Annotated in this window: 50 protein-coding genes, 1 tRNA gene, 1 other RNA gene and 1 pseudogene (1 of these 53 running past the window's edge); 49 read left to right on the top strand and 4 right to left on the bottom strand. The window is 44.3% G+C overall.

Annotated features, from left to right (window positions below; all coding sequences use genetic code 11):
- From AAAT93_RS02690 to AAAT93_RS02620, 15 genes are all read left to right on the top strand, one after another.
- Positions 1 to 938, top strand: partial view of an ABC transporter ATP-binding protein gene (locus tag AAAT93_RS02690; protein ID WP_118544952.1) — the 3' portion only. The gene continues 823 nt to the left of window position 1, outside the view; only the last 938 of its 1,761 coding nucleotides appear in the window; its start codon lies beyond the left edge, outside the window; it ends in the stop codon at positions 936 to 938.
- Entirely contained in the window at positions 938 to 2,782 is a 1,845-nt protein-coding gene (locus tag AAAT93_RS02685; RefSeq protein ID WP_177980872.1) for an ABC transporter ATP-binding protein, read from the top strand. Before AAAT93_RS02690 ends, AAAT93_RS02685 begins: the two co-directional genes overlap by 1 nt.
- A 70-nt stretch (positions 2,783 to 2,852) precedes the next feature.
- Complete coding sequence (locus tag AAAT93_RS02680; protein WP_227572762.1) at positions 2,853 to 4,418, top strand: collagen-binding domain-containing protein; 1,566 nt, start codon at positions 2,853 to 2,855, stop codon at positions 4,416 to 4,418.
- 42 nt (positions 4,419 to 4,460) lie between these two features.
- Positions 4,461 to 6,047 (top strand): family 10 glycosylhydrolase, encoded by a 1,587-nt coding sequence (locus AAAT93_RS02675; RefSeq protein WP_227572765.1) that lies wholly within the window; start codon positions 4,461 to 4,463, stop codon positions 6,045 to 6,047.
- Positions 6,048 to 6,170: 123 nt separating this feature from the next.
- Complete coding sequence (gene rimP, locus AAAT93_RS02670; RefSeq protein WP_021985404.1) at positions 6,171 to 6,635, top strand: ribosome maturation factor RimP; 465 nt, start codon at positions 6,171 to 6,173, stop codon at positions 6,633 to 6,635.
- 17 nt (positions 6,636 to 6,652) lie between these two features.
- On the top strand, positions 6,653 to 7,813 hold the full coding sequence (gene nusA, locus AAAT93_RS02665) for a transcription termination factor NusA (RefSeq protein ID WP_021985405.1): 1,161 nt from the start codon (positions 6,653 to 6,655) through the stop codon (positions 7,811 to 7,813).
- Positions 7,814 to 7,818: 5 nt separating this feature from the next.
- Positions 7,819 to 8,076, top strand: coding sequence for an RNase P modulator RnpM (gene rnpM, locus AAAT93_RS02660; RefSeq protein ID WP_021985406.1), 258 nt, complete (start codon positions 7,819 to 7,821; stop codon positions 8,074 to 8,076).
- On the top strand, positions 8,077 to 8,385 hold the full coding sequence (locus AAAT93_RS02655; protein WP_227572767.1) for a L7Ae/L30e/S12e/Gadd45 family ribosomal protein: 309 nt from the start codon (positions 8,077 to 8,079) through the stop codon (positions 8,383 to 8,385). It begins immediately after the preceding gene.
- Positions 8,386 to 8,407: 22 nt separating this feature from the next.
- A complete protein-coding gene (gene infB / locus AAAT93_RS02650) occupies positions 8,408 to 10,816 on the top strand; it encodes a translation initiation factor IF-2 (protein ID WP_021985407.1) in 2,409 nt (802 codons plus the stop codon).
- Between the two features lie 2 nt (positions 10,817 to 10,818).
- Positions 10,819 to 11,199: a 30S ribosome-binding factor RbfA gene (gene rbfA, locus AAAT93_RS02645; RefSeq protein ID WP_021985408.1), complete on the top strand. Its 381-nt coding sequence runs from the start codon at positions 10,819 to 10,821 to the stop codon at positions 11,197 to 11,199.
- Positions 11,186 to 12,130: a DHH family phosphoesterase gene (locus tag AAAT93_RS02640; protein ID WP_021985409.1), complete on the top strand. Its 945-nt coding sequence runs from the start codon at positions 11,186 to 11,188 to the stop codon at positions 12,128 to 12,130. Before rbfA ends, AAAT93_RS02640 begins: the two co-directional genes overlap by 14 nt.
- Positions 12,127 to 13,032 (top strand): tRNA pseudouridine(55) synthase TruB, encoded by a 906-nt coding sequence (gene truB / locus AAAT93_RS02635; protein ID WP_021985410.1) that lies wholly within the window; start codon positions 12,127 to 12,129, stop codon positions 13,030 to 13,032. The genes AAAT93_RS02640 and truB overlap by 4 nt, the downstream gene beginning before the upstream one ends.
- Before the next feature lie 10 nt (positions 13,033 to 13,042).
- Complete coding sequence (locus tag AAAT93_RS02630; RefSeq protein WP_021985411.1) at positions 13,043 to 13,927, top strand: bifunctional riboflavin kinase/FAD synthetase; 885 nt, start codon at positions 13,043 to 13,045, stop codon at positions 13,925 to 13,927.
- A tRNA-Arg gene (locus tag AAAT93_RS02625) sits at positions 13,918 to 13,989 on the top strand. Before AAAT93_RS02630 ends, AAAT93_RS02625 begins: the two co-directional genes overlap by 10 nt.
- Before the next feature lie 31 nt (positions 13,990 to 14,020).
- Positions 14,021 to 14,686 carry a hypothetical protein gene (locus AAAT93_RS02620; protein ID WP_021985412.1) on the top strand — a complete coding sequence of 222 codons (666 nt, stop codon included), beginning with the start codon at positions 14,021 to 14,023 and terminating at the stop codon, positions 14,684 to 14,686.
- A gap of 53 nt (positions 14,687 to 14,739) precedes the next feature.
- Here the strand turns inward: AAAT93_RS02620 and AAAT93_RS02615 are convergent, their stop codons facing one another.
- Positions 14,740 to 15,219 (bottom strand): Lrp/AsnC family transcriptional regulator, encoded by a 480-nt coding sequence (locus AAAT93_RS02615; RefSeq protein WP_021985413.1) that lies wholly within the window; start codon positions 15,217 to 15,219, stop codon positions 14,740 to 14,742.
- A 100-nt stretch (positions 15,220 to 15,319) separates the two neighbouring features.
- On the opposite strand from AAAT93_RS02615, the gene AAAT93_RS02610 reads away from it, so the two are divergent.
- Genes AAAT93_RS02610 through metA form a run of 3 tightly spaced genes read left to right on the top strand, consistent with a single transcriptional unit; the run spans position 15,320 to position 18,967 of the window.
- Positions 15,320 to 16,030 carry a pseudouridine synthase gene (locus AAAT93_RS02610; RefSeq protein ID WP_227572768.1) on the top strand — a complete coding sequence of 237 codons (711 nt, stop codon included), beginning with the start codon at positions 15,320 to 15,322 and terminating at the stop codon, positions 16,028 to 16,030.
- 18 nt (positions 16,031 to 16,048) lie between these two features.
- The gene (gene ligA / locus AAAT93_RS02605; RefSeq protein WP_227572922.1) at positions 16,049 to 17,995 is read left to right on the top strand and encodes an NAD-dependent DNA ligase LigA; all 1,947 of its coding nucleotides are present in this window, start codon (positions 16,049 to 16,051) and stop codon (positions 17,993 to 17,995) included.
- A 48-nt stretch (positions 17,996 to 18,043) separates the two neighbouring features.
- On the top strand, positions 18,044 to 18,967 hold the full coding sequence (gene metA / locus AAAT93_RS02600) for a homoserine O-acetyltransferase MetA (RefSeq protein ID WP_227572772.1): 924 nt from the start codon (positions 18,044 to 18,046) through the stop codon (positions 18,965 to 18,967).
- Here the strand turns inward: metA and AAAT93_RS02595 are convergent.
- A complete protein-coding gene (locus AAAT93_RS02595; protein ID WP_227572773.1) occupies positions 18,957 to 20,288 on the bottom strand; it encodes an oligosaccharide flippase family protein in 1,332 nt (443 codons plus the stop codon). The two genes, metA and AAAT93_RS02595, sit on opposite strands and share 11 nt — an antisense overlap.
- A gap of 54 nt (positions 20,289 to 20,342) precedes the next feature.
- On the opposite strand from AAAT93_RS02595, the gene AAAT93_RS02590 reads away from it, so the two are divergent.
- The gene (locus AAAT93_RS02590) at positions 20,343 to 21,527 is read left to right on the top strand and encodes a cysteine desulfurase family protein (protein ID WP_227572774.1); all 1,185 of its coding nucleotides are present in this window, start codon (positions 20,343 to 20,345) and stop codon (positions 21,525 to 21,527) included.
- On the opposite strand, the gene AAAT93_RS02585 is transcribed toward AAAT93_RS02590, so the two are convergent.
- Complete coding sequence (locus tag AAAT93_RS02585) at positions 21,524 to 22,345, bottom strand: histidinol-phosphatase HisJ family protein (protein WP_227572775.1); 822 nt, start codon at positions 22,343 to 22,345, stop codon at positions 21,524 to 21,526. The genes AAAT93_RS02590 and AAAT93_RS02585 overlap by 4 nt on opposite strands.
- A gap of 253 nt (positions 22,346 to 22,598) precedes the next feature.
- Here AAAT93_RS02585 and gap point away from each other — a divergent pair, with 253 nt between their 5' ends.
- The 25 genes and pseudogenes from gap to ssrA all read left to right on the top strand — a co-directional run bounded on the left by gap (position 22,599) and on the right by ssrA (position 49,912).
- Complete coding sequence (gap, locus tag AAAT93_RS02580; RefSeq protein WP_021985420.1) at positions 22,599 to 23,621, top strand: type I glyceraldehyde-3-phosphate dehydrogenase; 1,023 nt, start codon at positions 22,599 to 22,601, stop codon at positions 23,619 to 23,621.
- Between the two features lie 96 nt (positions 23,622 to 23,717).
- Complete coding sequence (locus AAAT93_RS02575) at positions 23,718 to 24,932, top strand: phosphoglycerate kinase (protein ID WP_021985421.1); 1,215 nt, start codon at positions 23,718 to 23,720, stop codon at positions 24,930 to 24,932.
- Between the two features lie 23 nt (positions 24,933 to 24,955).
- Positions 24,956 to 25,702, top strand: a complete 747-nt coding sequence (gene tpiA, locus AAAT93_RS02570) for a triose-phosphate isomerase (protein ID WP_021985422.1) — start codon at positions 24,956 to 24,958, stop codon at positions 25,700 to 25,702.
- 191 nt (positions 25,703 to 25,893) lie between these two features.
- Entirely contained in the window at positions 25,894 to 26,556 is a 663-nt protein-coding gene (locus tag AAAT93_RS02565) for a response regulator transcription factor (RefSeq protein WP_227572776.1), read from the top strand.
- Positions 26,557 to 26,593: 37 nt separating this feature from the next.
- The gene (locus AAAT93_RS02560) at positions 26,594 to 27,979 is read left to right on the top strand and encodes a sensor histidine kinase (RefSeq protein WP_227572777.1); all 1,386 of its coding nucleotides are present in this window, start codon (positions 26,594 to 26,596) and stop codon (positions 27,977 to 27,979) included.
- Positions 27,980 to 28,278: 299 nt separating this feature from the next.
- Positions 28,279 to 29,910, top strand: a complete 1,632-nt coding sequence (locus AAAT93_RS02555; RefSeq protein WP_349095461.1) for a DUF6034 family protein — start codon at positions 28,279 to 28,281, stop codon at positions 29,908 to 29,910.
- Positions 29,911 to 29,922: 12 nt separating this feature from the next.
- On the top strand, positions 29,923 to 30,015 hold the full coding sequence (locus AAAT93_RS13640; protein WP_432705873.1) for a DUF6034 family protein: 93 nt from the start codon (positions 29,923 to 29,925) through the stop codon (positions 30,013 to 30,015).
- 21 nt (positions 30,016 to 30,036) lie between these two features.
- Positions 30,037 to 30,639 (top strand): hypothetical protein, encoded by a 603-nt coding sequence (locus AAAT93_RS02550; protein WP_227572778.1) that lies wholly within the window; start codon positions 30,037 to 30,039, stop codon positions 30,637 to 30,639.
- On the top strand, positions 30,632 to 31,528 hold the full coding sequence (locus AAAT93_RS02545; RefSeq protein WP_021985428.1) for a hypothetical protein: 897 nt from the start codon (positions 30,632 to 30,634) through the stop codon (positions 31,526 to 31,528). Before AAAT93_RS02550 ends, AAAT93_RS02545 begins: the two co-directional genes overlap by 8 nt.
- Positions 31,529 to 31,597: 69 nt before the next feature.
- Positions 31,598 to 32,281, top strand: a complete 684-nt coding sequence (locus AAAT93_RS02540) for an ABC transporter ATP-binding protein (protein ID WP_227572779.1) — start codon at positions 31,598 to 31,600, stop codon at positions 32,279 to 32,281.
- Positions 32,278 to 33,801, top strand: coding sequence for a COG1361 S-layer family protein (locus AAAT93_RS02535; RefSeq protein WP_227572780.1), 1,524 nt, complete (start codon positions 32,278 to 32,280; stop codon positions 33,799 to 33,801). Before AAAT93_RS02540 ends, AAAT93_RS02535 begins: the two co-directional genes overlap by 4 nt.
- A 39-nt stretch (positions 33,802 to 33,840) precedes the next feature.
- Positions 33,841 to 34,680 (top strand): hypothetical protein, encoded by an 840-nt coding sequence (locus AAAT93_RS02530; RefSeq protein ID WP_227572781.1) that lies wholly within the window; start codon positions 33,841 to 33,843, stop codon positions 34,678 to 34,680.
- A 139-nt stretch (positions 34,681 to 34,819) separates the two neighbouring features.
- Positions 34,820 to 35,041, top strand: coding sequence for a LytTR family transcriptional regulator DNA-binding domain-containing protein (locus tag AAAT93_RS02525; protein WP_227572782.1), 222 nt, complete (start codon positions 34,820 to 34,822; stop codon positions 35,039 to 35,041).
- A 283-nt stretch (positions 35,042 to 35,324) separates the two neighbouring features.
- Positions 35,325 to 36,845 carry a glycoside hydrolase family 5 protein gene (locus tag AAAT93_RS02520; protein WP_227572783.1) on the top strand — a complete coding sequence of 507 codons (1,521 nt, stop codon included), beginning with the start codon at positions 35,325 to 35,327 and terminating at the stop codon, positions 36,843 to 36,845.
- Positions 36,846 to 37,002: 157 nt separating this feature from the next.
- On the top strand, positions 37,003 to 41,286 hold the full coding sequence (locus AAAT93_RS02515) for a glycoside hydrolase family 9 protein (RefSeq protein ID WP_227572784.1): 4,284 nt from the start codon (positions 37,003 to 37,005) through the stop codon (positions 41,284 to 41,286).
- A gap of 108 nt (positions 41,287 to 41,394) precedes the next feature.
- Positions 41,395 to 42,936, top strand: coding sequence for a 2,3-bisphosphoglycerate-independent phosphoglycerate mutase (gene gpmI, locus AAAT93_RS02510; protein ID WP_117780941.1), 1,542 nt, complete (start codon positions 41,395 to 41,397; stop codon positions 42,934 to 42,936).
- A gap of 31 nt (positions 42,937 to 42,967) precedes the next feature.
- Positions 42,968 to 43,126 carry a hypothetical protein gene (locus AAAT93_RS02505; RefSeq protein WP_227572785.1) on the top strand — a complete coding sequence of 53 codons (159 nt, stop codon included), beginning with the start codon at positions 42,968 to 42,970 and terminating at the stop codon, positions 43,124 to 43,126.
- Between the two features lie 346 nt (positions 43,127 to 43,472).
- Positions 43,473 to 44,057, top strand: coding sequence for a xanthine phosphoribosyltransferase (locus AAAT93_RS02500; protein ID WP_021985436.1), 585 nt, complete (start codon positions 43,473 to 43,475; stop codon positions 44,055 to 44,057).
- Between the two features lie 13 nt (positions 44,058 to 44,070).
- A pseudogene (locus tag AAAT93_RS02495) lies at positions 44,071 to 44,703 on the top strand (uracil-xanthine permease family protein); the annotation flags it as partial.
- Between the two features lie 141 nt (positions 44,704 to 44,844).
- A complete protein-coding gene (gene eno / locus AAAT93_RS02490) occupies positions 44,845 to 46,140 on the top strand; it encodes a phosphopyruvate hydratase (RefSeq protein WP_021985438.1) in 1,296 nt (431 codons plus the stop codon).
- A gap of 116 nt (positions 46,141 to 46,256) precedes the next feature.
- Positions 46,257 to 46,490 (top strand): preprotein translocase subunit SecG, encoded by a 234-nt coding sequence (gene secG / locus AAAT93_RS02485; RefSeq protein ID WP_021985439.1) that lies wholly within the window; start codon positions 46,257 to 46,259, stop codon positions 46,488 to 46,490.
- A gap of 55 nt (positions 46,491 to 46,545) precedes the next feature.
- On the top strand, positions 46,546 to 48,729 hold the full coding sequence (rnr, locus tag AAAT93_RS02480) for a ribonuclease R (protein WP_227572786.1): 2,184 nt from the start codon (positions 46,546 to 46,548) through the stop codon (positions 48,727 to 48,729).
- Positions 48,692 to 49,162, top strand: coding sequence for an SsrA-binding protein SmpB (gene smpB, locus AAAT93_RS02475; RefSeq protein WP_021985441.1), 471 nt, complete (start codon positions 48,692 to 48,694; stop codon positions 49,160 to 49,162). Before rnr ends, smpB begins: the two co-directional genes overlap by 38 nt.
- 27 nt (positions 49,163 to 49,189) lie before the next feature.
- The gene (locus AAAT93_RS02470) at positions 49,190 to 49,507 is read left to right on the top strand and encodes a hypothetical protein (RefSeq protein WP_021985442.1); all 318 of its coding nucleotides are present in this window, start codon (positions 49,190 to 49,192) and stop codon (positions 49,505 to 49,507) included.
- Between the two features lie 56 nt (positions 49,508 to 49,563).
- Positions 49,564 to 49,912, top strand: a transfer-messenger RNA (tmRNA) gene (gene ssrA, locus AAAT93_RS02465).
- A gap of 52 nt (positions 49,913 to 49,964) precedes the next feature.
- On the opposite strand, the gene AAAT93_RS02460 is transcribed toward ssrA, so the two are convergent.
- Positions 49,965 to 50,426 (bottom strand): hypothetical protein, encoded by a 462-nt coding sequence (locus AAAT93_RS02460; protein WP_021985443.1) that lies wholly within the window; start codon positions 50,424 to 50,426, stop codon positions 49,965 to 49,967.
- Between the two features lie 191 nt (positions 50,427 to 50,617).
- Between AAAT93_RS02460 and AAAT93_RS02455 the strand changes: the two genes are divergently transcribed.
- The 5 genes from AAAT93_RS02455 (at position 50,618) to AAAT93_RS02435 (ending at position 57,457) form a co-directional block, all read left to right on the top strand.
- Positions 50,618 to 51,286 carry a GTP pyrophosphokinase gene (locus AAAT93_RS02455; protein WP_021985444.1) on the top strand — a complete coding sequence of 223 codons (669 nt, stop codon included), beginning with the start codon at positions 50,618 to 50,620 and terminating at the stop codon, positions 51,284 to 51,286.
- Between the two features lie 198 nt (positions 51,287 to 51,484).
- Positions 51,485 to 53,167 carry a Na/Pi cotransporter family protein gene (locus tag AAAT93_RS02450; RefSeq protein ID WP_227572787.1) on the top strand — a complete coding sequence of 561 codons (1,683 nt, stop codon included), beginning with the start codon at positions 51,485 to 51,487 and terminating at the stop codon, positions 53,165 to 53,167.
- A 1-nt stretch (position 53,168) separates the two neighbouring features.
- Positions 53,169 to 54,083: a substrate-binding domain-containing protein gene (locus AAAT93_RS02445; RefSeq protein ID WP_021985446.1), complete on the top strand. Its 915-nt coding sequence runs from the start codon at positions 53,169 to 53,171 to the stop codon at positions 54,081 to 54,083.
- Positions 54,049 to 56,211, top strand: coding sequence for a polyphosphate kinase 1 (gene ppk1, locus AAAT93_RS02440; RefSeq protein ID WP_227572788.1), 2,163 nt, complete (start codon positions 54,049 to 54,051; stop codon positions 56,209 to 56,211). The genes AAAT93_RS02445 and ppk1 overlap by 35 nt, the downstream gene beginning before the upstream one ends.
- Before the next feature lie 280 nt (positions 56,212 to 56,491).
- Entirely contained in the window at positions 56,492 to 57,457 is a 966-nt protein-coding gene (locus tag AAAT93_RS02435) for an aldolase catalytic domain-containing protein (protein ID WP_021985448.1), read from the top strand.
- The last annotated feature ends 214 nt before the right edge of the window (positions 57,458 to 57,671 follow it).

The following is a 57,671-nucleotide window of genomic DNA, read 5'->3' as shown; positions in this document are numbered from 1 at the left end:
CATTATTCTCGGATATGGTTGTATTTTCCTCGTATGCAATGCAGGTTGTCATGTCGTTCATGATGCTGGTTATGATATTTATTATGCTGCCGCGGGCATCGGTTGCAGCGAAGCGTATTTTGGAAGTATTAGATACTGAACCATCCATTGAGGATGGAACGAGAGATACGTTCCCGGTTATGAAAGATGGGGAAGTGGAATTCAAGGATGTCAGCTTCAAATATCCGGACGCAGAGGAATATGTATTAGAGCATATTTCTTTCTCTGCGAAGAAGGGCGAGACAATCGCGTTTATCGGTGCAACCGGATGTGGCAAGAGTACTGCTATCAATCTGATTCCGCGGTTTTATGATGCAACAGAGGGTGAGGTATTCGTCGATGGCGTGAATGTCAAGGAATATACGCAGGAAGCACTGCATAACAAAATTGGATATGTCAGCCAGAAAGCAATCTTGTTCTCCGGAACAATCGCTGACAATGTGGCATATGGCGAAAACGGAAAAGCACCTGCTACACAGGACGACATTGCGATGGCGGTAAAAGTAGCGCAGGCAAGTGAATTTGTTGAGAAGAAGGATCAGGGCTATGACGGGTATGTGGCTCAGGGTGGCTCAAACTTCTCAGGTGGGCAGAAACAGCGTCTGTCGATTGCGCGTGCGATTGCCAGACAGCCGGAGATCCTGATCTTCGATGATTCGTTCTCGGCACTTGACTATAAGACAGATAGAATCCTTCGGGAAGCACTGCGCAAGGAATGTAAGGATGCGACGAAGATCATCGTTGCACAGCGAATCGGTACAATCCGTGATGCGGATAAGATCATCGTGTTAGACGATGGACAGATCGCAGGTATGGGAACGCATGACGAACTTATGAAGAACTGCGAAGTGTACCAGGAAATCGCATATTCTCAGTTATCAAAGGAGGAGCTTGCATAATGGAAAAAGATAATTATGAAGTAGGTCAGAATAATCGTGCTCCAAAGGTTCCTCGTCACGGTCCGGGCAGAGGCATGCGCCCCGGCGAAAAAGCAAAGAACTTCAAAGGTACATGGGCAAAGCTCCTTACGAACTGTAAGAAATACTGGGGTGCCATGATATTCGCGATTATCTGTGCAGGTATTGGAACCGTATTAACATTGATCGGACCGGATAAATTATCCAAGATGACCGATCTTATCACCGAGGGTGTAATGACCGGGATTGATATGGACGGAATCAAACGGATTGGAATCACGCTGATCTGCTTCTATGGATGCAGTGCGTTGTTATCTCTGGTCCAGAACCTGATTATGGGGTATGTAACACAGCAGGTATCAAAGGGACTCCGGAGCAACATCTCAAGGAAGATCAACCGCTTGCCGATGTGGTTTTACAATCAGACATCAACCGGGGATGTATTATCCCGTGTAACAAACGATGTTGATACAATTGCACAATCCTTTAATCAGAGCATGGGAAATCTTGTGACAGCGGTTACGCTGCTTCTTGGTTCTCTCATTATGATGATAAAGACAAATATCATAATGACGGTTGCAGCGATACTTTCAACGCTGCTAGGCTTTGTATTCATGGCTCTGATCATGAGCAAATCCCAGAAATATTTTGCGAGACAACAGATGCATCTGGGGGAAATCAATGGACATGTTGAGGAGATCTATGCCGGACACACAGTTGTGAAGGCGTATAATGGCGAGAAAAAATCAAAGGAAAAGTTCGATAAGATGAATGAAAATCTGCGTGACAGTGCCTTTAAGGCGCAGTGTCTCTCCGGACTTATGATGCCACTCATGACATTCATCGGTAACCTTGGCTATGTGGCGGTCTGTATTGTCGGTGCGCTTCTTGTAATGAATGATAAAATATCATTTGGTGTGATTATTGCGTTTATGATGTATGTACGTTACTTTACACAGCCACTCAGTCAGATCGCACAGGCGATGCAGGCACTGCAGTCTGCGGCTGCTGCCGGTGAACGTGTATTTGAGTTTACCGACGCAGAAGAGATGGAAGATGAGAGCACTAAGACGAAAAAGCTGAACGATGTGAAGGGTGAGGTATCCTTTGAGCATGTCAAGTTTGGCTATAAAGACAGCGATAAGGTTGTCATCCATGATTTTTCAGCTGTAGCAAAACCGGGACAGAAGGTTGCAATTGTCGGACCGACCGGTGCCGGTAAGACAACGATGGTGAATCTTTTAATGCGGTTCCATGAAATCTTAGATGGCGATATAAAAATCGATGGTGTATCCATCAAGGATATGACGCGGGAAGAAGTACACGACCAGTTCTGTATGGTATTACAGGATACATGGCTTTTTGAAGGAACGGTTCGTGAGAATCTCGTATACAGCCAGGAGAATGTACCGGAAGAAAAGATCGAGCAGGCGTGCAAGGCGGTTGGTCTGCACCGCTTTATCCGCAGTCTGCCGAAGGGCTATGACACGGTGTTGAATGATCAGGTTAACCTGTCACAGGGACAGAAGCAGCAGCTAACCATCGCCCGTGCGATGATTGCAGACCGCCCGATGCTGATATTAGATGAGGCGACAAGCTCTGTCGATACGAGAACCGAGCTTATCATCCAGAGAGCCATGGACGAACTGATGAAGGGAAGAACTTCGTTTGTAATCGCACACCGGCTTTCTACAATCAAGAATGCTGATCTGATCCTTGTATTGAAAGATGGCGATATCATCGAGAGCGGTACGCATGAGGAGCTGCTTGCGAAGAAGGGCTTCTATGCGGATCTCTACAACAGCCAGTTCGAGCAGGCGTCATAAAAATAAATTTGGAATCAGGACAAGCGCTCCCTGCATACATTTATGTGAATGTATGCAGGGAGCATTTTTTATGAGAAAGAAAACGACAAGGAGAATCCGACAGTCCATTGTAGCAGGTGTGGTCGGAGTGGCATGTATTTTCGGTTGTGAAAATCTGGAGGTCGCTTTTGCGGAGACAGCGACTGTGACAGATGCGACAGCAGAGGATGCAACGGCAGGAGAGAACGGTGATGATACAGACATCGAGTCTGCGGAAACGATGTTTGTCGGAGATACCGGTGTACAGGCAGATGCGACGGGAACTGATGCAACGGAGATGGAGGCGTATGATGAAATCAGTGGCGTGTCTGTCTTAAATGCGAACACGCAAAAAACACAGGTCAGCAATAAAAAATATGAGGACGAATATCATATTGATTATATCCTGTCGCATTACAGCTATTTCGTACAAAACGATCTGGAGGGCGATTATGTAGCAGATACCGTCGGTGCGATCATGGTAGGAAATAAATTGAACCTGAAAAATACAGTGGGAAAGGTGAAAGCAGCGGCGTCCTATGCGCGATACCTGATTGATCTTGCCGATTATCATGCCGGTTCGTGGAATGATACAACGGGGATTGATACGAATTTTTACTATACAGAAAGCCATATGTCGTACAAAGACTGGCTGACAAACCGTATGGTGAAAGTGGCAGATGATTATATCAATATGGACGAAGCGTTTGGTGTTATTAAACAGGAATCGCAGGCGTTGGAGAAGGCTGGGCAGGCAGGCTATATGGAACAGGGAGACCTGATCATTGACTTTGCAGATTCTAAGACGATCACCGTCAGCGGGACAGATTTCTCAAATGCAAAGCGTGTGATTCTGAAAAATGTAACTGCGGAAGACATTTTCTCAAATGCCTATACAATCTCCATTTCCGGAGACGGGGATTATGCATTGGATACTGGTAAGATTGAAATTGGTGGAACTCCATTGAACAACAATTACTTCTTCAATCTGGCGAAAAACAGACCGGAAGGTGCACAGGGCGGTCAGTATTACAGTGGTGGCTTTGGACTCGTCTGGAACTTCCCGGATGCCAAGAATATTACAGCAAGTTTTCTGACTGGTCATATCATTGCGCCATCTGGAAATGTGTCACTGATCGGCGGCAATCATGAAGGGCAGGTAATCGCACAGAATGTAAATGCGAGTTCGGAATCACATTTTTATCCATACAATGTGGCAACAACCGAGACGACAACCACGGAAGCTACAACCACAGAGACAACGACGACAGAGACAACAACGACTGAGAGTACGACAACAGAAATAACAACGACTGAGAGCACGACCACAGAAAGTACAACAACTGAAGTGACAACGACGGAAAGCACGACCACAGAAAATGGAACAACAACTGAGATAGCTACAACGACCGAAACTGCAACGACCCGAGCAACCTTAGTCGTGAACCCAAAGGCAAGCTCGACTTCCACACAGGTGCAGACACCGGTAGTTGTAGCAAGTGATGATACGGTGAAAACTGGAGATTCTATGGCGCTTGGTATCGTGATTACACTGCTGGTAGCGTCAGGTGGAGGACTGCTGTTATTTACAGCACTTCATGAACATAAAAAGAAATAATCTGCATATAAGTAGTTATAAGAGATAACGGATGCGTAAAATATGCAGATTATAAGACGATATCTGGCAGGAATCATCGTGGTAGTCTGTCTGCTTTCTTCTTTATTTTCGATGCAGAGCAGGCAGGTTGCTGTTTATCTGCCTATGCAGGTAAATACGGAGATGGAAAAGCGTGCGTGCTGGATTTCCTATATCGATATGGAATCGGAATTATCCGATAAAAGCGAGGCGGCTTTCCGGGCGAAGGTGCATGCCATGTATGATACCGTGAAAAGATATGGCTTAAATACGGTGATCGTACATGCGCGGGCAATGGGAGATGCCTTTTATCCATCGGACTATTTTCCGTATTCCGAATATATGTCCAAAACCCGGACATATCCAGGCTATGATCCGTATGAGATCATGGTAGCTGTGGCACATGAGGAGGGACTTCGTTTTGAGGCGTGGATCAATCCGTATCGGCTGTCGCTGGGGAAAGAAACGACGGCAAGCTTTGAACATACACCGTTCTATGCGAAATACCAGTCTATGATACTTGAATATCAGGGGCAAAATGGTACATGTCTGGTGTTGAATCCGCAAAGTGCGGAGGCACAGCAGTTAGTCGTAAATCAGGTGGCAGAGATCTTAGAACGCTATCCAGTGGATGGTATTCATTTTGATGATTATTTCTTTGTTGACGGCATGCAGGATACGCTGCCACAGGAAGAAAAAATGCAGGCGGTAAATGCACTTGTCCAGAAAGTATACCAGACGGTCAAACAGAAACGTCCAGACTGTGAGTTCGGAATCAGTCCGGCAGGAAATCCGGATTATGCACGAAGTCAGGGGGCAGATATTGATACGTGGCTTTCACAGGAAGGATATGTGGATTATGTGATGCCGCAGATTTACTGGACGGATCGCTATGTGACAGATGGAAAAGAAGTTCCGATGTTTTCGAACCGGTGCGAGGTATGGCAGACGCTGCATACGAACCCGGAGATTAAGCTGTATGCCGGGCTTGCACTCTACCGGGTGGGGGAAACTTCAGATACCGATCTGGACTGGGCGCTTCGCGAGGATAATCTGGCAACACAATGTGCGCATATCTATGGCATGGGATATGATGGATTTGCGTTGTTCCGATATGCTTATCTGAAGGAGAATGGTACACAGGTGGAACTTCAGAATCTATATAGCTATCTCAAAAAACAGGCGGGTATTCTGACTTCTGAAGTGGATGCTGGTATTGTATATACGGTTCATATGCAGACTTTTGGCTGGCAGGAAGCAAAAATGGACGGCATTGTGGCAGGATATACAAAGCAGGAAAAATCCGTTGAAGCGGTGCGCATCCAGCTTGGCGCATATGTCCCGAAAGGAAATGTCCGGTATGCGGTTGAGACGGCACAGGGACAAAGTGCATGGCGGAAGGACGGCGAACAGGCGGGCAGTGTTGGACAGAAGGAACCGTTGCTTGGAATCCGGATCAATCTCACAGGCGGAATCTCAGATTCCTATGATATTTTGTACCGCGTTTATGTGTCGGCACAGGGCTGGACGGACTGGGGAAAAAATGGCACGTATACTGGAGGCGGTACGATACAGGCATTGCAGGTAAAACTTGTAAAAAAGGCGGAATAGGTACTTGCAAAACAATAAAAACATGTTATAATATATAAGACTTGAATACAGATGACGCAGAGTGGGTTGTAAAAACCCACTCTTTGTTTTTGAAAAGGCAAAAAAGTCAGAAAGGTGGCAGACGTGAAAAAACAGGAAATTGAACAACACTGCACAGAACTTGTGACTCCGATTATCGAAGAGCATGGGTTTGAGCTAGTGGATGTAGAGTACGTAAAGGAAGGCTCTGATTATTATCTGCGTGTGTATGCGGATAAGGAAGGCGGCATCAATATTGATGACTGTGTTCTGATCAGCCGGAGCTTGGAGGAAAAACTGGATGCTGCGGACCGGATGACAGACCCGTATATTTTGGAAGTAAGCTCACCGGGACTTACAAGACCGCTCAAGAAGGACAAGGATTTTAAACGGAATCTTGGCAAAAAGGTAGAGGTAAAACTTTACCGTGCGGTGGATGGCAGTAAGGAATTCGAGGCAATCCTGACAGGATACACTGATACGACGATCACATTGCAGCTCGATCCGGCGGAAGAACCAAAAGAATTTTCAAGAAACGATATTTCTATGATAAGATTGGCATTTGAGTAGAAGAGGAGGATAAAAAAATGTCAGAGATTATTGATGCTTTAAATCAATTAGAGCGCGAAAAAAGTGTCAGCAAGGAACTGGTGATGGAGGCGATTGAAAAATCACTGGTTGCAGCATGTGAGAAAGATTATGGAAAGAATGTACTTGTGGAAGCACATATGGACCGTGAGACTGGTGCGATCACAGTTGTACGCAAGAAGGAAGTTGTAGAGGAAGTCGAGAATGATGAGAATCAGATTTCCCTGACAGAAGCAAAAGCAATGGATGACAAGTACGAGATCGGTGATTTCGTAGAGTATCCACTGGAGTCTATGGACTTTGGACGTATGGCAGCACAGAAGGCAAGAAGCATTATCATCCAGAACATCAAAGAGGGTGAGCGTGATGCGATCTACGAGCGTTTTGCCTGCAAGGAGCATGACATTGTAAACGGTGTGGTACAGCGTTTCGTAGACAATACGATCTATATCAGCCTCGATGAGAAGACAGAGACCAGACTCAAGGAAAATGAGCAGGTAAAATCAGAGCATTACAAGGTTGGCGACCATATTAAGCTGTATGTGGTTGAAGTGAAAAAACCGGAGAAGAAAGAAAACAAGCGTAAGGACGGAAAGGATAAGAAGAACAATACAGGTATTAACATCCACGTATCCCGTACCCATCCAGAGCTTGTAAAGCGTTTGTTTGAAAATGAGATTGAAGAGATCCAGAATGGTGTTGTAGAGATCATGGGTATCTCTAGAGATGCAGGTTCCCGTTCGAAGCTTGCAGTTCGTTCGTTAGATCCAAACGTAGATCCAGTTGGTGCCTGCGTAGGTATGGCAGGTGCGAGAGTCAATACAATCGTCGATGATTTAAAGGGCGAGAAGATCGATGTTATCGCATGGGATGAAGATCCAGAGGTTTATATCAAGAATGCATTAAGCCCATCCGATGTAATCTGGGTACAGGCGTACACAGAAGAGCAGGACGGAAAGCAGAAGAAGTGTGCAAGAGTTGTTGTACCAGACGATCAGCTTTCCCTTGCAATTGGTAAGGAAGGACAGAACGCAAGTCTGGCTGCAAAGCTGACAGGCTATAAGATTGATATCAAGAGTGAGTCACAGGCACGTGATCTGGGTATGATTATAGATGATTATGACGACGATTACGCCGATGACTATGAAGATGAGGAGTAGATAACTTGGCAAAGCAGATACCACTTCGACAGTGTGTAGGCTGTCGGGAGATGAAACCAAAGACAGAGCTTGTCAGAGTCATTAAGACGCCGGAAGATGAGATATGTCTGGACAAGACCGGAAGAAAAAATGGACGTGGTGCTTACATCTGTCTGAATCAGGCGTGCTTGGAGAAAGCAAAGAAAACAAAAGCACTGGAGCGTTCGTTGAAGACGGAAATTCCGGAAGAAATCTACCAGACCATCGCAGAGGAGATGATATAGTTGGCACAAAATCAGAATCGTGCATTGTCTATGCTTTCGATTGCTGCAAAAGCAGGAAAAGTACAGAGCGGCGGATTCCTGACCGAGAAAGCGATTCAGGAGGGCGTTGCATATTTCGTGATCATCGCAGAGGATGCATCGGGCAATACGCAGAAGAAATTCATGGATAAATGCAAGTATTACGAGATTCCGTATACGATTGCGTTTGACAGCACGACGCTCGGCAGACAAATCGGAAAACAGGAGCGGACGGTACTTGCAGTGACAGATGCAGGTCTGGCAAAACAGATTTCTGACAAGTTGGATTAGTTTAAGATTGGAGGTGTAACCCATGAGAGTACACGAGTTTGCAAAACAGTTGACAGCAGAACTTGGAAAAGAAGTAAAAAGCAGTCAGATTATTGATATATTGAGCGGTAAAAAAGAAGGGTTAAAAGCACAGAGCAGCATTGATGATGCAATGATGAAATTTGTGCGGGAGTCTTTGGGCGGAAACAAGCCGGTTGAGGCAAAGAAAGAAGAGCCGAAGAAGGCAGGGCCAAAGAAGGAAGAAGGAAAAAAGGAAGCACCAAAGCAGGAGAACAAGAAGGTGCAGCCAAAGCCAAACAACAATTCCAATTCCGGTAATCAGAATAACCAGAATAAGAAGAACAATAACAATAATAACAACCAGAACCGCAACAACAATCAGGGTAAAAATAATAACAATAACGGAAACAATCAGGGCAGAAATAATAACAATAAGCAGAATAATAATGGAAATAATCAGGGCAAGAATAATAACAACAAGCCTGCAAATGGCAATAACCAGAATGGAGCCAAGCAGGAGAGCCGTGGTACAAATTTCCGGAACGCGGTAAGCAACAACCGTAACACAAGAAATAACAACAATAATAACAATCGGTTTAACAACAATAATAACCGGAACAATAATAACAACAAGAATCATCAGCCAGCACCAAAGAAGCAGGAGCCGGTAGAACCAGTGATCAAGACAATCAAGCTGCCAGAGGTACTGACTGTCGGCGAGCTTGCAAGTAAGATCAAGGTGCCAGTGGCACAGTTGATCAAGAAGATGTTTATGGCAGGTAAGATGTACAATGTAAACTCTGACCTTCCATTTGATGAGGCAGCTGACATTGCACTTGAATACAACTTCATTGCAGAGGAAGAGGAAAAGGTTGATGTGATCGAAGAACTTCTCCGTGAGGAGGAAGAGGACGAGGCAGATATGACTTCCAGACCACCAGTTGTCTGCGTTATGGGACACGTTGATCATGGTAAGACATCCCTGCTCGATGCAATCCGTAATTCTGATGTAACAGCTGGTGAGGCTGGTGGTATTACACAGCATATTGGTGCGTCTGTAGTATCTATCAATGGTCAGAAGATTACATTCCTGGATACACCGGGACATGAGGCATTTACAGCGATGCGTATGCGTGGTGCACAGTCAACAGATATTGCAATCCTTGTAGTTGCAGCCGATGATGGTGTTATGCCACAGACCGTAGAGGCAATCAACCATGCGAAAGCAGCTGGCATCGAGATCATTGTTGCAATCAATAAAATTGATAAGGAAAGTGCGAATATCGACCGTGTAAAGCAGGAGTTGATGGAATACGAGCTCGTACCAGAGGACTGGGGCGGTTCGACAATCTTCTGTCCGGTATCTGCACATACAAAGGAAGGTATTGATAACCTTCTGGAGATGATCATCCTGACCGCGGAGATTCTGGAGCTCAAGGCAAACAAGAACCGGAAGGCACGTGGTATTGTCATCGAGGCACAGCTTGATAAGGGACGTGGTTCAGTTGCAACCATTCTGGTACAGAAGGGTACTTTGCATGTGGGCGACTGTCTGGCAATCGGTGATGTGCATGGTAAGGTGCGTGCGATGTTCGACGATAAGGGGCGCAAGGTGAAGGAGGCGACTCCATCTATGCCAGTTGAGGTACTTGGCTTAAATGGCGTTCCAAATTCTGGAGAGATTGTAATTGCCACAGAAAATGAGAAGGAAGCGCGTACGATTTCCGAGGCATTTATCAACCGTGGCAAGGAAAAACTGATTGCAGATACAAAGCAGCGTATGTCTCTCGATGACCTTTATAACCGGATTCAGGAAGGTAATGTAAAGGATCTGAACCTTATCATCAAGGCAGATGTACAGGGTTCTGTAGAGGCGGTTAAGCAGAGCTTGCTTAAGCTTTCCAACGAGGAAGTGGCAGTTAAATGTATCCACTCCGGTGTTGGTGCAATCAATGAGAGTGATGTAATTCTTGCTTCTGCAAGTAATGCGATCATCATTGGATTTAATATTCGTCCGGACAATCAGGCGAAGGAAGTTGCAGAGCGTGAGAAGGTTGATATCCGTCTGTATCGTGTCATTTACAATGCGATTGAGGATATCGAAAGTGCGATGAAGGGTATGCTTGATCCAATCTTCGAGGAGAAGGTCATCGGTCATGCAGAGGTTCGTCAGACTTACAAGGCTTCTGGTGTTGGTACAATCGCTGGTTCATATGTATTAGATGGTACGATCCAGAGAAACTGCAAAGTTCGTATCAGCCGGGAAGGTGAGCAGATCTTCGAGGGTGAGCTTGCATCTCTGAAGCGTTTCAAGGACGACGTAAAGGAAGTTAAGACAGGATTTGAATGTGGTCTTGTTATGGATGGATTCAATGATATCAAGGAAGGCGATATCATTGAGGCATATATTATGGTTGAGGTACCAAGATAGAAATGAGAAAGACAAGTCATAAATCACAGCGAATCAATGGGGAAGTCCAGAAGGAACTTTCCCGGATCATTCGGATGGAGTTAAAAGATCCACGTATCAATCCCATGACATCGGTAACGGATGTCATGGTGACACAGGATCTGAAATATTGTAAGGCATATATCAGTGTATTAGGCGATGCAGAATCTGGTGCAGAGACGTTAAAGGGCTTAGAGCAGGCGAGTGGATTTATCCGCCGCGAGCTGGCGCGTACGATCAATCTCCGAAATACACCGGAGCTTACGTTTGTATTGGACACATCAATCGAGTATGGAAATTATATGTCTAAGCGTATCGATGAGGTAATCAAAGAGGATCAGAGTAAGCAGAATGAAGAAGAGTGAATTATTAAATCTAATTGAAGATGCAAAGACAATCGGAATATTCGGGCATATCCGCCCGGATGGCGATTGTGTTGGTTCGTGCTTAGGACTGTACAATTATATTCAGGACAACTATGACGCAGAGGTGACCGTGTATCTGGAGAAGATTCCAGATAAGTTTTCGTTCTTAAAGGGCGCGGATGCCATCTGCCATGAACCAGAGTCTCGTGTATTGGATCTTGCAATTTCTCTGGATTGTGGAGACCGCGATCGGCATGGAAGCTTCTATGAGCTTTTCGGTATGGCGAAGAAAAGTGCCTGTCTGGATCATCATAGAAGTAATCAGGGCTTTGGGGATTATTACTATTGTGATGCGGACGCATCTTCTGCAAGTGAAGTATTGTTCCGGCATATTGATCCAGAGAATATCTCGCTTGCCTGTGCAGAGTGTCTGTATCTCGGTATCGTACATGATACCGGCGTGTTCAAGTATTCGGCATGTACAAAGGATACAATGCAGGTAGCCGGTGAATTGCTCGCACATGGCGTGGATGCACAGAAGATTATCGACGATACCTTTTACAGAGTCAGCTACAAGCAGAATCTGCTTATGGGACAGGCGATGGTCAATGCAAAGCTGGCACTGTCCGGACAGGTTGTCTACACCTTTGTGACAAAGGAGATGTTCGATACCTTTGGCTGCGGAAAAGAAGAGACAGATGGCATTGTGGATCGTATCCGCGTGATTGACGGTGTGGAGGTCGCGATATTTGTATACCAGCTTGGCGATGCAATGAAGGTCAGCCTGCGTTCTATCCGCAAAGTCAATGTGAGCAAGATTGCAGTTGCCTATGGCGGTGGCGGACATATCCGTGCGGCTGGCTTTGAAGTGACCGGCGATTTTGATACAGTCGTTGCAGATATTATAAAGATGATAGAGGAACAGCTTTGATAGACGGGATTTTAAATGTTTATAAAGAACAGGATTATACATCATTTGATGTCGTGGCAAAGCTTCGCGGCATCTTAAAACAGAAAAAGATCGGACATACCGGGACACTTGATCCAATGGCAGAAGGTGTCCTGTTGGTTTGTCTTGGTAAGGCGACAAAGCTGGTAGATCTTCTGACCGAAGGAGATAAATGCTACCGTGCGACGATGAAGCTTGGCTATGAGACGGATACCGAGGATGTGACCGGTGAGACGACTGCGGAAGGTGATGCAGCAGTGCTCGCGCAGCTGACACAGGCAGACGTGGAACGTGCAATTTTGTCCTTCGTTGGCAAGTATGACCAGATACCACCGATGTATTCTGCCATCAAAAAGGATGGAAAAAAATTATACGAATATGCCAGAGCCGGAATCGAGGTCAAACGAGAACCAAGACCGGTTGAGATTTATGCAATCCAGGACATTACGAAGGAAGCGGACGATACTTACAGCTTTGATGTGTATTGTTCGAAAGGCACGTATATCCGGTCGTTGTGCCGGGATATCGGAAGAAAACTTTCTTGTCTGGCTGTGTTGTCCGGTTTACACCGGAAAGAAGTGCATGGATTTTCTGTGACAGATGCATTGACGCTGCAGGAGATCGAGGTACGGCAGGCAGATGGAACCCTGCAGGACGCAATCCTGCCAGTGGATGCACTTTTGAAACAGTATCCGGCATATGAGATTACCGAACAGGCAGAGAATTATCTGAGAAATGGAAACAAGCTTTCTCCTCGGTTTTTCAAAGATATGGGAGAAAGACGGGATACGAGAATCCGGGTGTATCATGCAGGCAAGTTTGCAGCCTTATATGATTACAAAGAGGAAGAACAGATATACAAACCATTTAAAATGTTTTTATGAGGAAACTGACGTGAAGAAACTAGCATACAATGACGTGAATATCGCAGATACTGTTGTGGCACTTGGAAAATTTGAGGGCTTGCACAAGGGACATATGTTGCTTATCAACAAAGTATTGCAGTTGTCCCATGAGGCAGGAAAACAATCGGTCGTATTTTCCATCGACATGCCGGGCACAAAGCGCATCTATACAATTCCAGAGCGGGATCGGCTGTTGGAGGAACTTGGTATAGACTGGAATGTTACTTGTGAATTTACGAAGAAGTTTGCGGCGATGAAGCCGGAGACATTTGTCAAGGATGTGTTAGTGGAGCGGCTGCACCCGGAATATGTGGTCGTCGGCAATGATTTCCGGTTTGGCAAAAACCGGCAGGGCGATGTGACGATGCTGCAGGAATATGGAACCCGGTATGGCTTTGAAGTGCTTGCGTTTGAGAAGCTGCGGGAGCAGGGGACAATTATCAGTTCCTCCTATATCCGGGAGCAGATTGAACAGGGGGCAGTGGATGTCGTCCGTGAATATATGGGACGCCCATATAGTATTTCCGGGATTGTCCAGTATGGAAAACAGCTTGGAGCTACAATTGGATTCCCAACAGCCAACTTGATTCCAACGGAAGAAAAATTGTTAGTGCCAAATGGCGTATATGAGACGCGTGTCACAGTGAATAACCAGCATTATCGCGGTGTGACGAACGTGGGAGATAACCCGACCGTGGACGCAGATCATAAAATTAAGGTGGAGACAAATATTCTGGATTTCAATGAAAATCTATATGGAACCTGCCTGAAAATCGAATTTTTACGACAAATTCGAAAAGAAATAAAATTTGATAGCATAGAAGCCTTGAAAAATCAGATCAAATCGGATATACTAGAAGTCGCGCACCAGTAGCTCAGTGGATAGAGCAATGGCCTCCGGAGCCATGTGCGGAGGTTCGATTCCTCTCTGGTGCATTTTTGTATATTGTTGTTCGAAGGAGGACATATGAGTAAGAAGGGTAAAAAAGGAAAGAAAAAGATAGCAGGCCTGATGCTGTTCCTTGGCTGGATGATCTTTATTCTGCTTGCCGTTGTATTCTATTTCTATTTCTTCTCGGATCTGGATCTGAGAATGTTTAACAAAGACAAAGCGACGCAGACGGATGCACAGCAGACGAACCAGACCGGCTTTTCTTACGAGACAAATGCAAATCTGGATATCAATTCCCTGATTATAGAGTATTATGCAGCGTTGGCGGTTTGCGATCAGGACAAGCTGAAGACCTATGTTACAGATCCAAGCCAGTTCGATGATATGACCGTTTATCAGCAGCGTTCCGCTGTGATCAAGGCATATTCAAATGTGAATTGTTACACGATGCCGGGATACACGGAAGATGCGACACTTGTGTATGTAACAAGCAACTTGAGTATGGCGAACATTACAAGTGTTCCTCTGAATATTAATCAGTTCTATGTTGTGAAAACAGCAGATGGATATAAGATTGATAATTCAGCACATTCGCAGGAAGTTACGAATTACATCGAGACACAGAGTCAGTCAACGGATATTCAGAATCTGTACAAAGCAGTACAGGATAACGTAAACAGTTGTATTGCAAATGATGCGGCATTCGCAGAGTTCTACAATACGATCAGTTCCGGACAATAATAAAAAATAAGGGCTGTTGTTCGTCAACAGCCCTATTATTATATCCATGTATTTTACAAGAAATCATCCGCACCATCTTCGTCTTCGTCCTCATCGGCTGCACGGACATCAATGCCACGTGGCGGAACCGGAGTGGAGAATACGATCTGTGTTTCTGTGTTTCCGTATTTCTGGAGTTGCCCGATGAAAGTATCAAGCTCCATTGTGCTAGGGAAGCATACTTTAATCAACATGGAGTATGCACCGGTAACGCAGTTACACTCCAAAACGTTCGGACATGCTTGGATAAACGGGTAGAATTCCGGTTTCCGTTTTGGATCGAGCGCCATGTTTATAAAGGCTGTAATGTGATACCCGAGAGACACTGGGGCAACACTTGCGTGATAGCCGGAGATGATTCCGCTTTTCTCTAAACGCTCAATACGGGCAGAGACAGCGGGGGAGGAAAGAAATACTTTGCTTGCCAGATGCTTCAATGGATATCTGGCATTTTCCTGTAATAAGTGAAGAATTTTTTTATCAATATTATCCATAATATGCCTCCTTTACACTTTTTCTAAAATTTATAAAGCGATTATACAACTGTTAATATAGAAATGCAACTATAAAATTAATAAAATTAAGGGGAATGTCATGTCTAACGAAATTCGATTAAATAAATACTTAAGTGAAGCAGGAATCTGTTCCCGCCGGGAAGCCGACAGGCTGATTGAAGCCGGAAAGGTAACGGTGGATGGAACAATCGCGGATCTTGGGACACGCGTCGGCGATTCTTCAGTTGTTACCTGCAATGGAAAGCCGGTACATCTGCATACGAAAAAGGTGATCTATGCATACAATAAGCCGATCGGACAGGTCTGTACATCGAAGGATGCTGATCCGGACAGTATCTTCCGGTATGTAGAGTTCCCGGAGCGGGTAAACTATGTAGGACGTCTTGATAAGGATTCGACCGGACTTTTGCTTCTTACAAATGACGGAGATCTGGCAAATGAGATCCAGCGCTCCAGAAACAATCATGAAAAGGAATACCATGTGCGAGTCAACACAGATATCACAGAAGATTTTATTAAGAAGATGTCGGAGGGCGTTGAGATTTTAGATACGGTAACGAAACCATGTAAAGTCAAAAAGACCGGAACGAGAAATTTCTCGATCATATTGACACAGGGATTGAACCGGCAGATCCGGCGGATGTGCGATGCATTGCATGTACGGGTTGTGCACTTAAAGCGTGTCCGAATCATGAATATTCGTCTTGGAAGCTTACGACCGGGTGAGTTTCGGACGCTGACGCGGGGCGAAGAACAGGAGCTGCGGAGACTGGTGCAGAAGAGATTGTGACAGGAAAAGGAGAAAATGATGGATGCAAAAACAGAGCGTATGAAAGAATTGGTGGAGCTGTTAAATCAGGCTTCCAAAGCATATTATCAGCAGGATACAGAGATCATGTCCAATCTGGAATATGATGCGTTGTATGATGAGCTTGCGGCGTTAGAGCAGGAGACCGGTCTGATCTTATCCAAAAGCCCGACACAGAATGTCGGTTACGAGATCATCAGTGAGCTGCCGAAGGAACGGCATCCGGCCCCAATGTTATCTTTGGACAAGACAAAAAGTGTTGAGGATCTGGCAGCGTGGCTGGGTGATAAAACAGGAGTCATGTCGTGGAAGATGGATGGACTGACGGTTGTATTGACTTACGAGGATGGCGTGCTTGTGAAGGCAGTCACACGTGGAAACGGCGAGATTGGTGAGGTCATCACGAACAATGCGAAGGTATTTGCGAATCTGCCGAACCAGATCGCGTACAAAGGTCCGCTTACGATCCGTGGCGAGGCGGTCATTACCTATACAGATTTTGAGCGTATCAATGCCACGATTCCGGATATTGACAGCAAATATAAAAACCCGAGAAACTTATGCTCCGGCAGTGTGCGGCAGCTCAATAATCAGATCACAGCCGAGCGGAATGTGCATTTCTTTGCGTTTAATATGCTTGATACCGGAGATGCGGAAATCGATGCAACGATGAATTCAAAGTTTGATTTCCTGACTTCACTTGGTTTTGAGGTTGTGGAACACGTCGATGTCACAGCGGCAACGATGCAGGAGATGGTCACACATTTTGCAGAGAAAATCGAGACGAACGATTTCCCATCTGATGGACTCGTGCTTTCGTTTGATGATGTGGAATATGGTAAAAGTCTTGGACGGACAGCGAAATTCCCGCGGGATTCGATCGCATTTAAATGGGCAGACGAGGAAGCGGAGACAACGCTTCGGCATATTGAGTGGAGTCCGTCCCGTACCGGGCTGATCAATCCGGTGGCAGTCTTTGATGCGGTATCGCTCGAAGGAACGTCTGTGAGCCGTGCCAGTGTCCACAATGTGAGCATTGTGAAGCAGTTACAGCTTGGAATCGGTGATACGATCAAGGTGTATAAGGCGAATATGATCATCCCGCAGATCAGTGAGAACCTGACGAAATCCGGTACACTCGAGATTCCGGATACTTGTCCGGCGTGTGGCGGTAAGACAGAGATCCGCGAGGACAATCAGGCACAGACGCTTGTATGTCCGAATCCGGCATGCCCGGCAAAGGCAATCAAGCTATTCACACATTTTGTATCACGAAACGCGATGAACATCGATGGTTTATCTGAGGCAACGCTGCAGAAGTTCTTAGACTGCGGCTTTATTGAAGAGTTGTATGATATCTACCGGATTGACCGCTATGGGACAGAAATCGTGAAATTAGAGGGCTTTGGGCAGAAGTCTTATGACAATATGATGGAGAGCATCGAGGCAAGCCGTACGACACAGCTTGCGCGTGTCCTGTATGGACTTGGAATTTTGAACGTCGGTACCGCCATGGCAAAATCCATCTGCAAATATTTCAAAGATGATGTGGAGGCAATTATCCATGCCGATGCAGCGCAGTTTGCCGAGATTGAGAAGATCGGCGATGTGATCGCAGAGGGCATTGAGGCATATTTCGCAGATCCGAACAATATCCGGGTACTGCGTGAGATCTTGAAGGAAGTGACACTTGTCGTCGAGGAGAATACGGCACCACAGGATCTCGAAGGCAAGACATTTGTCATTACTGGTTCACTCAATCATTTTGCAAACCGGGATGAACTTAAAAAATTGATCGAAGACCGTGGCGGAAAAGTCGCAGGCAGTGTTTCTTCGAAGACCACGTACCTGATCAATAACGATGTATTATCTTCCTCATCGAAGAATAAAAAGGCGAAATCATTGGGAATTCCGATTATTTCCGAGGATGATTTCTTGCAGTTATAAAAAATTCGTGGTATGCTTTAGCTTTAGAGAAGAAAAGAGGTTTTAGAGATGCCGATTAGAATAGACAACGATCTGCCAGTGAAGAAAGTACTGGAACAGGAAAATATATTTGTGATGGACGAACACCGTGCTATGACACAGGATATACGTCCACTTGACATTTTGATTTTAAATCTGATGCCGTTAAAGGAAGATACGGAGTTGCAGCTTCTGCGCAGCCTGTCGAACACACCGTTGCAGGTAAATATCTCCTTTATCCGCACAATGTCCTATGAATCAAAGCATGTGTCCGAATCCCATCTGGAGCGTTTCTACAGTGATTTTGAACACGTGAAGAATAAGAAATGGGATGGTCTGATTATTACCGGAGCGCCAGTCGAGAATATGGAGTTTGAGGAAGTGGAGTACTGGGATGAGCTGACAGCCATCATGGACTGGTCAGTTACGAATGTTACATCCACACTGCATATCTGCTGGGGGGCACAGGCAGGACTTTACTATCGTTATGGAGTGAAGAAATACCAGCTTCCAGCGAAATTTTCTGGTGTGTACAAGCATTATACGTTCCATAAGCGGACACCGCTGGTACGTGGATTTGATGATTCATTCTTAGTGCCACAGTCCCGCTATACCGGTGTGGATAAGCAGGCAATCGTCGATAATCCGCTTCTGGAGATCGTCGCAGAGTCCGATATTACAGGACCATACCTGATTATTGGAGAGGACGGCAAGAACATCTTCGTAACCGGACATCCAGAGTATGATACATTTACACTTGATCAGGAATATAAGCGTGACATCAAGCGTGGATTAAATCCGAACATTCCGGTCAATTATTACCCGGATGATGATCCGGAGCAGAAGCCGATCAAGTCATGGAGATGTCATGCGAATACACTCTATGCAAATTGGCTCAATTATTACGTCTACCAGAGCACCCCTTACGACTGGACGAAGAAGGTTACGAATTAAGGGACGCAAGCTTCGTGATCGTGAGTGCGTTGTGGAGCAGGTAGCCACCGAACATGCCGCATATGTATGCGTGGATGCCAAAATGTGGCACAAAGAAGATAATACATAAGATCCGCACGCTGATGCCGAGAATATTGTAGATTAAGTTCTGGGTGGCGTAGCCGATTGCGTTCATAACGCTGGAAAGCGTTGTGGAGAGATAAATAAACGGACATAGAAATCCCATCAGCTGTAGCAGCGTTCCTGCTTCAGCACTTTCAAAGGCAAAGGTACAGATTGTTTTTCCGAAGAGTATATACAGGACACAGGCGAAGCTTCCAAGCATGATGCAGAAAAGAGCACTTGATACAAGTGCTTTTTTTATTGCTTCCGTATCGCGTTTCGCACACGCGTAAGAAATGGATGGAAGCAGCATCGTGGAAAGCGAGTTCGTGATCGTTGCCGGAAAAAGCAGAAATGGGATCACGATACCGGTGATGATACCGTACATTTCCATGCTTGTATCGGCGTTGTTGTAATACTGGAAAAGAAACGTCGGAAGTATGATTGCTTCAAAACTGGAAAATAACGTAAAAATCAGGTTGTTGGAAGTAATTGGAATAATGTCTTTCAGCATTGGAATCATAAGGGATGATTTCTTTTTCACTGAAATGCACATATCTTTATCTGGCAATCTGTTCGCTTGATTCTGCTTTCTTCGGAACAAGATATAACAGCTGACCGCGTAAAATGTGGCGCCCATCTCGCCGATCACAACACCGAGTACAGCCGTTTTGGCGTCGACATGATCCTGCATATAAGAGATGGCAAGAAGGTAGACGGAACCAATCCGTATAATCTGTTCGATCAACTGGCAGCTTCCGGAGAAAACCGGTTTTTCATGTCCGATAAAAAATGCATTGATGCAGGCTTTTATGGCGACAAATGGAACCGCTGGTGAGAGAATGCGCAACAGGATACGGCAGTCGGTATTTTTCAGGATATGCATGGCGATGAAGTCACAGCCAAAGAAAAAGCAGGCAGAGACAAGCAGGCTCAGCACAAAACTCAAAAATCCACCGAAGCAAAGCGCACGGCGGGTATCGGAATATTTTTTCTTGCCAAGCAGATAGGATACATGTTTGGTAATTGTCGTTGCGATTCCCTGACAGCAAAAAGAAATGCCTAAGATGTAAAGTGGAAAAATAAGCTGATAAGTTCCAAGCTCTTTAACACCAATCAGCCGGGTCAGGAATATTCTATTATAAAAGCCGAGACATTTGGTCAGGATGCCGGTTATGGTCAGTATCAGGGTTCCTTTGATGATGGTTCGTTTTGACATGATGCTCATTCCTGCCAGAGTCTTGGTTTATTATATTGGATAGGGCGATAAAATATGACAGTTTATATGGATCACGCAGCGACGACGAGCACCCATCCGGAAGTGATTCGTGCCATGCAGCCGTACTTTCACGACAAATTTGCGAACCCTTCCGGCATTTACAGTATCGCAAAGGAAAACCGGCAGAAGATAGAAAAATGCCGTCAGATGATCGCGGATACCCTGCATGCGAAAAAGAACGAGATTTATTTCACGGCAGGCGGTTCGGAGGGCGATAACTGGGCGTTAAAAGAGATTGCAGACACATACAGTAAAAAGGGCAGACATATCATCACGACAAAGCTGGAGCATCACGGAATCCTGCATACATGCGAATACCTCGAAAGGCATGGATTCGAGGTCACATATCTGGATGTGGATATATACGGACGTGTGAATCCGGTACAGGTGGAGCGGGCAATCCGGAAGGATACGATTTTAATATCCGTGATGTTTGCAAACAATGAGATTGGAACGATACAGCCGATCGGTGAGATCGGAGCAATCGCCAGACGGCACAATGTATTATTTCATACGGATGCGGTGCAGGCGTATGGACAGATTCCAATTGACGTTGCATGCCTGCAGGTCGATCTGCTTACTGCGAGCGGACACAAATTCCGCGGACCAAAGGGAACCGGTTTTTTATATATGCGGGAAGGGGTGCGTCTGCAAAGTCTGATCCACGGTGGGGCGCAGGAACAGGGACTTCGGGCAGGCACAGAAAATGTACCCGGTATCGTCGGACTTGCGACCGCCGCATACATTGCGGATGCAGCGATGGAACAGCGGATGCAGTATGAAATCCAGATCCGTGATTATATGATCGGTGAACTGCTTACAACGATTCCGTACAGCCAGTTAAATGGACACCCGGAGCAAAGACTTCCAAACAATATCAATGTGTCCTTTCAGTTCGTTGATGGTGGATCACTGCTTGTCATGCTGGATACGCTTGGTATCTGTGCCTCCGGTGGATCGGCATGCACATCTGCATCGAAAAAACCGTCCCATGTATTAAAGGCAATCGGACTTTCTGACGAGCTGGCACGCGGCACGATACGGCTGACAATCGGGGAAGAGACAACAAAAAAGGATGCAGACTATGTGATTGACTGCATCCGGGAACTCGTCGGGGGACTGCGGGAACAGTCGCCTTTTTATGAAGATTACCGGTCACGTATGTACGCGCCAGATTAAGGAATTTTATGGAATTCTGGTTTGCGTTCTTTGAATGTCGTATAGTAACGGAAACCGTGGGAGAGCAGCAGCTCTCTTGCAACATCAAAGCCATAGCCAATATGCTCCGCATGATGCGCGTCGCTTCCGACTGTGATGATTTCTCCGCCGGCGTCCTTGTACATTTTCAGGATATCTGTATGAGGATGCGGGAAGGAGAGACCGCGGTATAAGCTTCCGGTATTGATCTCAATACCCTGACCACGGGCGACAAGAATCTGAAACAGCTCTTCAAAGATATCTGCATAATTGCGAATATCAAAAAGATCTGCCTTCGTCTTTCCGTAGCGCACGATATAATCAAGGTGTCCGCATACATTGAAGTTATCAAATTCTTTTACACAGGCAAGCAGCGTTTCAAAATAATGACGGTAGGCAGTCAGGTCATCTTTCCCTTCAAAATATTCCGGGTAATATGGATCCATGCCGTCGACGACATGCAGGCTGCATATAATAAAATCCAGTTCCGGGTGTGCCTGCACGAATGTGTTTAATTTTTTCGTTGTCGATGGCATCACGCCAAGTTCCACACCCACGCGAAGATCAAACTCCGGGACAAGCTTCTCAGAAAGAGCGTGGTAAGTGCGATAGTAGGAATCCAGATCTAAATCAAAATCCACGTCCGGTTCCTCAGGCCGGACCGGGAAATCCATGTCATAATGATCTGTAACGCAGAGGGCAGACAAGCCTTTTTCTTTTGCGGAGGCGATCACTGCCTGCATTGGTTCGTCACAGTCACTGGAAAAATCCGTATGAAAATGATAATCGGGAAATAGCATGGTTTAATCCTCCTGTAAAATATAATGCATAAAATACTATGATTTCACGAAAGCTATGATTGCTAATTATAACGTATAATCTTATAAAATCCAATAAATTTGGAAAATCACGCACTTTTTGAAAAAAATTACAAAAAATAGTCTTGAATTTTACTATAAAAGAAGTTATGATATTTGATGTAAGTTTTTAGATGAATTACTGCAGCCATGCAGTATTTAAATCTTAATAATTAAAACTTAGGAGGATTAAAAAATGGCAGTAAAAGTAGCAATTAATGGTTTTGGACGTATCGGACGTCTTGCATTCAGACAGATGTTTGACGCAGAAGGTTATGAAGTAGTTGCAATCAACGACTTGACAAAGCCTTCTATGCTTGCTCACCTTTTGAAGTATGATTCATCACAGGGTAAGTATCAGTATGCAGATCAGGTTTCTGCTGATGATGAAGCAGGTACAATCACAGTTTGTGGTAAGACACTTAAGATCTATGCTGAGGCAGATGCTAAGAATCTTCCATGGGGAGAGCTTGATGTAGACGTTGTACTTGAGTGTACAGGTTTCTATGTATCAAAGGCTAAGTCACAGGCTCATATCGATGCAGGTGCTAAGAAGGTAGTTATTTCAGCTCCAGCTGGTAACGATCTTCCTACAATCGTATATAGCGTAAACGAGAACACACTTACAGCAGATGACAAGATCATCTCTGCAGCTTCTTGTACAACAAACTGTCTTGCTCCTATGGCTAAGGCACTTAACGATTACGCTCCAATCCAGTCAGGTATCATGTCAACAATCCACGCTTACACAGGTGATCAGATGGTACTTGATGGACCACACAGAAAGGGTGATTTCAGACGTGCTCGTGCAGCAGCTGTAAACATCGTTCCTAACTCAACAGGTGCAGCTAAGGCTATCGGTCTTGTTATCCCAGAGCTTAATGGAAAGCTCATCGGTTCTGCACAGAGAGTTCCTGTACCTACAGGTTCTACAACAATTCTTACAGCAGTTGTTAAGGGTAAGGACGTAACTAAGGAAGGCATCAACGCTGCTATGAAGGCTGCAGCTTCTGAGTCTTATGGTTACAATGAGGAGCAGATCGTATCTTCAGATATCGTTGGTATGAGATATGGTTCACTCTTCGATGCTACACAGACAATGGTAGCTCAGATCGCTGACGATCTGTACGAGGTTCAGGTTGTTTCTTGGTATGATAACGAGAACTCATACACAAGCCAGATGGTTAGAACAATCAAGTACTTCGCTGAGTTGGCTTAATTTAGTCAGACTCTTTTAGAGAAGACCTACAAGGGTCCGGTCTTAATTGGACCGGGCCCTTATTTTTATCATTTCAAAATCCAGGAGGAATTTATAATGTCATTAAATAAGAAATCCGTTGATGATATCAACGTAAAGGGACTTCGTGTTCTTTGCAGATGCGACTTTAACGTACCTTTGAAGAACGGCGAGATTACAGACGAGAATCGTCTGGTTGCAGCTCTTCCAACAATCAAGAAGCTGATCGCTGATGGCGGTAAGGTTATCCTTTGCTCTCACCTTGGAAAGGTTAAGACAGAGGAAGACAAGCAGACAAAGACTCTTGCACCAGTTGCAAAGAGACTGACAGAGCTTCTTGGACAGGAAGTAAAGTTTGTACCAAGCTTAGAGGTTGTTGACGATACAGTTCGTGCAGCTGTAGACGCTATGAAGGATGGCGAGGTTATCCTTCTTGAGAATACACGTTTCAGAGCAGAAGAGACAAAGAACGGAGAGGCTTTCTCTAAGGATCTTGCAAGCATCTGTGACGTATTCGTAAACGATGCATTTGGTACAGCACACAGAGCACACTGCTCAAACGTTGGTGTAGCTGCACTTGTTGATACAGCTGTTGTTGGATATCTGATGCAGAAGGAAATCGATTTCCTCGGAAATGCAGTTGAGAATCCTGTAAGACCTTTCGTTGCTATCCTTGGTGGTGCAAAGGTTGCTGATAAGCTGAACGTTATCTCTAACCTTCTTGAGAAGTGCGATACACTCATCATCGGTGGTGGTATGGCTTACACATTCCTCAAGGCTAAGGGATATGAGATCGGTAAGTCACTTGTTGACGAGACAAAGCTTGACTACTGTAAGGAAATGATGGAGAAGGCTGAGAAGCTTGGCAAGAAGCTTCTGCTTCCAGTAGACTCTGTTATGATCGACGATTTCCCTAACCCAATTGACGATCCTACAATCGCTACAACTATCTGCGATGCAGACAAGATGGATGCATCTAAGGAAGGCTGCGATATCGGACCTAAGACAATCGAGCTTTACTCAGAGGCTGTTAAGACAGCTAAGACAGTTGTATGGAACGGACCTATGGGTGTATTCGAGAACCCGGTTCTTGCAACAGGTACAAAGGCAGTTGCAGCAGCACTTGCTGAGACAGACGCTACAACAATCATCGGTGGTGGTGATTCTGCAGCAGCTGTTAACCAGCTTGGCTATGGCGACAAGATGAGCCACATCTCAACAGGTGGTGGAGCTTCACTTGAGTTCTTGGAAGGTAAGGAACTGCCAGGTGTTGCAGCAGCTAACGATAAGTAATTATATTTAAGGAGATAAAAGAAATGGCAAGAAAGAGAATTATTGCAGGTAACTGGAAGATGAACATGACTCCATCAGAGGCTGTAAAGCTTGTTGAGGAGTTAAAGCCATTAGTAGTAAATGATGATGTAGATGTAGTTTACTGTGTACCAGCCATCGACATCGTTCCTGTTGTTGAGGCTGTTAAGGGCACAAACGTACAGGTTGGTGCTGAGAACTTCTACATCGAGGACAAGGGTGCTTACACAGGTGAGATCAGTGCACCAATGCTTGTAGATGCAGGCGTGAAGTATGTAATCATCGGACATTCAGAGCGTCGTGAGTACTTCAAGGAAGACGATGCATTCTTGAACAAGAAGGTTAAGAAGGCAATCGCTTCCGGACTTACACCAATCCTTTGCTGCGGTGAGACACTGGAGCAGAGAGAGATGGGCGTAACAATGGATTGGATCAGACTTCAGATCAAATCTGACCTTGCAGGCGTTGCAGCAGATGATGTAAAGAACCTTGTAATTGCTTATGAGCCAATCTGGGCAATCGGTACAGGTAAGACAGCTACATCTGATCAAGCTGAGGAAGTATGTAAGGGTATCCGTGAACTCATCGCTGAGGTTTATGACACAGATACAGCAGAGGCAGTTCGTATTCAGTATGGCGGTTCTATGAACGCTGGCAATGCGAAGGAACTTCTTGCAAAGCCAAACATCGATGGTGGTTTGATCGGTGGTGCTTCTCTGAAGGCTGAGTTTGGTCAGGTTGTAAATGCATAATAAGTATTGATATACTTTGGTATTGATGTATAAACAGACTGTCTGTTCACATGTATGTGTGAGCAGGCAGTTTTTTTGTAAATGATTTGTAAATCCTATAATTTGGACGAGAAATCTGAGAATAGATGTGTTAAGATAAGAATATCTGGGAATCGAAATTCCTATTTTGTGGATAAGTAAGGGGAACAGATATGCAGAAGACAAGAATTTTAATCGTAGAAGATGAGACAGCAATCGCGAAAATGATTGCGATGAATCTTCGCGTGGCAAATTATGATGCGGTAATCTATGAAGATGGTGCAGAAGCGGCAAAGGGCTTAGAACAGGATCATGCATATGACCTTGCGTTGTTAGATGTAATGGTTCCGGGCATGGATGGATTTACATTGCTTCCGATCGTGCGGGAGTATGGAATTCCGGTTATCTTCCTGACAGCGAAGGATGATCTGGCGTCGAAGATCCAGGGCTTAAAAGGCGGTGCGGAAGATTATATTGTAAAGCCATTCGAAGTACTGGAGCTTCTGGTACGGATTGAGAAGGTGCTTGCCCGTACAAAGCCAGAAGAGCATACATTATCGGTGCTGAATCTGGAGATTGACTTCGAACAGCATACCGTCCGGCAGGATGGCAAAGAAGTATCACTAAAACCGATGGAATTTGAACTTCTGGCAGTACTTGCCAGGAACAAAAACCGTGCGATATCCAGGGAGAATCTGCTTCGCATGGTCTGGGGCGTCGAATATATGGGTGAGACACGTACCGTGGATGTTCATATCGGACAGCTTCGGAAGAAGCTGAATCTGGCAGAGCATATTAAGACTGTATCAAAGCTCGGATACAGATTGGAGGAGTAAGTTGAAACTTCAAACATGGATTACATGGCTTTGCTGTATGGCAGTTTTAATTGCAACAATCATCGTAGATGTGCTTGTATGGAATGTTGAGCGGAAAAATATTATAAGTGAGGCGACTTCAAATGCCTTAAATGAGATGTATTCTCTTGCGGATGCGTATAATCAGACGTTTGAGCGAAGTCAGTTTACAAGTAACTCGGATGAAGTTATGGATATACAGCTACAGTATTTCTTCAAGACAAGATTGGATGAATACACAATCTGTGTCCGCTATCAGGAGATAGATGGAACTTTGGTCAATGATGCCGAGCACGGGTATTTTGTATATAATCATACGGTTCTTTCTCTGGATGATGTTGAGAATAACGATTATAATTCGATTGCGAATGAAACGATTTCCTATGGAACGCTACACTATCAGGATTCCGAATATCTAATCTGTAAATATACGACGAAAAACAGATTAAGCATCTATCATCTGACGTGCATTGATTATGCAAAGGATAAACTTCGAAATCTGACGATGTATATGATTGTAATCACATTTAGTGTTATGGTTGTAATGAGTATCATTGTCGCGTTGATTCTCCGGCATAGTCTTCGTTCACTCAAGGAACTGAACGCGACAGCCGCGGATATTGCGAAGGGAAATTATGACAAGCGTGTGAATGTCAGAGGGAAAAATGAAATTGCGACACTTGGTACGACTTTTAACCAGATGGCGGAAGCTGTCGAGACACGTACAAAGTCATTGGAGGAATCGGAACGGCAGAAGACGCTTTTCATGGGGAATCTGACACATGAGCTGAAAACTCCGCTTGCCGCAATCTCCGGGTATGCGCAGACCTTGCTTACCGTGCGGCTGGATGAGGCGGATGAAGCTGAGGCACTTGGCTATATCGACGAGGAATGCAAGCGGCTTGAACGCTTGTCGAAGAAGATGCTGCGCCTGTTGGAACTTGATACGGAGCAGAAGCTGGAATTGCATGAGATTCCGGTCAGACAGCTCTTTGAACAGACGGGGCGTTTGTGCCGGAAGCTGCTAGAGACAAAAGGTGTCACGCTTCAGTATGAGGAACACGGTGAGTGTTTCCTGGTGGAGGAAGATCTGATGACCGAAGTGCTTGTGAATCTCGTGGATAACGCCAATAAGGCAAGCAAGCAGGGAGATACGATCCGGTTGATTGCGAATGATCATCAGATTCTGGTGCAGGATACAGGATGCGGAATTCCGGAAGAGGAGCAAAAGAAGATTCTGGAGCCTTTTTATATGATTGACAAATCGCGCAGCCGGAAGAACGGCGGTGCCGGGCTGGGACTGGCGCTTACGGCATTAATCCTGAAACGGCATGATGTGACATTGGCAATCGAGAGTGAGGAAGGAAAAGGCACGACAATGATTTTGAATTTTCCGGTAGGCTAGTTCGGGTGAGATGGCGATAATATTTTGATATGTCGCACTTGTTGATATGTATGAGCATAATTCTAATATATGATATTGGTAATTGGTTGAATAAATGGCATATTGGGAGGGTTCCTCCGGATATGCCATTTTTTATGAATTTACAATTTGTTTAAATAATGATGAATACTCGATGTGGTATGAAGTGTTAACATAACATCAACATACAGAGAAACATATTTATCATGCTTAAAAGCCAGATAAATATCATTGAAACTCACTAAAACTAATAGTAAGAAGAGCAGAAAGGAATAACAACCATGAGAAAATATAAACGTATTGCAAGTATCTTCGTTGCAGCCACACTTACCGCATCATTATTTGCGGGGTGCCAGAAGAGTCCGGAGAAAGAAATCGTATCGAATAAAGACATGGATAATATGATCGAGCAGGCACAGGATACGCAGTCGTCAACAACCGAGGTTGCGGAGGTTGCCAAGGATTATGATACCTATCAGACTGATATCAAGGATGACAGCCTGCATGTGACAGTCCATGCGGACGCACAGGTAGATATCCCGGATACGAGTCAGTTGTCAATCTTCCGTGTACAGCAGATGCAGTTTGATCAGGCGTTTCTCGATCAGGTACGGACTACTTTATTTGGAGAGCAGACATTGTATGACGGAACCTGCTTGAGTCAGTTGACAAAAGCGGATTATGAGTCCGAGATTCAGGCCGGAAAAGATGACATTGCGGAAATTCAAAACAATAACTTATATTCGGATGATGATAAAGAGGTTATGATACAGGAGCGGCAGTCTAACATTGATGAATGTCAGGCAAAGTATGAGACTGCACCAGAAGCAATCAACTATACCGGCAGTCCATCGGATAATCAGATTCACAGTATTTCAGAGCTTGTATCAAACAATCCATCCAATGAATATTATTCATGGCAGAGTGAATTTGATGGTGCAAATGCCAGTATCTTTTACGGAATCAACGATGCTTCCAATGGTTCATATCAGTCACTGTATCTGCAGAACAATGAGAACTATGGAAATCTGATCCGATATCGAAGCTCAAAACTTGGATATATTAATGTTGGTTCCTCTGTTATGAGTGGTGGAAATTACTCAGATGCAGTACCGGAAGAATATAAGTTTGCAATGGAGGAAGCACACTGGGTATGGCCGGCAGATGAGGATATGCCGATTGACAAAATCAGCGAAGAAAGCGGTATGGCAAAAGAGGATTTCATCGAGAATACGAAAGATGTGACAACGATTTCCGAAGCGGATGCCAGACAGAAGGCAGAAGATCTGTTGCAGTCTTTAGGGATGCATGATTTTACATATTATAGCGGTGGACTTGTCACGGAAGTGACAGAGTATAACAAAATTGAAGCCCTGCGTCAGAGCCTTGGTGGAGCTCCATATCGAACAGTCTATGCTTTCCGGTATCAGCGATGTATCGATGGTGTTTTCGTAAACAACGACGGTGGAAGCAAGATCGTTGATGAATGGCAGGGAGATACTTATAACAAAAAATTATGGTCGAGCGAAGATGTAGTAGTCTTCGTAGATGACGATGGCATCGTTGGATTTGATTATCTTGTTCCACTGGAAGTTACCGATACGGTTGTAGAAAAATCAACATTGAAGAACTTTGATGAGGTCAAGGATATCTTTGAACAGATGGCAATTACAATGAATGCGGTGAATTCGGAAGAGGCAAGTGACGGAAATGTAACGATTGATATTGATTCTGTGAAGCTTCGCTATACAAGAATCAGCGAGAAAGACAGCTTTGATACCGGACTTTTGGTTCCGGTCTGGGATTTTATCGGAACAAAAACAGACCAATATGGATATGAGGTTCAAAACGCAGTTATTATGTCCATCAATGCGATTGATGGTTCGGTGATTGACCGAAGTCTTGGGTATTAGAAAACGAAAAAAATGGGATTTATGATGAATGACAAAAGGAATATTGTTCTTTTATCAATCAATGCAATCGATGGAACCGTCATTGATAAAGATCTGGGGTATTAAATGAACAGTTTTGAGACAGACATGAAACGAGCGATAATTTCAAAAGGATTTCTGGCAGGATTTGTGTTAGAGCTTCTTATCTTCTGGAAGGTAGGCGGTGACTCGGAGTTATTCCGGGTGACCGTTCCTGTCATATCCACGTTTCCGTATGCAACCGCATGGCTTGCCGATTATCAGAGCGGGTATATCAAGGCGTATCTGCCAAGATGTGGAAGAACATCCTATATCTGTGGCAAGTTCCTTGCATGTGGGATTGCGGGCGGATTGGTTGAGATGCTTCCATGCCTGTTATACTTGCGTTTTGCCAAGAACGCCGCAGCATTAAATCTGATGCTTATTTTCTTCTCGGCGATGGTATGGGCGCTGCTTTCGGCGACACTTGCGGCAATCTCGAACAGCCGGTATATCGCATATGGCGGAAGCTTCGTCATCTATTACATATTGGTGATCCTGCATGACCGGTATTTCGAGGATATCTACTGTCTGTATCCATACGAGTGGATCCAGTATGAACATAACTGGATCTTCGATGAGCAGGGCATAGTGATCCTGCTTAGCAGTCTGTCGGTTCTGCTGTTTTTGATCTATTACAATACGGTAAGGAGGTACATTGAACGTGTATAAGCTAAGACAGATTCTACTTACCGCGTTTGCAAATTTCAGAAGATGGAAGAAGAATCCGCAGATCATACTGGCGTTCTGCCTTGCATTTATCGTAAGCTTCCTGCTTTCCGACAAGGTGCTTGTATTCGCGAAGGAGCATGACACGATCCTGCAGATGGCAGAGCCGTTCATCTGGACATTCGGCGATGCACAGTCGGTGCTGATCATCTCGTTACTCTTGCTTTTGTTATTTGCAGATATGCCTAACCTTGGAAATGATGTCCCGCTTTTTCTGGTGCGGATTGATCGGAAGGTATGGGTGCTTGGACAGATCCTGTATCTGATCCTTGCAACGTTTCTGTTCCTTTGTTTTATCCTGCTTTCTACCTGTATCTTGGCAAGCAGTCAGGCATTTGTGGCAAATATGTGGAGCGATACAGCGGCAGTGCTTGGGTATTCGAACATCGGCTATGAGCTGAATGTGCCGTCGTTCGTGAAGGTGATGGAGTTGAATTTCCCGTATCAGGTGATGTTCCACATATTCGGACTGATGCTTGGGTATTCGATCGTGATGGCAGGAATCATATTATTTTTCAACATGGTGAAGGACAACGGCGGTATGATCGCAGGTATCATCTATTCGGGATTCGGGTTCCTGCTGACACCGGATACACTGTCGGATATCCTGCATATCCCGGCGGTGCAGTCGCGGTATGCAAATATCATATTCGGCTGGATATCACCACTCAACCATGCCACGTATTACATGCATAGCTTTGGCTATGATAATCTGCCGAAACTATGGGTATCGTATGTATTTTTTGCAGGGGTGGCACTTTTGATATTTATATTGTGTCTGCTCCGGATCCGCAGGTATACGTTCCAGTTTACAGGAACACAGTTACGATAATTACATTATGTAAATTAAATGAATGAATAACCAAGAATCAGAATGTGAGGAAATGAGGTTCCTAGATAGATGGAAGAAACCAGAAATGAAAACGGACAAGAAAATAGCAATGAAAAAGTACACGAATGCAAACAGGGAATCGTCGTGGAACATGTCTACAAATCCTTCGGGAAAGAGCGTGTGCTGGTAGATGTAAATCTGGAGATTCCACCGGGGAAGATCTACGGCGTGGTTGGAAATAACGGAAGTGGAAAAACCGTGCTGATGAAATGCATCTGCGGATTTATGCATCCGGACAAGGGGCAGATCTATGTCGGGGGCAGCCGTGTCGGGAAGGAATGTGATTTCCCGGACAAGCTCGGTGTGATCATCGAGACACCGGGATTTCTGCCGGCGTTAAGTGGATATAAGAACCTGAAGATTTTAGCAGATCTGAAAGGCAGGATCGGGAAAAATGAGATTATCGAGACATTACAGCGCGTCGGCTTAAATCCTAAGATGAAAAAGCCGGTTTCGAAATATTCGCTTGGTATGCGGCAGAGACTTGGTATCGCACAGGCAATCATGGAGAACCCGGACGTGCTGATCTTGGACGAGCCATTTAACGGACTTGATAAAGCAGGAGTCGCGGAGATGCGGCAGCTCTTATTATCCCTGAAGGAAAGCGGCAAGGCAATCATGCTGGCAAGCCATAATGCACAGGATATCGAGATGCTGTGTGATTATGTACATGAAATGGAGGACTGGAAATGAAACGAAAGCATATAGCGAGGAAAATATTTGCGATGACAATCGCGGCAACGATGTGTATGGGATTATCTCCGGCAGGAAGTGTTCTTGCAGCATCCGATCAGATGGTATCCTATACCGCAGTGCAGGCAGATCCTACCCAGCCGACGACACAGGAGCCCGCAACCACACAGGCAGACACAAACACAAAGGATGACAAGGATACACAGAGCGAGACAGTGACATTGAACATTGACAATGAGAACCAGTACGATGGCATGGAGAAGCCTTATGCACAGGGCTATGTACCGATCAATGCCAACGGCTCGGTCCGCATTGTATTTCCGATACTCAGTGAAGGAGAACTTCGGGGGAACACATTACGGGCGGCGCTTGATCTGGGCGATGCGCAGACAGCACCGTTCGTATTTAAAAACTACGAGAAGGATATCCGGTTGCAGACCGTCAAGGTAAATGCAAACACCAAAGAGGTTTCCGCCTACGTGGCAGATTTCACCGTAGAATTAAAGGGAAAGCGGACAAATGGCTCTTATCCGGTGATTCTGAAGGTCACAGCGAAGGATACAAAGGGCAATGCGGTGGAGCAGGAATTTACCACGTATGTGACAATCAGTGATGGCATCGATCCGGATGCGACGACAGAAGCCGTGGCAGAGCCAGTCGCCGAAGAACTTCCGACATTTGCTCCAAAGGTTATGGTAAAATCCTATAAATATTCAAAATCAGAGATTCAGCCGGGAGATGAAGTAAAGGCAGATATCGTCCTGCTCAACACAAGCAAAGAAAATACAGTAAAAAACATGACTATCGCAGTGACTGCTGATACAGAAAGCTTTACCCTGCTCAGCCAGTCCGACAGCGTCTATATCGAGAAGCTTGCTCCACAGGAGGAGAAAACGATCACATTTTCTTACCGGATCAACGCGAAGACCGCTGCCGGACAATACGATTTAGAACTCGCCATGGACTATGCGGACGGTGAGGGAAATACATATTCCACTTCCGGCAAGGCGAAGATCACGGTACAGCAGTCCTCTGAGATGCAGTTTGACGATCTAAGCTTTCCAAGTGAGGTAGTCGTGGCGGATGTTGTGGAAGCGAAAGTGCAGGCAATGAACTTAGGCAGAAGTAAGATCTATAATGTACGGGCTGAGATTGCGGCAGATGGATTAAAGCCACAGGGAACGATTTTCATCGGAGATATGGAGGCAGGAACCGCGGCAACCGGAAGCACACAGGTATCTGTCAGCTCACTGTCCGGAAGCAAGCTGTATGGAAATACCGAAGGCACGGTCACTTATTATTACGAGGACGAAAGCGGCAAGGAATATACGGAAGAAGTGACATTTACCACAACGATCAAATCCCCATTTTCGGACCAGAAGGAAGAGACAACACCGGACAATACGAACCAGTGGTGGGTAATCATGGCGGTTGTGATTGGCTGTATCGCGGTTGCCGCAGGTGTGATCATTGTACGGAAGATACACCTTAAGAAGCAGGATGAGGAAGATACGGAATAAATTTTCCGGAGAAATCAGTGTGGAGCAATTAGACAGATTATGAAGATACGAGAGTTTCTGCGCCTGCGCCGACAGCAGGATGCAGTGAAGATTATAATTTTATATGTGATTGCAATCGGAGTCTGCTGTGGATTCCTGATCCGGGATGGCTTGCGCTATGCGCAGATTACCCGGACGAAAGAGGAATTCAAACTGATTGGAAATGATCAGGTGCTCACAGACAGTAAAGTACAGCGGGTGCGCGAAATCGAGGGCGTCACAGATGTAAGCTATGATGTGAGTGATTCCGTCACGGTGTCATATCAGGCGAACACGACATCCTTCGAGGCAGAACTCTTGAGTGAGGCTTATATACAGGAGGTCTATGGTATCACACAGGAAGGCTCAACAACGACCTATTATGCGAACACCGCCGCGTATAAGCAGATCTGTCAGAGCCTGTCACAGGATATCGCGCCGATTCAGACAGATGAGCTTACTGTGACGTATACTTCTTCGACGGAGCAAAGCCAGAGTGCAAACCAGTCAACAGGCAATGGCACAGATGCATCACTGGCAGGAAGCGGTCGTACCGCACGGATCGTACAAATGGATATCGGTGGAGATTCGCCGTTTATCTGTGCGGTTGGAGATCCGGTTACACTTAAAGCCTCCGGGAATCTGCGCATCCAGATCGCCAGACAGGATCAAAGTCAGAAGGTACTGATACTCGCTGGCAACCTGTCCTTTTCGAACGATAACGCACTGGAGATCTATCAGGCGCAGGCGAAGCTCGACCAGTTATTTATCCGGGTTAAATTCGAGTTACTGCTGATGCTGGTATGTCTGGTTGCCGTCGTGACGATGAGCAAGTATGCGGTAAGACCACTTGAAAAATAGTGGTCTTTTTTAATTTGATAATTAAATATGAAGTATTTTCCCTTTGTAATACAATTGGTTGTTTATGCAAAGTGCATGGGTTTTGTATAACAAACGAAATAAAATATTGATATCGGACTTACGGGGAGAGTACATATAAATGATAACAAATAATAATGAACAAAATAATTATTTAACTACAAAAAGCAAGTTTATAGAAATTCTATGTGAGAAGGAGAAGGTGCTAATCAATTTAAATGAAGTGATGTATATTGAAAGAGATGCAAGAAAGGTTCGTTTTGTGACAAAGGGGAGTGAATATGCATCATATATATCATTAGCTTCTTTAATAAAACGATTACCGGATAATTTTGTCCGATGACATACTGGGTATATTGTAAATATGGACTATGTTGTTTCTATACATTCTAATTATCTTGTCATAAATGATGGTTATAAGATTAGTATTGGGCGTACTTATAAGAGTGCGGTGACAACATGGAAATAAAAGTGTAAGAGAGATGGATGTTTTCACTGAAAGAAAATAAATCTCTCTTTTTTACTGCAATTTAATTGATGCAGTTAAGAATTCATGATAAAATTTTTATACTAATATTTGCGTTTTGAGGAAGAGAAAAATCAAAAGGAAAGGATTTGAGGGGAGAATGAACAAAAATCTAAAAATTGTAATATTTATATTGCTGTTTATTATCGTCTTTCTGCTCGGCATGCTGCTTGGTATGCAGATACAGGGAAAATGGGATAAAGCAGAAACCAACAAGTCTGCATCCGGTTCGGCAGAAGCACAGATTGATGAGGAAACAGGTGAAAATTCAGACAATCAGAATGATGCTTCGACCAATAATCCTGCTACGAACGATACTTCGGATGACTCTGTGAACGAGACAGCAGCCACCAATCACGTGTCTGTAGACCGGGATGTCGACTATGGTGCGATGGATGTGCCGGAACCAACGACTGATGACTGGCTGTTTACCGATGGCAACAAGATTGTGGACGCGGACGGGAATGAAGTATGGCTGACCGGCATCAACTGGTTTGGCTATAATACAGGGACGAACACATTTGACGGATTATGGGCTTCCGATCTGAATCAGTCGATTCAGGAGATTGCAAACCACGGATTCAATGTGATCCGTGTGCCATTTTCAGCAGAACTGATCTTACAATGGTCGAACGGTGAATATCCGGATGCAAATTTCAACCAGGCGACCAACGATTATCTAGTTGGAATGGACAGCCTGCAGATCTTTGAGTATGTGATCGGGCAATGCCGGGCGAATGGGTTAAAGCTGATCATTGATATCCATTGTGCGGAGACGAATGCGAGCGGACATATGGTGAATCTCTGGTACACGGACCGGATATCCACGGATGATTATCTGTATGCACTTTCGTGGATGGCTGACCGCTACAAGAACGATGATACGATCATTGCCTATGACCTGAAGAATGAGCCGCATGGAAAACCGAACGAGGGCGACGGGGCGGCAATCTGGAACGATTCGAAGTCTGAGAACAACTGGAAATACACGGCAGAGCGTGCCGCAAATGCTGTGCTGTCGAAGAATCCAAATGTACTCGTGCTCGTGGAAGGAACTGAGATCTATCCGGTTGATATCAAGAAGAACGGCGATTATGCATCAACGAATGAGGATGATTATTATTTCAACTGGTGGGGCGGAAACCTGCGCGGTGTCGCAGATTACCCGGTTGACCTCGGCAAATATCAGAACAAGCTTGTATATTCGCCGCACGATTATGGCCCGACTGTATATGAACAGCCTTGGTTTCAGGGCAGTTATACCTATGACAGCCTGATGAAAGACTGCTGGCACGATAACTGGTTTTATATCCATGAGGATAATATTGCACCGCTTCTGATCGGTGAGTGGGGCGGATTTATGACGGAACCGAACATCATCTGGATGACCTATATGCGCGAACTCATACAGAAGAATAGACTGAATCATACCTTCTGGTGCTTCAATGCGAACTCTGGGGATACCGGAGGCATGGTTTTAGATGATTTCACAACATGGGACGAGGAAAAGTATGCATTTGTCAAGGAAGTTCTCTGGAACAATGGTGAGAAGTTCATCGGACTTGATCATGCGATTCCGCTTGGCATCAATGGAATCAGTCTGGGAGAGTACTACAAATAACCTATATATAAAATTCATTGATTGAACATAAGCCAGGTGTCGATTATAATGGATTGTATGAAGAAAATGATCGGAGGCAGAAATTGAAAAGTTACGGGCACAGTTACAGCTCGTGCAAGATAAAAAGAACAATTAAAACATTAAGAGGAGGGTTCAAATGAGCAAAAAACGAATGACAAGGAGGGTGTTTGCAGTTGTATTTGCTCTGTTATTCATGATAACAGGGGTGACGATTCCAACGTTGACACCACAGGCAGCAACGGAAATGGATTTATCATCGTATATTACGATGAGTGGAAAAACAGAGGCTGCAAAAGACAATGGCGAAAACAAAGGGATTATGATCTCCGAGCTTATACTGAGCTTGCCAGCGGATATGGATGAAAAATCCGAATGGGAAGCAAAGGGAATTAAGAGTTTGAGCATGAGTCTGTCAGTTTCAAACTTCACTGCGGGTACAACGGGTACGCCGGGAGCTATGATGATGTTCATGTCAAAGGACTGGAAATGGAATCAGGGGAATTATGTAAACTTGACAACATCAGGAACGATGGAAATGAGCATGGATCTCTCAAGTCTGGATTGGGGAAATAGCACAGAAGTTGGTAAAATCGGCGTGCAGTTTACAAACCTGCAGGAAGGTTCTACTGTTACATACCAGATCAATTCTGTGAAGTTCTCGACAGATTCTACCTCATCTGGTGGTTCTGGTGGAAGTTCTGGCGGCTCTGGTACAGTCACAATTCCTGCCGGAAATGTAACAGATTACAATTATTCAGATATTGATTACAACTATGCAAAGCTGCTTCAGTACTCTTTGTATTTTTATGATGCAAATATGTGTGGCGATGAGGTAGGAACAAAGTCTCTGCTTGACTGGAGAGGAAATTGCCACACCTATGATAGGTATTCTTATACAAGAACCGATGGAAGTACTGTTACGGTAGATTTGACTGGCGGATTCCATGACGCGGGCGATCATGTAAAGTTTGGTCTTCCAGAAGCATATGCGGCATTTGTGCTTGGTATGAGCTATAATACGAACAAATCTGCATATGTGGCATCGGGACAGACGAATCATTTGCAGACAATCACGACACATTTTGCGGATTATCTGACTAAATGTGCTGTATTAAACAGTGCAGGAACTTCTGTGGAAGCGTACTGTGTACAGGTTGGAAATGGTGGCGGTGGTTACGATCATGGATATTGGGGAGCGCCGGAAGCTCAGCCACAGAGCAATCGTACGGCATATTTCTCCAGCGATTCTGCACCACATACTGATGTGGTATCATTATCCGCAGCCGCACTTGCCATGCAGTATAAAAACTTTGGCGGCGACAAATATTTAAAGACAGCAGAAATGCTTTTTGCATATGCAAAAAATCACAATAAGTCTGTTGGTACAACGTCTGGTAGCTTTTATGTATCTTCTAACTGGGAAGATGATTATTGTCTGGCAGCGCTGTTGTTGTATCAGATTACCGGAAACACAAGTTATCTGTCTGAATATAATCAGTATAAAAATGCAGATGCAGCTATGAAACCATATTGGCCGCTTGGCTGGGACAATGTCGGTCCGGCAGTGGCTTATTACGATGGGAATTCCAGTAAAATAGCATCGCTTATGGGAATTTCAGATGGCAATAGTACCTATGGTGGCTATCGATGTGTCAGCAATTGGGGTTCTGCCCGTTATAACACATCTATGCAGTACACAGGATTATTGTATGATAAGATGACGTCAATAGAAACATATCGAGGCTGGTCAGAGGGACAGATGAAATATCTGCTTGGTAACAATGCAGCAAAGCAATGTTTTGTCATCGGATATAATGCGTATGGACCAAAATACCCGCATCATAGAGCGGCTTCCGGATATACTGGTAAAGATCAGGGAACAACTGCTCAGAAAAACATGTTAATCGGTGCTTTGGTTGGCGGACAGAAAATCGATGGTTCCTATGTTGATTCTGCAAGCGATTATGTATGTAATGAGGTAGCCATAGATTATAACGCGACTCTGGTTGCTGCTGCGGCTGCAATCTATGAAAAATACACATCCGATACCGAACATCAGTATATAGAGAAAAATCTTTCATCTGGTGGCAGTTCCACACCTGATGTACCGAAGGAGGTTGCAGCAACAGGTGTTGCTTTGAATAAAGACACGCTGAGCTTCGAGATCGGAGGAACAAATCCTGTGACAGAGACAACCCTTGTTGCAACTGTATCACCGGATGATGCAACAGATAAGAGCGTGACATGGAGTTCTTCGAACAACAAGGTTGCAACTGTGAATGCTTCTGGTAAGGTAACCGCGGTTGGCGCAGGTTCTGCAACAATCACAGCAAAAGCAAACGGAAGCACATCAGATGTGAAAGCAACCTGTGCAGTTACGGTGTGGAAGACACCAGAGGCTCCAACACAGGCACCAAGCACAAGTGAGACACCGACGACAAATACGATCACGTTAACACCATATGACGACTGTGAGTATCGCATTGCTCCAAATGGAACATGGCAGGATAGCAACGTATTTGAGGGATTAGATCCAGATACAGAATATACATTTGAAATCCGTGTAAAAGCCGATGCAGATAACAACATTCGCACGGGCGAGATTGTAACGATCAAAGTAAAGACCGCACAGGAAGGAGAGAAGATTGTAGAAGTAACAGGGGTTCGGTTTGACAATCAGCCTTCCGAGAAATCTATAACGATCGGAGATGCTGTTTCATGGAGCTTCCCGGCAACGGTTTCCCCTGCCAATGCTACAGATAAGACGATTACATATACCTCTTCCAATCCAGAGGTTGCTAAAATCGATGCGACAACCGGTGTTCTTACGGCGGTTGCACCTGGATATACAGAGATTTCTGTGACAACAAAATCGGGCGGATACAAAGATACTGTTAAGCTTTCCGTGTATAAGGAATATGAAACACCGTCAGCTCCAACACTTGCATCTAAGACAACGACATCTGTTACATTGAACAGTGTTGCTGGCTGCAAATACTCCAAAGATGGTGTGAACTGGCAGGATAGCAATGTATTTACAGGACTTACAGCAAATACAGCTTATACATTTTATGTAAAGAAGGTGGCAAAGGGGTATTGGCTGGAAAGCGATAAGAGCGCAGGACTCACCGTTACCACAGTCAAAGAGACAACCGGTGGTTCGACTGGTGGTAACACTGGAGGAAATACAGGTGGAAATGCCGGCGGCTCCACAGGCGGTAATACTGGAGACTCTACTGACGGAAGTACAGGAGGGAATACTGGTGGTTCCACAGGTGGTAACACCGGAAGCAATACAGGTGGAAATACAGGCACAACTACAACAGCTCCGAATATTACAGTTTCCTACCGTACGCATGTACAGACATTTGGCTGGGAAGGAAAAGAGAACGATATCAAGACATGGAAATCCAATGGTACTATGTCAGGTACAAGCGGAAAGGCAAAGAGACTTGAAGGTATCAATATTGTTGTAAATTCTGCGGAAGCAGGAAAGACAGCCAAGCTCGGTATTCAGTACACGACGCATTGTCAGAGTTACGGCTGGCTGCCTTGGTCTGCAAATGGTGAGATGAACGGAACTGAGGGGGAAGCAAAGAGACTCGAAGCAATCAAGATTCAGCTTACAGGCGCAGATAAGGATAAATATGATGTGTATTACAGAGTGCACGCACAGTCTTACGGATGGCTCGGCTGGGCGAAGAATGGCGCACCATCTGGAACAGCAGGCTATGCAAAACGTCTGGAAGGCATCCAGATTGTAGTTGTAAAGAAGGGTGAATCTGCACCGGGCGCAAACTTCAAGGGTGTGAATGTTACAAAACAGTTAGCAAGCTATATCGCAAAGGCTGGATCTTCACCGGTTGTCGGTAATCCGGCGACATCCAACACGAATCCGTCTGTGGTCGGTGAGAACGCAATCAATGTTGCGTACCGTACACATGTACAGAGCTTCGGCTGGCAGGGCTGGAAGTATAATGGACAGATGAGTGGTACTTCTGGATTAGCAAAGCGTCTCGAAGGTATCAATATCAAGCTAACAAACCAGACATACAGCGGCAGCATTGTCTATACGACACATGTACAGTCTTATGGCTGGCAGGGAAATGAGAACGATCCAAATACATGGAAACGCAATGGCGTTATGTCTGGTACAAGTGGAGAGGCGAAGCGTCTCGAAGCAATCCGTATCGCACTGACTGGCGAGATGGCAGAGCATTATGATGTATATTATCGTGTACATGCACAGAGCTTTGGCTGGCTTGGCTGGGCAAAGAATGGTGAGGCTGCTGGAACCGCAGGTCTTGCAAAACGTCTCGAAGGCATCCAGATTGTTCTTGTGCCAAAGAATGGTAAGGCACCAGCGATGCGCTATCAGGGTATTACCAGTGTGAAAACACAGGCATACATAAAAAAATAAATCAGGGAGAAATCTCTACGATAAAATCTTGAAAAAAAGTGTATAACTGTATATAATCAAACAGGAAATTACAAAGAATAAATTATTATAAATTAAAGGAGATAAACAATGAGTAAGAAACCAGTTGTATTGATGGTACTTGATGGCTATGGCATTACAGACAAGACAGAAGGTAATGCAATTTACATGGCAAACACACCTGTGATGGATAAGCTGATGGCAGAGTGTCCATATGTAAGAGGAAATGCTTCCGGACTTGCAGTTGGACTTCCAGACGGACAGATGGGTAACTCTGAGGTTGGTCATATGAATATTGGCGCCGGAAGAATTATTTATCAGGATCTGACATCGATCACAAAGGCAATCGAGGATGGCGATTTCTTCGAGAACGAAGCAATGCTTGAGGCGATTGAGAACTGCAAGAAGAACAATTCCGACCTTCATCTGTGGGGACTTCTTTCCGATGGCGGTGTACACAGCCACAATACACATCTGTATGGTATCTTAGAGCTTTGCAAGAAGCAGGGCTTTGATCGCGTATATGTACATCCATTCTTAGATGGTAGAGATACACCTCCAGCATCTGGTAAGGATTATGTTGCAGCGCTCGTTGATAAGATGCAGGAGATCGGAGTCGGTAAGGTCGCAAGTATTTCCGGTCGTTACTATGCAATGGATCGTGATAACAACTGGGATCGTGTAGAGAAAGCTTATGCAGCTATGGTATATGGCGAGGGCGTAAAGGCTGCAGATCCAGTACAGGCAGTTGCAGATTCTTATGCAAATGATAAGACAGATGAGTTTGTTCTTCCTACTGTTATCGAGGCAGATGGAAAGCCGGTTGCAACCGTAAAGGCAAACGATTCCGTTATCTTCTTTAACTTCCGTCCAGACCGTGCACGTGAGATCACAAGAGCATTCTGTGCAGATGAGTTTACAGGATTTGAGCGGAAAGGTGGAAAGCTGCCACTAACATATGTATGCTTCAAGGATTACGATGAGTCTATCCCGAACAAGATCATCGCTTTCAAGAAGCAGGAGATCAAGAATACACTTGGAGAGTATCTTGCTGCAAATGGTTTGAAGCAGCTTCGTACCGCTGAGACAGAGAAATATGCACATGTTACATTCTTCTTCAACGGTGGTGTTGAAGAGCCAAACAAGGATGAGGACAGAGTACTTGTAAAGTCTCCAGCTGTTGCAACTTACGATCTGCAGCCAGAGATGAGTGCACCGGAAGTATCTGAGAAGCTGAATGCAGCCATCCGTTCCGGTAAGTATGATGTGATTATCATCAATTTTGCAAACCCAGACATGGTAGGACATACTGGTGTGATCCCTGCTGCTGTAAAGGCTGTTGAGACAGTTGACCAGTGTGTAGGAACTGCGGTAGAAGCAATCAAGGAAGTAGACGGCGTTCTCTTTATCTGTGCAGACCACGGAAATGCAGAGCAGATGATTGATTACAAGACAAAGGCACCTCATACGGCACATACAACCAACCCGGTTCCATTTATCCTTGTAAATTACGACGACAGCGTAAAGCTTCGTGAGGGTGGATGCTTAGCTGATATCGCTCCGACATTACTTGAGATCATGGGACTTCCACAGCCAGCAGAGATGACAGGTAAGTCTTTGATCGTAAGATAATTGATTCCTATACTGTAGATTATTCCTTTTGATGAAAGCAGTTAATAAGCTCTTGTCATTAGGACATAAAAAAGAGGAAGCTGCAGCTCCACTTACTAGAAAATGCCCATATTGCTACGGAGAGATCGACATCAAGGCAACCAAATGTATGCATTGTACATCCGATGTCTCCGGCAGCGCCCAAGGCTAAGTGATGATAGAAAATGGAATGTATGCAGATTTTATTTTTACTATATGAGACTAAATAAATATGAGACCTTTTTCGGTAGACCACTATTGTAAATTATAGATTTTGTATATAGAGTTGTGGTTGCTTACCAATTCTTAGCAGACCATTGGAGCATGTCGGCACTTAATGAGATGCATCGGTAATTTATTACCGACTGCATCGAATTTAGTACCGCTACATGCGGAAGTGAGCGAGAGCACGTCTGCAAAGAATTGAGTAAGCAAGCACAACTCGTATAAAAAAAGTATATTTTACAACTATCCACTGAAAAAGGTTTTTCTTATTCTAATATCAGGAGGAAAGAAGATTGAATTTTCTAGAGGAACGCATCTTGAAGGATGGCATAGTAAAAGAAGGAAATGTACTGAAGGTCGACAGCTTTCTGAATCACCAGATGGATGTCCGCCTGTTCGATCAGATTGGCGAGGAGTTCAAGCGCCGATTTGCAGATGAGAAGATCAATAAGATTCTGACAATTGAGGCATCCGGCATCGGCATTGCCTGTATCGTCGCAAGACATTTTGATGTACCGGTTATCTTCGCGAAGAAGTCGAAGAGCATCAACATCGAAGGTGATGTGTATGTGGCAGAGGTAGAATCTTTCACACACAAGTGCAAGAATCAGGTTATCGTATCGAAGAAATTCTTAAACCCTGAGGATAAAGTCCTGATCATCGATGATTTTCTTGCGAACGGCTGTGCCCTGCAGGGACTTATCTCAATCGTGAAATCCGCAGGCGCTGAAGTATCCGGTATCGGAATTGCCATCGAGAAGGGCTTCCAGCCGGGTGGACAGGTAATCCGCAATCTCGGATTCCATCTGGAATCCCTTGCAATTGTGGATAGCATGGATTATACAACGGGTGAAATTAAATTCAGGGAGAATGCATAAGATGAGTAAGACAGAAGCTAATGTCAATGCAATCGTATCCGTGACATTGATTTTCCTCGTCTCTGCGACAGAGACGATCGGAGATACATCAGTACTTGCAGTATCCGGACTTGGCAGAGATGCGACGACGAAGGAGACATCCGGTTCGATTGCCTGTGACGGTTTTGTCAGCGCATTATCGTCGGTATTTGGCTGTCTGCCGATCACTTCATTTAGCCAGAATGTCGGCTTGGTTGCCATGACGAAGGTCGTAAACCGTTTTACGATTGCAACCGGTGCGGTTATTATGATCTTAGCGGGAATCTTCCCGATCTTCGGCGCTGTGCTTGCAACATTGCCGGATGCGGTACTTGGCGGCTGTACGATCATGATGTTCGGTACGATTGTCGTAAGCGGTATCCAGATGCTTGGCAGATGTGGCTATACACAGAGAAACATTACGATTACAGCACTTTCCTTAAGTATCGGTCTTGGATTTACACAGGTGCCGGAGATTTTCGCAATCTTCCCTCGTATTGTCCAGACGGTATTTGCCGAAAACTGCGTTGCTGTTGTATTTATCGTCGCAATCATTCTGAATCTTGTACTTCCGAAGAACATGGAGGCTCATACGATTGAGACAGAAACAGAGACAACTGCAGAATAACATCTGAATTTAATATTGAAATAATCGAAACGTCCTGTGAAAAAACCACTGCAGGACGTTTTTTATATGTAACTTATGTATAAAAAGCTCCGATTCGGAAATAATTAGCTTAGATGTAAAAATTTTTGGAGGCTGATTTTGATGGATCGGATAAAATATATACATGCAAGAGAGATACTGGATTCCCGTGGAAATCCAACGGTAGAGGTAGAGGTCGTAACAGAAAATGGTGCGGCGGCGATCGCATCGGTGCCTTCCGGCGCTTCGACCGGAGAATACGAGGCACATGAGCTGCGCGATGATGAGCGGAGATATATGGGAAAAGGCGTGGAGAAGGCAGTGACGAATGTCAATACACGGATCAGTGACCGGCTCGTTGGCGTTGATGTGTTCAATCAGGCGTTGATCGACAAATACCTGACGGAAGCAGATGGAACCGAGAACAAATCGCGATTTGGAGCCAATGCAATTTTAGGAGTGTCACTGGCTGTTGCCCGTGCAGCAGCGAATTCCCTACGTATGCCATTATATCGTTATATCGGTGGAATCAACGCGAAGAAAATGCCGCTTCCGATGATGAACATATTAAATGGTGGCTGTCATGCAGATAATACTGTGGATCTGCAGGAATTCATGATTGCTCCGGTTGGGGCAGATTCGTTCAAGCATTGCCTGGAAATGAGTGCAGAGATCTACCACACCTTGAAGCGCGTGCTGCATGAAAATGGACTTTCAAACGGTGTAGGAGACGAAGGTGGATTTGCACCAAACCTCGCAACCTCAGCACAAGTACTCGACTATCTGGTGCTTGCGATCAAGGAAGCAGGCTATAAACCATATGAAGATGTGAAGATCGCCATTGATGCAGCAGCAAGTGAGTTGTATGATGAGACAAGCGGGCTATATTATTTCCCTGGAGAAAGCCGGATGGCAGGCAGGGAGATCTATCGTAATTCTGAGGAAATGGTGCAGTATTACGAGGATTTGATAGGGAAATATCCGATTTACTCCATTGAAGATGGACTCGATGAAAATGATATGAAGGGCTGGAAGGTGCTTACATTCCGGCTTGGCGAGAAGGTACAGCTTGTCGGCGATGATCTGTTTGTCACAAATGTTGGGCGCTTAAAGCAGGGAATCGAGGACGGTATTGCAAATGCGATTCTTATCAAGTATAATCAGATTGGAACTTTGACAGAGGCGATGGATGCCATTGAGCTTGCTAAGAAATCCGGTTATAAGACGGTGATTTCTCATCGCTCGGGCGAGACAGAGGATTCTTTCATTGCGGATCTGGCAGTTGCGGTGAATGCTGGACAGATTAAGACGGGTGCCCCGTGTCGTTCTGACCGTACGTCAAAGTACAACCAGCTTCTTCGGATAGAAGAAGAGCTTGGGAAATTAGCCATTTATGGAGATTTTCCTACTGCAAAATAAAATATTGCCATACAAATGCCAAATTTAGCAGATTTTTCTTAAATTATATATTGTATTTACGAAATTCTTATGGTAATATGTTCAAGTATGAGTTAAAATAATAAGGAGGAATTCTCGTGAAGACAGCGTTAATTATAATATTTTTGGTAATATCTGTTATCTTGGCAGTTATCGTTATGATGCAGGAAGGTAAAGGCGGTTTGTCCGGCGCAATCAGCGGCGGTGGCGCAGATACCTATTGGAGCAAGAACAAAGGAAAATCCAAAGAGTCTGTATTAAAGAAGGTTACAGTCGTTCTTGGTGTTCTGTATTTTGCACTGGCTTTGGTCCTGTCATCAAAATTCATTTAGATTTTACAAGCTGCTTTGATAAAAAGCAGCTTATTTTTTTGGGAGGTGTTACGTTATGGGAGAAAAAAGAGAACGCGTAAAACAGAAGTTATATGATTTTATTTGTGATGAACAGTACAAGCCGATGCGTCTCAAAGACATCCGTTTCCTGCTTCAGGTTAAGGATGCCGATAAAAAACGTGTGGAAGAAGCATTAAACGAACTGGTAGAAGAAGGAAAGATTACTGTTACCCCGAAGGGTAAATATAAGAAACTGGATGATAAATTCTTAGTCGGTGATTATATCGGCAACAAAAAGGGATATGGATTTGTCCGTGTAGAAGGATATAAGGACGATTTCTTTATTCCAGCCAAGTTTTCAATGGGAGCCTTTCACGGGGATCGTGTCATGATTGCACCGGATTCTTATACGAAACAGGGAAAAAGCACCGAGGCAAAGGTTACTCAGATTTTAAAGCGTGGACTTACAACAATTGTTGGAACATATGACAAACAGCAGAACTTTGGCTTTGTGATTCCAGATAACCAGAAGGTAGCTGATGATATCTTTGTTGCAAAGAAGGATTCTATGGGGGCAATGACTGGACACAAGGTTGTATGCAGGATTACCAACTATGGTGCGGATCATAAATCTCCGGAAGGTGAGATTATTGAGATCTTAGGACATGTGAATGATCCAGGCACGGACATACTTTCGGTTGTACGGGCATATGATATACCAGTGGAATATCCGGACAAGGTCATGGATTCCCTGAAAGATATTCCAGATGAAGTGGACGAAGCGGATTTTGTCGGACGTACGGATTTCCGGGCACTTCCAACCGTAACAATTGATGGTGAAGACGCAAAAGACTTGGATGATGCGATTACGTTATCTTTTGAAGATGGTGTCTATACATTGGGTGTACATATTGCGGATGTATCGCATTATGTAAAGGAGAAATCCCCACTTGATAAGGAAGCATTGAAGCGTGGAACAAGCTGCTATCTTGTGGATAGTGTCATCCCGATGCTGCCACACAAATTATCAAATGGTATCTGTTCTTTGAATGCTGGTACAGACCGTCTCACACTTAGCTGTGTGATGAAGTTTGACAAAAAAGGCAAGCTGTTGGATCATACGATCTGTGAGGGTATCCTGCATGTCGATGAACGTATGACTTATACAAATGTTGAGAAGATCTTAGAGCGGAGTGACGAGAAAGTATTGAAACGGTATGAACCTCTCGTGCCAATGTTTGATCTGATGCTGGAGCTTTCCACAATTCTTCGGAAGAACCGCCGGAAACGTGGTTCGATTGATTTTGATGTTGCTGAGACAAAGATTATTGTGGATGAAAACCACAAGCCAGTGGAAATCAAGCCATATGACCGGAATCCTGCAACGAAGATCATCGAGGATTTCATGCTGGCTGCCAATGAGACAATCGCAGAAGACTATTTCTGGCAGGAGCTACCGTTTGAATATCGTGTCCATGAGCATCCGGATGAGGAGAAGATCGATATTTTAGCCGCATTCATCAATAATTTTGGACTCTTTATCAAGGCATCCAGAGATGAGACACATCCGAAGGAATTGCAGAAAATCCTTGACCAGATCGAGGGCAAGCCATATGAGGCACTGATCAGCAAGATGATGCTCCGTTCGATGAAGCAGGCACGTTACTCGACTGAGTGCACCGGACATTTTGGTCTGTCGTGCAAGTATTACTGCCATTTTACATCTCCAATCCGCCGGTACCCGGATCTACAGATCCATCGTATCATCAAGGAGAATCTGCACGGTGAACTTTCCGAGAAGCGGATTGAACATTACCGTCACATTCTGCCGACCGTTGCAAATGATAATTCCGCCAAAGAGCGTCGGGCAGAAGAAGCAGAGCGGGATGTCATCAAGTTAAAAGAGATTGAGTATATGTCGGAGCACATCGGGGAAGAATTCGATGGAGTAATCTCTGGCGTTACCTCAAACTACATCTTTGTGGAATTGGATAATACAGTAGAAGGTGCAGTCTCTGTTGCCTATATGTATGATGATTTCTATTATTTCAACGAGCAGGAATATGCGATGGTCGGAGAAAAAACGAAAAAGAAATATCAATTGGGTGACAAAGTGCGCATCAAAGTGTTAAAATGTGATAAAATTAAGAAAACCATTGATTTTTCACTGATTGATGGTAATATAGAAGGAGTTGAAAAAAGTGGCGAAGCAACGAGGGACGAAACTGATAGCCAATAACAAAAAAGCATATCACGATTACTTCATAGAGGACACATACGAGGCTGGCATTGCTTTAGTTGGAACGGAAGTGAAATCTCTCCGTATGGGAAAATGCAGTATCAAAGAGGCGTTTGTCGGATTGGATGGCGATGAGGTATATGTCTATCGCATGAATATATCTCCGTATGAGAAGGGAAATATCTTCAATAAAGATCCACTTCGGACAAGAAAGCTGTTGCTACATCGCTATGAGATCAACAAATTGATCGGACAGCAGAAAATGAAGGGATATACCTTGGTGCCGTTAAAAGTATATTTTAAGGACAGTCTTGTCAAAGTCGAGATTGGATTGGCACGTGGTAAGAAGCTGTACGATAAGCGGGATGATATCGCGAAAAAGGATATGAAACGAGAAGTTGAACGAGACTTCAAGATTCGTAATCTGGGATAAATATGAGAAGTTAAGGTAGGAGAACGTATGAGTCAGGCAAAAGTAGATCGCTATAAGGAAGAGAAGAAGAATCGAAAGAAGATTCAGAAGAAACAAAAAGCAAAACAGGTAGTGGAGATTTTAGTATGTGCCGCTATTTTAGGTGCTCTGGTCGGTTTCCCTCTGGGCAGACATGCATATCAGAAAAACTATGAGACACGCCAGGCAAATAAGACAATCAATGCATCGGTTTACGATTATTGGGCACAACAGTATTGGGCAGCTAATTATACGGGATATGTATTCCCAACAGCAAGCAATAGCGATGCTACTCCAGAAGATGCATCTGCAACAGATGCAGAATAATAGCTTGGTATATACACTTTTAAAGTGGGATATATAGATTTTCGTCAATCAAACCAGGGGTTGTACTGGTTTCGACGGGGGTTTAGAAATTACGGTAGCCATTCGTGGACCAGGACCACGCTAAAACTTGGAAAATAAATATAAACGCAGACGAAAATTACGCGTACGCTGCCTAATTATGGCAGCTGTCAGCTCTAGGTTCCCCACAACTTAGAATCCTGGCATCGACTTAGTGGGACACTCCGGGGCTTAAGCTTTGCGGTTTCGGAAAATTCATGAAGCTACCATATAGGAAAGCCTGTTTGTAGGCGTTTTTGTATGGGAAATCCAATATACAAACTGTAATGGGAGAAGCTGTAATGGAAGAGCTTTCGGACAGGGGTTCGATTCCCCTCAGCTCCATCGCTCAATATGAGCAGGGCACCGCCGTCAGGTGGTAAAAAGAAAAGGCACGGAACTAATCTTCCGTGTCTTTCTTTGGTAAACGTGCATGCATAAATTCATAGATATTCTCACATAATTCCTTCTGCATCATAAATGAAATTGTATAGCGTTCCTTCTCTGTGAAAACATTCAGAATATAAAAAATCATGTTTTCGTCCGGAATAACCATCGTCACATGCTTGATCTGATCGAAGTCGTAATGGGTAGTTCCATATTTATGTTCGATCGTAAAGCCGGTGTCATCAAAGATATAGGTTGCTGAAAATGCCTGCTTCCGAAAGGACATCACTACGAGATAGATTCCGTAGGCACCAACAAATGTAACAAACAACGCTGTTAACACCAGGTGTTTGGCGTAGCCATGGATCATTGTAAATGCCTGCAAGGTGGCGACAAGTAGAAACATAAATCCAAGAAACCGATAGGCAAGCCGGTTTGCACGCCGTTTATTAACAGTATATTTATAGCCCTTCATATTAGAAAATCCTTTCTTTTGATAATCATCTTTTTGAACAGTATTGGAAATACATGGTGTATGATGAATATTCACATATAGATAGTATAGGGGCTTAAAACACTTTATGCAAGTGCATTTTGCATAGATTTAACAATCTTTAACCAAACATTGATAGAATAAAAAGAATGAATGAGGCATATATAAATATTATGGAACAGGAAAAACAGTTACAATTACATATTACAAAAAATGACCGTAAGATTATTACGGATTTTGCAAATTCCTTATCGGATAAGGAATATCAGCTTCGGTGTATGTGGGCGATCCAGATCTTAGAATCGAAGCTGACAATGATCAATCTGGAATTGCAGGAGAATCTGCAGCGCGAGGTTGTTGTGCGGTTAACACACCGTATCAAAAGCGCAGAGAGTATCTTTTTGAAGTTGCGCCGCAAAGGGTATACAATCAACTTAGATAACGCGAAAAAGAAATTGAATGATATCGTTGGCGTCCGGGTGACCTGTATATTCCGGGATGATATCTATGCGTTGGTGGATTGTCTGAAGATCCAGCATGATATCAAGATCCTCAAGATCAAGGATTATATCAAAACGCCGAAATCTTCCGGTTATCAGGGGGTACATATGATTCTGTCTGTCCCGATTTATCTGTCGAAAAAGACAGAATGGATGAAGGTGGAACTACAGCTTCGCACGGTTGCCATGGATTCCTGGTCGGTACTCGACTACCAGCTACTCTATAAGAAAGATCTGGTTGATACCGGGGAAATCGTGCAGGAGTTGAAACGATATTCCGATGTGATTGCCGATATGGATACGAATATGATGCGGTTACGGGATAAGATCAAAGAGATTTAAGCGCCGGTCTGGCGCTTTTTCTTATGTCCGGAAATACTGCTTTACATAGATTTAACAATTCTTTACTTTCTGTTGATAGAAGCAGATTCTATATTTCGATATTATTCAAGCTATGAAGGCCAATCTGCTTACGGGAAACGCTTACAAAACGGCTTTTAAATCGGCTAAAAATGCCCAAAAGAGGAAGGAAGAATCAAAATGAACGAAAGTATGGCGACTGTGTTCGGTTTGCTGGGAGGGCTGGCGCTTTTTATATTCGGAATGAATATGATGAGTGAATCGCTTCAGAAGGTAGCCGGAGACAAAATGAAGAAGGTGTTGGGAGTACTTACACGAAATGCTGTGTGCGGAATGTTGGCGGGCGCACTTGTAACAGCAGTTCTGCAAAGCTCCAGTGCGACAACTGTATTGGTGATTGGTTTTGTCAGTGCCGGATTGATGTCCTTAAAACAGGGTATCTCTGTTATATTCGGTGCAAATATCGGAACGACAATGACCGCACAGCTGATGGCATTTAAAATTAGTGATTACATTATGCCGATTGTATTTATCGGATTTTTGATTGCATTTATTGCGAAGAAAGAGAAGATAAAGTTTGTCGGACAGACAATCTTCGCATTCGGTTTGTTATTTGTTGGTATCGAGATGATGGGCGATGTCATGAAGCCGCTTGCAACAAGCCCGGTATTTATCAATATGATGGAGAAAGTCAGCCATATTCCGGTACTCGGTGTTGGCGTCGGTATGCTTATGACACTCGTTGTACAGAGCAGCTCCGCAACGATTGCGGTATTGCAGAGCTTCGCATCACAGGCAGGCCCGGATGGTGCGAGTGTGATCGGATTAGTTGGCGCAATTCCGATTCTGCTCGGCGATAATATCGGTACAACCATTACCGCAATATTGGCAAGTATCGGACAGTCCAAAGATGCAAAGCGCTGTGCGATTGCACATAGCGTGTTTAATATTACCGGTTCCTTTCTCTTTATCTGGATCATCAAGCCATTTGCAAAGTTTGTTGAGATGATCTCGCCAAAGGGAAATGAACTGGATGTGATTTCAAGGCAGATTGCAAATGCACATATGAGCTTTAATATCATCAATACTCTGATCTGGCTGCCGTTGCTTCCGGTTATGGTGAAGATTGTTATGTTTATTGTCAGAGATGACAAGGAAGTGTCTATCGAAGATTATAAAGAGAAAAGCTTTCTTGACAAAAATGTGATCAGTCAGCCGATTGCAGCTATGTATCTTGTATCCCAGGAGATCCGCCGTGCAGGACGCCTTGTATCAGAAATGATTGGAAATATGAAGGCAACGGTGATGAATAATGATAGCAAAGCGCTTGCTGAGCTAGAAAAAAATGCGAAGCTTGTAACAGAGATTGATGAGAATACTGTCAGCTATATCTCTGGAATGTTCTCGAATGGTTCTCTGACTGAAGAGCAATCATCTACGACTGCGGGACTGTTGTATGTCCTAAATGATATTGCACGTGTCAGCAAGCGGTGTGAGGATGCTTCACCGGTTATACGTGCCAAACTCGAAGGAAAGTATAAATTCTCAAAGGATGCAGTTGAGGAACTTGGAAAAGTAATTGATAACGTAGAAATCATGTATCGGACATCGATTGTCTCACTGGAAAATGGGGATGCAAAGACTGCAAGAAAGGTCTTCGATTATCGCAAGGAACTGCGTAATATGGAGAAGAAATTCAACAAGAACCATCTAAAACGTCTGCGGAAAAATAATTGTAAGCCGGAATTTACATATCCGTTTTCAAATGTGTTACATAATCTGGAACGTATCGGTGACAGCTGCAGCGGCATCGTTGAAGAGGTGATGGATAATGTCCGTTTCTTGGAATTGGAGGAAGCATAGCATGAAGCTTAGAGCAAAACATAGATTTCACATATCCATCGTAAGTTTTTTGTGCGTGGGTACATTGGCTGCATCCTTGTGCAGCTGTGAAAAAAAAGAAACGCAGGACTATGCATTTACAGGAACAAATGGAGACGCTTCTTCCCTTGGTGTGATTTCGGTACAGGTTCGTGAGGATGGTTCCGGTACCAGAAACCAGTTTGAAGAATATCTCGGGATTTCCATGTCTGAAGACAACGTGGATAAATACAAGGACATAAAACAGTGTACGGTTTTGACAAGCGGAAGCGCCATGGCGAGCACTATTAATGAATCAAAAAACGGAATCGGATATGTATCCTACGGACAGATGCAGGGAGATTCCAAAGCACTTGCTGTAGATAGAATTGTCTGTACCAGAGAAAGTATCGCAGATCATGCGTATCCGTTGACCAGAGATTTTACACTTGTATGGGTAGAAAGCCCGAATGCATTGCGGGATGATTTTGTAAAATATATCTGTGGAGCAGGCCAGAAGATTGTCGGTGAAACATATGTGCCGGTTGCAAAAGAAACATCGTTTCTTGCGGATCCGGATGCACAGGGGACTCTCAGTATCCGGGGGTCTTCCTCTATGGCAGATCTGCTTACGGAACTGGCAGATGCATATATGGCAGTAAATAAGAATGCAGCCATCCGTGTTTATGCGACAGATTCTACGAAGGGTCTGAATGATGCCATGGAAGGAAAATGCGATATAGCGATGGTATCGCGCAGCTTGAAAGATTATGAGAGAGACCTTGTTGAGTCAACCGTGATTGCAACCGATGGAATCGCAGTAATTGTCCAAAAGGATAATCCAATCAATCAGGTAACAAAAGATGAATTGAAAGGTATCTTCAATGGAAACATCACATCTTGGAATAATATTCAATAAAATAAAAAAACTGTTTCGTAAGATATTAAAAAAACGTAATAAAGAAACAGAAACGATAATTCAAAATACGGAGGAAAATAATATGTTACAGGAAACAATCTATGATAACCGGGAACTTTCCTGGTTAAAGTTCAATAAAAGAGTATTGGAGGAAGCAGTGGACGAGAACAATCCGCTCTGTGAGCGTCTGTCGTTCGTGTCAATCTTCCAAAGCAATCTCGATGAGTTCCTAATGGTGCGTGTCGGTTCGTTAGACGCAGGAAAAGACAGTAAAGTACGCGAAAATAAGACGAATATGACCTGTCAGGAGCAGCTTGACCGTATTATCGTCAAGGAGAAGAAGCTTCGCGAGAAGAAGGATGAAATCTATCTGCGCCTGATGTATGAGATGGAAGAATATGGTGTCAAGGAGCTTTTGTATAAGGATCTGAATGAGGATGAGCAGGATTCCATGAAGATTTACTTTGAGAATGAGATCCAGCCCTTTATCTCGCCACAGGTTGTTGGCAAACGTCAGCCGTTCCCATTCTTACGTAACAAGGAAATCTACGCTGTGGTAGAGCTACGCACAAAATCGAACAATACGAAGATTGGCATTATTCCATGTAACAATCCGGTCATTAAGCGCATGATCCCGGTTTCTTCCGACGGAAGACGTTTTATGCTTGCGGAAGAATTGATTCTGCATTTTGCTGGTGAAGTATTCCCGGGGTATAAGGTAATCAGCAAATCCCTGATCCGTATCCTGCGGAGTGCGGAAATTGACGTGGATGATGCATTAGACGATGATGAAAAAGATTACCGCAAGGGTGTGGAGAAGGTGCTTCGTACAAGAAGCCGTTTGTGCCCACTCCGAATGGAATATACAAGAATGATGAATGACTCCATCATCGAGAAGATGTGTGGATTTTTAGGGCTCACAAAAAAGCAGGTATTTCATTCCATCTCACCACTTGACCTGTCCTTCTTATTCAAGGTGGAAGATCTGCTTCGAAATGAAAAATATTTATTTTACGAACGCCGCGTGCCACAGCAGCCGGCTATGATAGACCGGACACGCCCTGTGATGGAGCAGGCCAGAGAGCATGATTTATTCCTGTCTTATCCATATGAGAGCATGAAGCCTTTTATCCAGCTCTTAAATGAGGCTGCAAATGATCCGGAGGTCGTATCAATCAAGATGACCTTATATCGTCTTGCCAGCGATTCGAAGATTGTTGAAGCACTGGTTGAAGCTGCAGAGCAGGGCAAAGAGGTTGTTGTATTAGTCGAACTCCGGGCACGTTTTGATGAGGAGAATAACATTCGCTGGTCGCGACAGCTTGAGGATGCCGGATGCCGCGTAATCTATGGTTTGAATCATATGAAGGTACATTCCAAGCTTTGCCTGATTACAGGAAAGCGAAATAATAAAATCGAATATATCACACAGATCGGTACCGGTAATTACAACGAGAAGACATCCCGTATCTATACTGACTATTCTCTGATCACATCTTCAGTAGATATTGGAAATGAAGCTGCCAATGTGTTCAACCATCTGTCAATGGGAACTACAGTCGATGAGACACAACATCTGCTTGTAGCTCCGAACTGCCTGCAGAATAAAGTCCTTGCAATGATCGATGAAGAAATTGCAAAGGCGAAGGAAGGAAAAGAAGGTTATGTCGGTGTGAAAATCAATTCCCTGACGGATAAGAAGATCATCGACAAGCTTATTGATGCCGGTAAAGCCGGCGTGAAAATCCGCATGATCGTGCGTGGAATCTGCTGTCTGAAAGCAGGTGTAGCAGGAGAGACGGATAATATCCGGATCATCAGCATTGTCGGAAGATTTCTGGAACATTCCAGAATCTATATATTCGGCAAAGATGACCCGAAGGTGTATATTGCTTCAGCCGATTTTATGACACGGAATACCGTTCACCGTGTAGAGGTAGCGGCTCCTGTATATGATCCTGCAATCAAAGCCCGGATTATCGACGATTTTGAATTGTTCTACGAGGATGACCAGAAGGCAAGAGAGCAGATCAACGGCATCTACCTGCCAAAACATGGGGAAAGTCATATCAATGCACAGGAAGCACAATATGCACAAGCTTACAAAAACAACGAGATACATGCATAGATTTCCTATATACATAGTGTTATAACAATTATATACGCTATACAATACTGCGCCATCAGTATTTTGTATAGATTCGAGACTTCCTCTCGACTGACAGTGAATAAATATTGCTGTCATAAAAAGCGCCTGTTAACGCCATACGCAGGCGCTTTTTCTATTTTGTGGAATAATATTTCAAAAGCGGGTTGACTATATACAGAATCTCTGCTATAGTATCCATATTCTCTTTAATGCATTAAAGCAGTAACGCGGCAGAGAAAGAAAGATGAGGAACAAAGACATGAAAGAATTATCAAATTTACTTGGATTTCGGGAGAGTATCAAAGTTGTTGATGCGACCTTACGTGACGGTGGACTGGTGAATGACTTCTATTTCACAGATGACTTTGTAAAAGCATTGTATCAGGCAAATATCGACGCAGGTGTTGACTATATGGAGATGGGATATCGTGCATCAAAAAAGGTATTTGATGAATCGAAGTTCGGTAAATGGAAATTCTGTAGTGATGACCATATCCGTGAGATCGTTGGAGAAAACGACACAGACTTAAAGCTTGCAATCATGGCAGATATCGGGCGTCATGACAAGAACGATTTCGATGAGAAGGTAAATTCACCGGTTGATTTAGTCCGTGTGGCAGCATACATCCATCAGATGCCGGAAGCAATCGACATGGTAGAGGATGCGGCAAAGAAGGGATACGAGACAAGCTGTAATATTATGGCAATCTCGAATTCACAGGAGGAAGACATCAAGGTTGCACTTGATATGCTTGGCAAGACACCGGTTGATGTTATCTACATTGTGGACAGCTTTGGTTCTCTGTATCCGGAGCAGATTGCCCGTATCGCAGATCTGTACCTGAATTTCGCAGCAAAATACAATAAGAAGATCGGTATCCATGCACACAACAACCAGCAGCTCGCATTTGCAAACACGATTGAAGCGTGCGGTGATGGTGTAGACTGGTTAGACGGAACCTACCTGTCCATGGGAAGAGGAGCCGGAAACTGTGCAATGGAGCTATTACTTGGATTCCTGAAGAATCCAAAATACAACGTATACCCGGTATTCAAATTCATTGAAGACCACATGATGAAATTAAAGGATGACGGCATCGTCTGGGGGTACGATCTCCAGTACCTGATGACCGGGCTTTTAAACCAGCATCCTCGTTCTGCAATCGCCTTCACAAAAGAGAATCGCCGCGACTACGCAGAATACTACAAGGAACTGTTAATTTAATTGCATAAGGAACAACAAGAAAATAGTTATTGTTTCTCGAAAGATTGAGAAGTAAAAAGAGCATATAATATACAAAGAATAGTTGTAGTTATTTATGTATATGTTTGAAACTTAGAAGTACTTAATGTTCTGTAATAAATCAGCAATGTTTGAACACGATGTTCAAACAAGCCGCCACTGAGCCACGGATGGCGAATTGGCGGCGATTGCGTAC

It is taken from the genome of Coprococcus hominis (ex Arizal et al. 2022) (assembly GCF_040094675.1).
In the GTDB taxonomy this organism is placed as follows: Bacteria; Bacillota; Clostridia; order Lachnospirales; family Lachnospiraceae; genus Coprococcus_C; species Coprococcus_C hominis.
Note: the sequence above shows the minus strand (reverse complement) of the source record. Positions and strands in the feature narration are given on the sequence as shown.

What these genes read in the sequence shown, in the direction of transcription:
- AAAT93_RS02685 (WP_177980872.1), top strand. Translation starts at nt 938, where the DNA reads ATGGAAAAAGATAATTATGAAGTAGGTCAGAATAATCGTGCTCCAAAG.
- AAAT93_RS02680 (WP_227572762.1), top strand. Translation starts at nt 2,853, where the DNA reads ATGAGAAAGAAAACGACAAGGAGAATCCGACAGTCCATTGTAGCAGGT.
- AAAT93_RS02675 (WP_227572765.1), top strand. Translation starts at nt 4,461, where the DNA reads ATGCAGATTATAAGACGATATCTGGCAGGAATCATCGTGGTAGTCTGT.
- nusA (WP_021985405.1), top strand. Translation starts at nt 6,653, where the DNA reads ATGTCAGAGATTATTGATGCTTTAAATCAATTAGAGCGCGAAAAAAGT.
- infB (WP_021985407.1), top strand. Translation starts at nt 8,408, where the DNA reads ATGAGAGTACACGAGTTTGCAAAACAGTTGACAGCAGAACTTGGAAAA.
- rbfA (WP_021985408.1), top strand. Translation starts at nt 10,819, where the DNA reads ATGAGAAAGACAAGTCATAAATCACAGCGAATCAATGGGGAAGTCCAG.
- AAAT93_RS02640 (WP_021985409.1), top strand. Translation starts at nt 11,186, where the DNA reads ATGAAGAAGAGTGAATTATTAAATCTAATTGAAGATGCAAAGACAATC.
- AAAT93_RS02620 (WP_021985412.1), top strand. Translation starts at nt 14,021, where the DNA reads ATGAGTAAGAAGGGTAAAAAAGGAAAGAAAAAGATAGCAGGCCTGATG.
- AAAT93_RS02615 (WP_021985413.1), bottom strand. Translation starts at nt 15,219, where the DNA reads ATGGATAATATTGATAAAAAAATTCTTCACTTATTACAGGAAAATGCC.
- AAAT93_RS02610 (WP_227572768.1), top strand. Translation starts at nt 15,320, where the DNA reads ATGTCTAACGAAATTCGATTAAATAAATACTTAAGTGAAGCAGGAATC.
- ligA (WP_227572922.1), top strand. Translation starts at nt 16,049, where the DNA reads ATGGATGCAAAAACAGAGCGTATGAAAGAATTGGTGGAGCTGTTAAAT.
- metA (WP_227572772.1), top strand. Translation starts at nt 18,044, where the DNA reads ATGCCGATTAGAATAGACAACGATCTGCCAGTGAAGAAAGTACTGGAA.
- AAAT93_RS02595 (WP_227572773.1), bottom strand. Translation starts at nt 20,288, where the DNA reads ATGTCAAAACGAACCATCATCAAAGGAACCCTGATACTGACCATAACC.
- AAAT93_RS02590 (WP_227572774.1), top strand. Translation starts at nt 20,343, where the DNA reads ATGACAGTTTATATGGATCACGCAGCGACGACGAGCACCCATCCGGAA.
- AAAT93_RS02585 (WP_227572775.1), bottom strand. Translation starts at nt 22,345, where the DNA reads ATGCTATTTCCCGATTATCATTTTCATACGGATTTTTCCAGTGACTGT.
- gap (WP_021985420.1), top strand. Translation starts at nt 22,599, where the DNA reads ATGGCAGTAAAAGTAGCAATTAATGGTTTTGGACGTATCGGACGTCTT.
- AAAT93_RS02575 (WP_021985421.1), top strand. Translation starts at nt 23,718, where the DNA reads ATGTCATTAAATAAGAAATCCGTTGATGATATCAACGTAAAGGGACTT.
- tpiA (WP_021985422.1), top strand. Translation starts at nt 24,956, where the DNA reads ATGGCAAGAAAGAGAATTATTGCAGGTAACTGGAAGATGAACATGACT.
- AAAT93_RS02565 (WP_227572776.1), top strand. Translation starts at nt 25,894, where the DNA reads ATGCAGAAGACAAGAATTTTAATCGTAGAAGATGAGACAGCAATCGCG.
- AAAT93_RS02560 (WP_227572777.1), top strand. Translation starts at nt 26,594, where the DNA reads ATGGCAGTTTTAATTGCAACAATCATCGTAGATGTGCTTGTATGGAAT.
- AAAT93_RS02555 (WP_349095461.1), top strand. Translation starts at nt 28,279, where the DNA reads ATGAGAAAATATAAACGTATTGCAAGTATCTTCGTTGCAGCCACACTT.
- AAAT93_RS13640 (WP_432705873.1), top strand. Translation starts at nt 29,923, where the DNA reads ATGGGATTTATGATGAATGACAAAAGGAATATTGTTCTTTTATCAATC.
- AAAT93_RS02550 (WP_227572778.1), top strand. Translation starts at nt 30,037, where the DNA reads ATGAAACGAGCGATAATTTCAAAAGGATTTCTGGCAGGATTTGTGTTA.
- AAAT93_RS02540 (WP_227572779.1), top strand. Translation starts at nt 31,598, where the DNA reads ATGGAAGAAACCAGAAATGAAAACGGACAAGAAAATAGCAATGAAAAA.
- AAAT93_RS02535 (WP_227572780.1), top strand. Translation starts at nt 32,278, where the DNA reads ATGAAACGAAAGCATATAGCGAGGAAAATATTTGCGATGACAATCGCG.
- AAAT93_RS02530 (WP_227572781.1), top strand. Translation starts at nt 33,841, where the DNA reads ATGAAGATACGAGAGTTTCTGCGCCTGCGCCGACAGCAGGATGCAGTG.
- AAAT93_RS02525 (WP_227572782.1), top strand. Translation starts at nt 34,820, where the DNA reads ATGATAACAAATAATAATGAACAAAATAATTATTTAACTACAAAAAGC.
- AAAT93_RS02520 (WP_227572783.1), top strand. Translation starts at nt 35,325, where the DNA reads ATGAACAAAAATCTAAAAATTGTAATATTTATATTGCTGTTTATTATC.
- AAAT93_RS02515 (WP_227572784.1), top strand. Translation starts at nt 37,003, where the DNA reads ATGAGCAAAAAACGAATGACAAGGAGGGTGTTTGCAGTTGTATTTGCT.
- gpmI (WP_117780941.1), top strand. Translation starts at nt 41,395, where the DNA reads ATGAGTAAGAAACCAGTTGTATTGATGGTACTTGATGGCTATGGCATT.
- AAAT93_RS02505 (WP_227572785.1), top strand. Translation starts at nt 42,968, where the DNA reads ATGAAAGCAGTTAATAAGCTCTTGTCATTAGGACATAAAAAAGAGGAA.
- eno (WP_021985438.1), top strand. Translation starts at nt 44,845, where the DNA reads ATGGATCGGATAAAATATATACATGCAAGAGAGATACTGGATTCCCGT.
- rnr (WP_227572786.1), top strand. Translation starts at nt 46,546, where the DNA reads ATGGGAGAAAAAAGAGAACGCGTAAAACAGAAGTTATATGATTTTATT.
- AAAT93_RS02470 (WP_021985442.1), top strand. Translation starts at nt 49,190, where the DNA reads ATGAGTCAGGCAAAAGTAGATCGCTATAAGGAAGAGAAGAAGAATCGA.
- AAAT93_RS02460 (WP_021985443.1), bottom strand. Translation starts at nt 50,426, where the DNA reads ATGAAGGGCTATAAATATACTGTTAATAAACGGCGTGCAAACCGGCTT.
- AAAT93_RS02455 (WP_021985444.1), top strand. Translation starts at nt 50,618, where the DNA reads ATGGAACAGGAAAAACAGTTACAATTACATATTACAAAAAATGACCGT.
- AAAT93_RS02450 (WP_227572787.1), top strand. Translation starts at nt 51,485, where the DNA reads ATGAACGAAAGTATGGCGACTGTGTTCGGTTTGCTGGGAGGGCTGGCG.
- AAAT93_RS02445 (WP_021985446.1), top strand. Translation starts at nt 53,169, where the DNA reads ATGAAGCTTAGAGCAAAACATAGATTTCACATATCCATCGTAAGTTTT.
- ppk1 (WP_227572788.1), top strand. Translation starts at nt 54,049, where the DNA reads ATGGAAACATCACATCTTGGAATAATATTCAATAAAATAAAAAAACTG.
- AAAT93_RS02435 (WP_021985448.1), top strand. Translation starts at nt 56,492, where the DNA reads ATGAAAGAATTATCAAATTTACTTGGATTTCGGGAGAGTATCAAAGTT.